The 55,684-nt window shown below is 69.9% G+C and carries 50 protein-coding genes (2 of these 50 only partly in view); 26 read left to right on the top strand and 24 right to left on the bottom strand.

Going from position 1 to position 55,684, the window contains the following annotated elements:
- Positions 1–307 carry the 3' portion of an OsmC family protein gene (locus tag FD678_RS02335; RefSeq protein WP_140718987.1) on the top strand. Its footprint begins 98 nt before the window's first position, so 307 of the gene's 405 nt are visible here — the last part of the coding sequence; its start codon lies beyond the left edge, outside the window; it ends in the stop codon at positions 305–307.
- Between the two features lie 229 nt (positions 308–536).
- On the opposite strand, the gene aqpZ is transcribed toward FD678_RS02335, so the two are convergent.
- From aqpZ to nfi, 4 genes are all read right to left on the bottom strand, one after another.
- Positions 537–1,253 carry an aquaporin Z gene (aqpZ, locus tag FD678_RS02325; RefSeq protein ID WP_140718986.1) on the bottom strand — a complete coding sequence of 239 codons (717 nt, stop codon included), beginning with the start codon at positions 1,251–1,253 and terminating at the stop codon, positions 537–539.
- Between the two features lie 83 nt (positions 1,254–1,336).
- Positions 1,337–1,792, bottom strand: coding sequence for a hypothetical protein (locus FD678_RS02320; protein ID WP_140718985.1), 456 nt, complete (start codon positions 1,790–1,792; stop codon positions 1,337–1,339).
- 249 nt (positions 1,793–2,041) lie between these two features.
- Positions 2,042–2,935 (bottom strand): pirin family protein, encoded by an 894-nt coding sequence (locus FD678_RS02315; protein ID WP_140718984.1) that lies wholly within the window; start codon positions 2,933–2,935, stop codon positions 2,042–2,044.
- A gap of 58 nt (positions 2,936–2,993) precedes the next feature.
- Positions 2,994–3,707, bottom strand: a complete 714-nt coding sequence (gene nfi / locus FD678_RS02310; protein ID WP_140718983.1) for a deoxyribonuclease V — start codon at positions 3,705–3,707, stop codon at positions 2,994–2,996.
- 101 nt (positions 3,708–3,808) lie between these two features.
- Here nfi and gpmA point away from each other — a divergent pair, with 101 nt between their 5' ends.
- Positions 3,809–4,558: a 2,3-diphosphoglycerate-dependent phosphoglycerate mutase gene (gene gpmA / locus FD678_RS02305; RefSeq protein WP_140718982.1), complete on the top strand. Its 750-nt coding sequence runs from the start codon at positions 3,809–3,811 to the stop codon at positions 4,556–4,558.
- A 52-nt stretch (positions 4,559–4,610) separates the two neighbouring features.
- On the opposite strand, the gene FD678_RS02300 is transcribed toward gpmA, so the two are convergent.
- Entirely contained in the window at positions 4,611–5,036 is a 426-nt protein-coding gene (locus FD678_RS02300) for a RidA family protein (protein ID WP_140718981.1), read from the bottom strand.
- A gap of 141 nt (positions 5,037–5,177) precedes the next feature.
- On the opposite strand from FD678_RS02300, the gene FD678_RS02295 reads away from it, so the two are divergent.
- From FD678_RS02295 to FD678_RS02280, 4 genes are all read left to right on the top strand, one after another.
- A complete protein-coding gene (locus tag FD678_RS02295) occupies positions 5,178–6,134 on the top strand; it encodes a LysR family transcriptional regulator (protein ID WP_140718980.1) in 957 nt (318 codons plus the stop codon).
- Between the two features lie 166 nt (positions 6,135–6,300).
- Positions 6,301–8,394: a M13 family metallopeptidase gene (locus FD678_RS02290; RefSeq protein WP_140718979.1), complete on the top strand. Its 2,094-nt coding sequence runs from the start codon at positions 6,301–6,303 to the stop codon at positions 8,392–8,394.
- Between the two features lie 112 nt (positions 8,395–8,506).
- Positions 8,507–10,060 carry a phospholipase D family protein gene (locus tag FD678_RS02285; RefSeq protein ID WP_218569449.1) on the top strand — a complete coding sequence of 518 codons (1,554 nt, stop codon included), beginning with the start codon at positions 8,507–8,509 and terminating at the stop codon, positions 10,058–10,060.
- 72 nt (positions 10,061–10,132) lie between these two features.
- Positions 10,133–11,704 carry a GGDEF domain-containing protein gene (locus tag FD678_RS02280; RefSeq protein ID WP_140718977.1) on the top strand — a complete coding sequence of 524 codons (1,572 nt, stop codon included), beginning with the start codon at positions 10,133–10,135 and terminating at the stop codon, positions 11,702–11,704.
- A gap of 60 nt (positions 11,705–11,764) precedes the next feature.
- Here the strand turns inward: FD678_RS02280 and mfd are convergent, their stop codons facing one another.
- The 3 genes from mfd to FD678_RS02265 all read right to left on the bottom strand — a co-directional run bounded on the left by mfd (position 11,765) and on the right by FD678_RS02265 (position 17,037).
- Positions 11,765–15,292 carry a transcription-repair coupling factor gene (gene mfd, locus FD678_RS02275; protein WP_140718976.1) on the bottom strand — a complete coding sequence of 1,176 codons (3,528 nt, stop codon included), beginning with the start codon at positions 15,290–15,292 and terminating at the stop codon, positions 11,765–11,767.
- A 195-nt stretch (positions 15,293–15,487) separates the two neighbouring features.
- Positions 15,488–16,030 (bottom strand): GNAT family N-acetyltransferase, encoded by a 543-nt coding sequence (locus FD678_RS02270; RefSeq protein WP_140718975.1) that lies wholly within the window; start codon positions 16,028–16,030, stop codon positions 15,488–15,490.
- A 149-nt stretch (positions 16,031–16,179) separates the two neighbouring features.
- The gene (locus FD678_RS02265; RefSeq protein WP_140718974.1) at positions 16,180–17,037 is read right to left on the bottom strand and encodes a 23S rRNA (adenine(2030)-N(6))-methyltransferase RlmJ; all 858 of its coding nucleotides are present in this window, start codon (positions 17,035–17,037) and stop codon (positions 16,180–16,182) included.
- 959 nt (positions 17,038–17,996) lie between these two features.
- On the opposite strand from FD678_RS02265, the gene creB reads away from it, so the two are divergent.
- The 7 genes from creB (at position 17,997) to FD678_RS02230 (ending at position 23,789) form a co-directional block, all read left to right on the top strand.
- The gene (gene creB, locus FD678_RS02260; RefSeq protein WP_140718973.1) at positions 17,997–18,686 is read left to right on the top strand and encodes a two-component system response regulator CreB; all 690 of its coding nucleotides are present in this window, start codon (positions 17,997–17,999) and stop codon (positions 18,684–18,686) included.
- 1 nt (position 18,687) lies between these two features.
- Positions 18,688–20,139 carry a two-component system sensor histidine kinase CreC gene (gene creC / locus FD678_RS02255; protein WP_140718972.1) on the top strand — a complete coding sequence of 484 codons (1,452 nt, stop codon included), beginning with the start codon at positions 18,688–18,690 and terminating at the stop codon, positions 20,137–20,139.
- Between the two features lie 91 nt (positions 20,140–20,230).
- Positions 20,231–21,547 carry a cell envelope integrity protein CreD gene (gene creD, locus FD678_RS02250; protein WP_140718971.1) on the top strand — a complete coding sequence of 439 codons (1,317 nt, stop codon included), beginning with the start codon at positions 20,231–20,233 and terminating at the stop codon, positions 21,545–21,547.
- Positions 21,544–21,963, top strand: coding sequence for a hypothetical protein (locus tag FD678_RS02245; RefSeq protein ID WP_140718970.1), 420 nt, complete (start codon positions 21,544–21,546; stop codon positions 21,961–21,963). The genes creD and FD678_RS02245 overlap by 4 nt, the downstream gene beginning before the upstream one ends.
- On the top strand, positions 21,945–22,286 hold the full coding sequence (locus FD678_RS02240; protein ID WP_140718969.1) for a hypothetical protein: 342 nt from the start codon (positions 21,945–21,947) through the stop codon (positions 22,284–22,286). The genes FD678_RS02245 and FD678_RS02240 overlap by 19 nt, the downstream gene beginning before the upstream one ends.
- A 10-nt stretch (positions 22,287–22,296) precedes the next feature.
- Complete coding sequence (locus FD678_RS02235) at positions 22,297–22,902, top strand: GNAT family N-acetyltransferase (protein ID WP_140718968.1); 606 nt, start codon at positions 22,297–22,299, stop codon at positions 22,900–22,902.
- Entirely contained in the window at positions 22,899–23,789 is an 891-nt protein-coding gene (locus tag FD678_RS02230) for a carbon-nitrogen hydrolase family protein (RefSeq protein WP_140718967.1), read from the top strand. Before FD678_RS02235 ends, FD678_RS02230 begins: the two co-directional genes overlap by 4 nt.
- Here FD678_RS02230 and FD678_RS02225 read toward each other — a convergent pair.
- Positions 23,786–25,873, bottom strand: a complete 2,088-nt coding sequence (locus tag FD678_RS02225; RefSeq protein ID WP_140718966.1) for a TonB-dependent siderophore receptor — start codon at positions 25,871–25,873, stop codon at positions 23,786–23,788. The two genes, FD678_RS02230 and FD678_RS02225, sit on opposite strands and share 4 nt — an antisense overlap.
- 175 nt (positions 25,874–26,048) lie before the next feature.
- Here FD678_RS02225 and gltX point away from each other — a divergent pair, with 175 nt between their 5' ends.
- Both gltX and FD678_RS02215 read left to right on the top strand, forming a co-directional pair.
- A complete protein-coding gene (gene gltX / locus FD678_RS02220) occupies positions 26,049–27,455 on the top strand; it encodes a glutamate--tRNA ligase (RefSeq protein ID WP_140718965.1) in 1,407 nt (468 codons plus the stop codon).
- 21 nt (positions 27,456–27,476) lie between these two features.
- Positions 27,477–27,974 (top strand): transcriptional repressor, encoded by a 498-nt coding sequence (locus FD678_RS02215; RefSeq protein WP_140718964.1) that lies wholly within the window; start codon positions 27,477–27,479, stop codon positions 27,972–27,974.
- A 54-nt stretch (positions 27,975–28,028) separates the two neighbouring features.
- Here the strand turns inward: FD678_RS02215 and FD678_RS02210 are convergent, their stop codons facing one another.
- The 4 genes from FD678_RS02210 to FD678_RS02195 form a co-directional block, all read right to left on the bottom strand.
- On the bottom strand, positions 28,029–29,255 hold the full coding sequence (locus FD678_RS02210; protein ID WP_140718963.1) for an MFS transporter: 1,227 nt from the start codon (positions 29,253–29,255) through the stop codon (positions 28,029–28,031).
- The gene (locus FD678_RS02205) at positions 29,252–29,683 is read right to left on the bottom strand and encodes a MarR family winged helix-turn-helix transcriptional regulator (RefSeq protein ID WP_140718962.1); all 432 of its coding nucleotides are present in this window, start codon (positions 29,681–29,683) and stop codon (positions 29,252–29,254) included. Before FD678_RS02205 ends, FD678_RS02210 begins: the two co-directional genes overlap by 4 nt.
- Positions 29,684–29,872: 189 nt before the next feature.
- A complete protein-coding gene (locus FD678_RS02200) occupies positions 29,873–32,242 on the bottom strand; it encodes a TonB-dependent receptor (protein ID WP_140718961.1) in 2,370 nt (789 codons plus the stop codon).
- A 250-nt stretch (positions 32,243–32,492) separates the two neighbouring features.
- The gene (locus FD678_RS02195) at positions 32,493–34,532 is read right to left on the bottom strand and encodes a TonB-dependent receptor (RefSeq protein ID WP_140718960.1); all 2,040 of its coding nucleotides are present in this window, start codon (positions 34,530–34,532) and stop codon (positions 32,493–32,495) included.
- Positions 34,533–34,680: 148 nt separating this feature from the next.
- Between FD678_RS02195 and FD678_RS02190 the strand changes: the two genes are divergently transcribed.
- Entirely contained in the window at positions 34,681–35,094 is a 414-nt protein-coding gene (locus FD678_RS02190; protein ID WP_140718959.1) for a MerC domain-containing protein, read from the top strand.
- Between the two features lie 107 nt (positions 35,095–35,201).
- Positions 35,202–35,381, top strand: a complete 180-nt coding sequence (locus tag FD678_RS02185) for a 30S ribosomal protein THX (protein WP_140718958.1) — start codon at positions 35,202–35,204, stop codon at positions 35,379–35,381.
- 143 nt (positions 35,382–35,524) lie between these two features.
- Here FD678_RS02185 and FD678_RS02180 read toward each other — a convergent pair whose 3' ends face one another.
- The 3 genes from FD678_RS02180 to FD678_RS02170 form a co-directional block, all read right to left on the bottom strand.
- The gene (locus FD678_RS02180; RefSeq protein ID WP_140718957.1) at positions 35,525–36,787 is read right to left on the bottom strand and encodes an alkaline phosphatase family protein; all 1,263 of its coding nucleotides are present in this window, start codon (positions 36,785–36,787) and stop codon (positions 35,525–35,527) included.
- A gap of 55 nt (positions 36,788–36,842) precedes the next feature.
- A complete protein-coding gene (locus FD678_RS02175; RefSeq protein ID WP_140718956.1) occupies positions 36,843–37,361 on the bottom strand; it encodes a methylated-DNA--[protein]-cysteine S-methyltransferase in 519 nt (172 codons plus the stop codon).
- Between the two features lie 67 nt (positions 37,362–37,428).
- The gene (locus FD678_RS02170; protein ID WP_140718955.1) at positions 37,429–38,967 is read right to left on the bottom strand and encodes a DNA-3-methyladenine glycosylase 2 family protein; all 1,539 of its coding nucleotides are present in this window, start codon (positions 38,965–38,967) and stop codon (positions 37,429–37,431) included.
- A gap of 138 nt (positions 38,968–39,105) precedes the next feature.
- Here FD678_RS02170 and FD678_RS02165 point away from each other — a divergent pair, with 138 nt between their 5' ends.
- Together FD678_RS02165 and FD678_RS02160 are read left to right on the top strand one after the other, a co-directional pair.
- A complete protein-coding gene (locus FD678_RS02165; RefSeq protein WP_140718954.1) occupies positions 39,106–40,185 on the top strand; it encodes a hypothetical protein in 1,080 nt (359 codons plus the stop codon).
- Between the two features lie 128 nt (positions 40,186–40,313).
- Entirely contained in the window at positions 40,314–40,832 is a 519-nt protein-coding gene (locus FD678_RS02160) for a DUF4019 domain-containing protein (protein ID WP_140718953.1), read from the top strand.
- An 85-nt stretch (positions 40,833–40,917) separates the two neighbouring features.
- On the opposite strand, the gene FD678_RS02155 is transcribed toward FD678_RS02160, so the two are convergent.
- Complete coding sequence (locus tag FD678_RS02155) at positions 40,918–41,286, bottom strand: response regulator (protein WP_218569448.1); 369 nt, start codon at positions 41,284–41,286, stop codon at positions 40,918–40,920.
- Positions 41,267–42,424 carry a two-component system sensor histidine kinase NtrB gene (locus FD678_RS02150; RefSeq protein ID WP_140718952.1) on the bottom strand — a complete coding sequence of 386 codons (1,158 nt, stop codon included), beginning with the start codon at positions 42,422–42,424 and terminating at the stop codon, positions 41,267–41,269. The genes FD678_RS02155 and FD678_RS02150 overlap by 20 nt, the downstream gene beginning before the upstream one ends.
- Before the next feature lie 220 nt (positions 42,425–42,644).
- Here FD678_RS02150 and ubiM point away from each other — a divergent pair, with 220 nt between their 5' ends.
- A complete protein-coding gene (ubiM, locus tag FD678_RS02145; RefSeq protein ID WP_140718951.1) occupies positions 42,645–43,826 on the top strand; it encodes a 5-demethoxyubiquinol-8 5-hydroxylase UbiM in 1,182 nt (393 codons plus the stop codon).
- 103 nt (positions 43,827–43,929) lie between these two features.
- Here the strand turns inward: ubiM and FD678_RS02140 are convergent, their stop codons facing one another.
- Genes FD678_RS02140 through FD678_RS02130 form a run of 3 tightly spaced genes read right to left on the bottom strand, consistent with a single transcriptional unit; the run spans position 43,930 to position 45,369 of the window.
- A complete protein-coding gene (locus FD678_RS02140; RefSeq protein WP_140718950.1) occupies positions 43,930–44,148 on the bottom strand; it encodes an RNA-binding S4 domain-containing protein in 219 nt (72 codons plus the stop codon).
- Between the two features lie 38 nt (positions 44,149–44,186).
- A complete protein-coding gene (locus tag FD678_RS02135; RefSeq protein ID WP_140718949.1) occupies positions 44,187–44,843 on the bottom strand; it encodes a serine/threonine protein kinase in 657 nt (218 codons plus the stop codon).
- Positions 44,844–44,859: 16 nt separating this feature from the next.
- Entirely contained in the window at positions 44,860–45,369 is a 510-nt protein-coding gene (locus tag FD678_RS02130) for an RNA polymerase sigma factor (protein WP_140718948.1), read from the bottom strand.
- Positions 45,370–45,529: 160 nt separating this feature from the next.
- Here FD678_RS02130 and FD678_RS02125 point away from each other — a divergent pair, with 160 nt between their 5' ends.
- Positions 45,530–47,470, top strand: coding sequence for a DEAD/DEAH box helicase (locus tag FD678_RS02125; protein WP_140718947.1), 1,941 nt, complete (start codon positions 45,530–45,532; stop codon positions 47,468–47,470).
- A gap of 202 nt (positions 47,471–47,672) precedes the next feature.
- Entirely contained in the window at positions 47,673–48,395 is a 723-nt protein-coding gene (locus tag FD678_RS02120) for a pseudouridine synthase (RefSeq protein ID WP_140718946.1), read from the top strand.
- Between the two features lie 719 nt (positions 48,396–49,114).
- On the opposite strand, the gene FD678_RS02115 is transcribed toward FD678_RS02120, so the two are convergent.
- Both FD678_RS02115 and FD678_RS02110 read right to left on the bottom strand, forming a co-directional pair.
- On the bottom strand, positions 49,115–50,062 hold the full coding sequence (locus tag FD678_RS02115; protein ID WP_140718945.1) for a DMT family transporter: 948 nt from the start codon (positions 50,060–50,062) through the stop codon (positions 49,115–49,117).
- A gap of 76 nt (positions 50,063–50,138) precedes the next feature.
- Positions 50,139–50,966 (bottom strand): DUF72 domain-containing protein, encoded by an 828-nt coding sequence (locus FD678_RS02110; protein ID WP_218569447.1) that lies wholly within the window; start codon positions 50,964–50,966, stop codon positions 50,139–50,141.
- A 395-nt stretch (positions 50,967–51,361) separates the two neighbouring features.
- Between FD678_RS02110 and rraA the strand changes: the two genes are divergently transcribed.
- On the top strand, positions 51,362–51,850 hold the full coding sequence (gene rraA / locus FD678_RS02105) for a ribonuclease E activity regulator RraA (protein WP_140718943.1): 489 nt from the start codon (positions 51,362–51,364) through the stop codon (positions 51,848–51,850).
- A gap of 49 nt (positions 51,851–51,899) precedes the next feature.
- The gene (locus FD678_RS02100; protein WP_218569446.1) at positions 51,900–53,444 is read left to right on the top strand and encodes a serine hydrolase; all 1,545 of its coding nucleotides are present in this window, start codon (positions 51,900–51,902) and stop codon (positions 53,442–53,444) included.
- 544 nt (positions 53,445–53,988) lie between these two features.
- Here the strand turns inward: FD678_RS02100 and FD678_RS02090 are convergent.
- Positions 53,989–54,405, bottom strand: coding sequence for a rhodanese-like domain-containing protein (locus tag FD678_RS02090; RefSeq protein ID WP_140718941.1), 417 nt, complete (start codon positions 54,403–54,405; stop codon positions 53,989–53,991).
- Between the two features lie 92 nt (positions 54,406–54,497).
- Between FD678_RS02090 and ftrA the strand changes: the two genes are divergently transcribed.
- Both ftrA and FD678_RS02080 read left to right on the top strand, forming a co-directional pair.
- Positions 54,498–55,499, top strand: coding sequence for a transcriptional regulator FtrA (ftrA, locus tag FD678_RS02085; protein WP_140718940.1), 1,002 nt, complete (start codon positions 54,498–54,500; stop codon positions 55,497–55,499).
- A gap of 181 nt (positions 55,500–55,680) precedes the next feature.
- Positions 55,681–55,684 carry the 5' portion of a MipA/OmpV family protein gene (locus tag FD678_RS02080; protein ID WP_177497513.1) on the top strand. The gene runs 836 nt beyond the window's last position, so the window shows 4 of its 840 coding nt (coding positions 1–4); the start codon lies at positions 55,681–55,683; its stop codon lies beyond the right edge, outside the window.

The following is a 55,684-nucleotide window of genomic DNA, read 5'->3' as shown; positions in this document are numbered from 1 at the left end:
CGCCAATGGCGGCGCCGATGCCGCGCCCGATCCCGAGGCGCTGGTGCTGGGCGCGCTGGGCGCCTGCACCGCGATCACGCTGCGGATGTTCGCCGCGCGCAAGCAGTGGCCGTTGCAGGGCATCACGGTGCACCTGCGGTACGGCAAGCGCGATGCCACCGGGACCGCGATCGAGCGCAACGTCGTACTGCAGGGGGCGCTCGACGACGCGCAGCGCCAGAAGCTGCTGGAGATCGCCGAGAAATGCCCGATCCACCGGCTGCTCACCGGTGAGGTCGGCATCGCCACCACGCTGGCGCCCGCCTGACGCCGCCATCGCGGGGATCCGGTCGAACGGAGGTGGAGATGCCTGGCAGGATCAGGCCGGTCGCGCGCCGCAGGCGTTGCGGCATGCACCGGGAATAGTTCCCGGCGCATCAGCCAATCCGTGCCGGGAAGATGGCGGAGCCGATCGAGATGGACCGGCTCCAGGCCACGCTTGCGCGCGATGCGGCTCGACCCGCCGGCGGGATCTCCGCCGGCGGGTCGAGCGGGTTTCAATGTTTCCCCAGCGCCTTGTAGATCACGCCGCCGAGCGCACCGCCGATCAGCGGCGCCACCCAGAACAGCCACAGCTGGCCGATCGCGCCGCTGCCGGCGAACAGCGCCACGCCGGTGGAGCGTGCCGGGTTCACCGAGGTGTTGGTCACCGGGATGCTGATCAGGTGGATCAGCGTGAGCGCCAGGCCGATCGCGATCGGCGCGAAGCCGGTCGGCGCGTTGGCATGGGTCGAGCCCATGATCACCAGCAGGAACACCGCGGTCAGCACCACCTCGCACAGGAACGCCGCCGCCAGCGAATAGCCGCCCGGCGACAATGCGCCGTAGCCGTTGCTGGCGAATGCGCCGGCCTGGCTGCCGTCGATCGCGAAGCCGGCGCTGCCCTGCGCGATCTGCAACAGGATGAAGCCGGCGAAGATCGCACCCGCGACCTGCGCGACCACGTAGGGCACCAGGTCGGCGAGCGGGAAGCGCCCGCCGGCCCACAGCCCGAAGCTCACCGCCGGGTTGAAGTGCCCCCCCGAGATGTGGCCGAACGCATAGGCGCCGGTGAGCACGGTGAGGCCGAACGCCAGGGCCACGCCGAGGAAACCGATGCCGAGGGGATTGCCGTCGCCGCCGAACTTCGCGGCGAGTACCGCGCTGCCGCAACCGCCGAGGACCAGCCAGAACGTACCGAGGAACTCCGCCGTCAATCGTTTAGCCAGTGACATGGTCGACTCCTGAGCAAGCCCGCCCGGACTGGGCGGGATGCGCCATTCAATACTCGCGCCGCGCCAGGTTCAACAGGGGGGGCTCAGCGGCCGAGCGCCAGGCTGGCCGGTTCCAGGTCCAGGCTCTGCACCAGCGACTGCACCGAGGCCAGCTCGTCGCCGCTCGCGGCATCGATCCAGATCTGGGCATAGCGATGCTTGCCGAGCTCGGCCACGGTGATGCGGCGCGATTCCATTTCAGGCAACTGGCGCCCGCCCAGGTCGAGCCTGTACCAGTACATCGATTCGCCGCCGATCTCGCCCTTCTCGGCGCGGCGATCGCGCGAGAGTACGATGCCGGGATCGCGGGTGGTGAACATCAGGCCCACCACTTGCCTGCCTTCGGCATTGGAGGCCTTGCAGGCGAGGTAGTCGCTGCCGGCCTGCTGGTTCCATTGCAGGCCCGAGGACGGTGGCAGGGTGGGGCAGGCGGTTTGCTGCTGGGCCCACGCGGACGCGGACAGCAACGACAGGCCGACGAGGCGGAAAGCGGATTTCATTCAAGGTTCCCCGGACAGAAAAGGACCCCGCACATGGAGCGTGCGGCGCTCTCGTGAAGGACCCACGATGGAGGCCATCCGGCGATGCACCGTGTTGCGTCAAGCGTTGCCCGGGCCACCCTCCCCGATCGCCCGTACAGCGCCCCCCTTGGCGCACCCCCGACGTGCCCGGCCAGGCGACCAGGCCGGGCCACGATAACCAAGCCCGGCGGCCGTGACAAATCCCGCCGCGACGGTCTTGCCGCCGGCTCAGGGATAGTTCGGCGGCTTGGGGGCGGGCTGCTCGGGCAGGGGGATGAACTCCTGGTCGTCGCCCGGGATGGTACCGAAGCGGCCGTTGCGCCAGTCCTCCTTGGCCTGTTCGATGCGCTCCCTGGAGCTGGACACGAAGTTCCACCACAGGTGCCGGTGGGCATCGAGGGGCTCGCCGCCCATCAGCATGGCCTTCAGCGGGGTCTTGGCGCGCAGGCGCGCACGGCTGCCGGGTTCGGGGACCACCAGGTGGCGCGCAGGGATGTCCACGCCGTCCAGTTGCGCCTCGCCTTCGAGGATGTAGAGCGAGCGTTCGCGATGGCCGGCGTCGAGATCGACCTCCGCGTCCGGCTCCAGGTCGATCGCGACGTTGAGCGTGTCGGCGAAGACCTTCACCGGCGACTCCTCGCCATAGGCGCGGCCCGCGATCACGCGCAGCCAGGCGCCGCCGCGGCGCTGCTGCGGCAGGGTCGCGGCGGCGTGGTGATAGAACGCGGGCTCGACCTCCTCATGCTCCTTCGGCAGCGCGACCCAGGTCTGCATGCCATGCAGGCGCTGCTCGTTCCGGCGCGCCTGCTGGGGCGAGCGCTCGGAGTGGGCGATGCCGCGGCCGGCGGTCATCCAGTTCACGTCGCCGGGCTGGATCACCTGGTCGGAACCGAGCGTGTCGCGGTGCTGGATCGCGCCGGCCCACAGGAACGTCACCGTGGCCAGGCCGATGTGCGGATGCGGGCGCACGTCGATGCCGCGGCCGGGCTCGAACACCGCCGGCCCCATGTGGTCCACGAACACGAACGGGCCGACGCTGCGCATCTGCAGGGTCGGCACCGCACGGCGCACGGTGAGGCCGTCGCCCAGGTCGTGGGTGCGGGGATCGATGATCGTGGTCATGCGCGGGCTCCGGCGTGGATCGAGGCGGCAGGATGGCACGGGCGGTGGCGAGGAGGGGTCACGGCGGGGAAATGGGGTGTTCCAGCGGCGGCATGTCGCCGCGGCGCGAGGCCAGGCGGTCCGCCAGCCGGGTCGGTTCGGGCAGCCGGTAGCCGCGCAGCGTGCGCTGCGTCCAGGCCAGGGCCGAATCGAGGCCGATGCCGTGCCCGGGCGAGACGATCAGCGGATTGCAGCGCGCCTTGCTGCGCAATGCCCAGCCGACCTGCTCGCCGTGCAGCTCGATCGGGGTGTGGTCGCCGGCGGCTTCGCCCGGCGGTTCGAACCGGCCGGCAAGCGGCTTCTTGGCCACGCCCAGCGTCGGCAGCCCGGTCGCCACGCCGAAGTGCGCGGCGATGCCGAGCCGGCGCGGATGGGCGATGCCCTGGCCGTCGATGAACACCAGCTCCGGCCGCCGCGACAGTTGCGCCAGCGCCTGCAACAGCGCCGGCAGCTCGCGGAAGCTGAGCAGGCCGGGCACGTAGGGCATCGAGGTCGGCACGCGCGCGACCTGCAGCTCGAGCGGCCGCAGCGTGCGCGCGTCCAGCAGCACCGCCGCGGCGCGGGTGGTGGCGCCGGCGTCCTCGAAGCCGACGTCGAAGCCCGCCAGCAGCAACGGGGAGGACGGGAACAGGTCGCGCAGCAGCACCTGCCGCGCCAGTTCCTTCTGCAGCGCGCGTGCGCGCTGGACGCTGCCGTCCCAGCCCGGGAACACGGATGAAGTCTCGGTCGTCATGGGCCAAGCATGCACGGGACGGGGCATGCTTGGCGTGACCGGGCTCGGAACGCGTGACGCCGCTACAATCGGCGTCCTCACCCGCGTCCCGGAGATCCGTAGTGACCCGCAAACTCGTATTGCTGCGCCATGGCCAGAGCCAATGGAACCTGGAAAACCGCTTCACCGGCTGGGTGGACGTGGACCTGACCGAGCAGGGCCGCGCCGAGGCCGCCGCCGCCGGCCGCCTGATGAAGGAAGAAGGGCTGCAGTTCGACGTCGCCCACACCTCGGTGCTCAAGCGCGCGATCCATACGCTGCAGGCCGCGCTGGCCGAGCTGGACCAGGACTGGCTGCCGGTGCACAAGAGCTGGCGGCTCAACGAGCGCCACTACGGCGGCCTGCAGGGCCTGGACAAGGCCGAGACCGCCGCCAAGCACGGCGAGGAACAGGTCAAGATCTGGCGCCGTTCCTACGACATCCCGCCGCCGCCGATGGACCTGGAGGACCCGGGCCATCCCTCGCACGACCGCCGCTACGCCGGGCTGGACCGCAAGGCGCTGCCGGCCACCGAGTCGCTGGCGACCACGCTCGAGCGCGTGCTGCCGTACTGGCACGATGCGATCGCCCCGCAGCTGAAGGAAGGCAAGACGGTGCTGGTGACCGCGCACGGCAACTCGCTGCGCGCGCTTTACAAGTACCTCAACGACGTCAGCCGCGAAGAGATCCTGGAACTCAACATCCCGACCGGCATCCCGCTGCTGTTCGAACTGGACGACCAGCTGAACGTGCAGTCCTACCGCTACCTGGGCGATCCCGAGGCCGCCAAGCGCGCCGCCGAGGCCGTGGCCAACCAGGGCAAGGCGAAGTAGGCCCGCCCCGTCGCGACGCAGCAAGCCCGGCCCCGGCCGGGCCTTCCTGCGGCTACGCCGCGGCGGGCATGGGGTCGCCCGCGACGGTTCCGGGCAGTTTCGCGACCACCTTGATCTCGAACTCGAAACCGTACAGCCAGGTCACGCCGATGCCGGTCAGCGTCGGGTGCGGCGCCTCGCCCCAGTATTCGGAGGCGATCTTCCAGATCGCGTCGAACTTCGACGCCGGATCGACGATGAACACGGTCGCGTCGATCACGTCGTCGAAGCTGCAGCCGGCCGCCGCCAGGACCGCGTTGAGATTGTCGAACGCCCGCCGCACCTGCGCTTCCAGGCCCGGCTCGGGCGAACCGTCCTCGCGGCTGCCGACCTGCCCGGAGACGAACAGGAACCCGTTGGAGCGGATCGCCGGCGAATAGCGGTTGCGCTGGTAGAGCGCCTGGCGCCCGGCGGGAAAGACGACATCGCGTGTTGCCATGAAAACCTCCGATGGGGACCGTGGCGGTCCGGTGTCTCGACGATGGCGGTAGCGTAGGCGGCGGGTCCGGCCGGATAAACGCGTCGATCCGGGTATCACCGTTTGTAGAATCCAAACAGTTCCCGGGCGCCGGAGTCGTAAATGGACCGTTTCGATGCGATGCAGGCGTTCGCCCGCGTGGTGGAGACCGGCAGCTTCACCAAGGCCGCCGAGACCTTGCGCACGAGCAAGACCAGCGTGACGCAACTGGTCCAGCAGCTGGAGGCGCGGCTGCGGGTGAAACTGCTCAATCGCACCACCCGCAAGGTCAACGTCACCGCCGATGGCGCCGCCTACTACGAACGAGTGGTGCGCCTGCTTGCCGACCTGGACGATGCCGAGACCGGCCTGTCCGATGCCTCCGCCTCGCCGCGGGGCCGCTTGCGGGTGGACGTGCCCAGTCCGTTGGCCCGGATGATCCTGGTGCCGGCCTTGCCCGACTTCCATGCCCGCTATCCGGACATCCAGATCGACATGGGCGTGAGCGACCGCAGGGTGGACCTGATCGGGGAGGGCGTGGACTGCGTCGTGCGCGGCGGCGAGCTGACCGATCGATCGCTGGTGGCGCGGCGCGTGGGCGATCTGCGGCTCGGCGTCTACGCCGCGCCGGGCTACGTGGCGCGCGCGGGCCGGCCCGCGCATCCTCGCGAACTGGAGGACACCCATCATCGCATCGTGGGTTTCCTGTGGGCGCGTGCCGGCAAGGCGCTGCCGTACGCGATGCGCCGCGGCGGGGAGCGCGTCGAGGTGCGCGGGCGCTACGTGCTCGCCGTCGACGACGGCAATGCCTATCTCGAGGCCGGCCTGGCCGGCCTGGGCATCCTGTGGTTGCCGGATTACATGGCCAAGCCGCACCTGGCGCGCGCCGAGCTGGTGGCGCTGTTCGAGGACTGGCATCTGGAGCCGATGCCGCTGTACCTGGCATTCCCGCCTAACCGGCATGTCAGCGCCAAGCTGCGGGCGTTCATCGATTGGGTGGTCGAACTGATGGCACGGCATGCGCCCGTCGCCGGCCTCGAGAGCGTGCCGCGCGCCGACGATGCGCGCGGGCCGGCCTGACGGCACGCATCCGCCGATCCGTGCGCAGCGTGCCGTGCGCGACGTGGCGACGCGGGCTTGCCGGCTCGCACCATGACCAATGGCCGATCAGCGGGCGGCGGCGATCGCATAGGTTGGAGGGCTGCACCGGAAGCGGTGCGTTCCCGATGTCAGGCTGGAGAACCCGATGACCCTCAGCAAGCTCGCCCCACTGTCCCTGGCAGTGGCCATCGCCGTGTCGCTGTCCGCCTGCGGCAAGCCCGAGAATCCGGCAGGAAGCGCCGGCGCGGCCGGCCAGGCGCCGAAGCTCGATCTGTCCAGGATCGATGCGCCGTCCGTGGCGTTCGACGTCACCGACCTGGATCCGTCGGTATCGGCGTGCAGCGACCTCAATGGCTTCGTCAACAGCAAGTGGCTGAAGGCCAATCCGGTCCCGGCCGATCGCACCAGCTGGGGCAGCTTCGAGGTGCTGGGCGAGCGCTCGCTGGCGATCCAGCGCGCACTGGTCGAGCGGGCCGCGGCGGCCACGACGGCGGATCCGATCGAAGCCAAGCTCGGCGCGCTGTGGCGCAGCGGCATGGACGAGGCGGCGATCGACCAGGCCGGCCTGGCCCCGCTGCAACCGCAACTGCAGGCCATCGACGCGCTGGAGGACGGAGCAGCGATCGCCGCCTGGCTGCGCGACAGCTACGCGAAGGGGCAGGGCTTCCTGTTCTCGTTCGGCGGCAATGCCGACTACAAGGATTCCGGGCAGGTCATCGCCTACGCCGGCCAGGGTGGACTGGGGCTGCCCGAGAAGGGCTACTACCTCGACGCCGACAAGGCCGGCATCCGCGACGCCTACGCGGGCTACATCGCCAGGCTGCTGGAGCTGTCCGGCGCCACCACGGCGGATGCCGCGGCACAGGCCAAGGCTGTGCTCGAATTCGAGACCCGCCTGGCCAAGGCCTCGCTGTCGCGCATCGAACTGCGCGATCCGGCCAAACGCTACCATCCGGTCAGCGCGGCCGAGGCCAACCGGATCACCCCGCATTTCGACTGGAACGCCTTCTTCGACGCGCTGAAGGTGCCGGCCGCCGGCAAGTTCTCGCTGAGCCAGCCCGGTTTCTTCGCCGAGCTGGACAGGATGCTGGCCGACACGCCGGCCGATACCTGGAAGGCCTACCTGCGCTTCCACGCCCTGGACGAGGCCGCGCCGTACCTGGCCAAGCCGTTCGAGCAGGCCAACTTCGAGTTCTACGGCAAGGCGCTGCGCGGCCAGCAGGAGATGCTGCCGCGCTGGAAGCGCACTCTCCAGGCGGTCAACGACGCGATGGGCGAGGCGCTCGGCCAGCTGTACGTGCAGGCCGCGTTCCCGCCCGAGTCCAAGGTCGAGATGCAGCACCTGGTGCAGAACCTGTCCACCGCGTTGAAGGCGCGGCTGGAGAAGCTGGACTGGATGAGCGAGGCCACCCGGCAGCGCGCGCTGGAGAAGTGGGCCAGTTTCACGCCCAAGATCGGCTACCCGGACAAGTGGCGCGACTGGAGCGGACTGCAGGTCGGCGAGGGCTACCTGGCCAACATGCAGGCCGCCCGGGCGTTCAACTACCGCTGGCGCCTTGACAAGATCGGCAAGCCGGTCGACCGCACCGAGTGGGGCATGACGCCGCAGACGGTCAACGCCTACTACAACGCCACCAAGAACGAGATCGTGTTCCCGGCGGCGATCCTGCAGCCGCCGTTCTTCGACGCCAAGGCCGACCCCGCGCTGAACTACGGCGGCATCGGCGCGGTGATCGGCCACGAGATGATGCACGGCTACGACGACTCCGGCAGCCAGTTCGACGCCAAGGGCAATTTCGACAGCTGGTGGACGGACGAGGACCGCAAGCGCTTCGAGCAGCGTGCCGACCAACTGGTCGCGCAGTTCGACGGCTACGAGGCGATCCCCGGCGTGCACGTGAAGGGCAGGCTGACCCTCGGCGAGAACATCGGCGACCTGGGCGGCCTGACCGTGGCCTACGACGCGCTGCAGGTGGCGCTGAAGGAAAACCCGGAAGCCGACAAGCCCATCGACGGCTACAGCCAGGACCAGCGTTTCTTCATGAACTGGGCGACGGTGTGGCGCCGCAACTTCACCGATGGCGAGCTGCGGGTGCGCCTGAACACCGACCCGCATGCGCCGGCCAACTTCCGCGCCATCGCCGCGCCGTCGAACATGCCGGCCTACGCCGCGGCGTTCCAGTGCAAGGCCGGCGACCCGATGGTGCGCGCCGGCAAGGATCGCGTGGCGATCTGGTAAGCGCGAGGTCTCGCCGCGGGAGGGCCCGGCGCAATGCCGGGCCTCCTCTGCACACGCGGCCGTGGCGCCGGCCGTGCCTACAATCGGCCCCGTTCCTGGCATGGACCGGCGGATGAAGAAAAAACTGAAGTGGGCCGGCGCCGCGCTGCTGCTGTTCGCGCTGGCGTCGCTGGCCTCCCTGTACGGCTACGGGCGCTTCGCCGAACGCGCGCGCGGCCCCGCTTCGCAGGCGCTGCCGGCGGCGGACGATTCCCCGATCGACCGGGTGGTGGTCCCGCTCACCGCGGCGCATCCGGGGCAGGCGGGGTTCGCGCTGGTCTCGGACAACATCGAGGCCTTCGCGACCCGGGCGATGATGGCCCGCTCGGCCGGCCGCAGCCTGGACCTGCAGTACTACATCTGGCATCCGGATTTCACCGGCAACCTGCTGTACGCGGAGTTGCTGCGCGCCGCCGACCGCGGCGTGCGCGTGCGCCTGCTGCTGGACGACATGAACGTGCACGGCAGCGGCTCGGTGCTGGCCGCGCTCGACCGCCACCCGATGATCGAGGTGCGCCTGTTCAACCCGACCCGCGCGCGCGAGGGCACCCTCGTGCGCGGCGTCGAGCTGCTGCTGCGGTTCTTCAGCATCAACCGGCGCATGCACAACAAGGCCTGGATCGCCGACGGCCGCATCGCGGTGGTCGGCGGGCGCAACATCGGCGATGAATACTTCGACGCCGACAGCGAGATGAACTTCATGGATGCCGACGCCACGGTGATCGGCCCGCCGGTCGGGCAGGCGTCGGCGATCTTCGACGCCTACTGGAACAGCCGCAGCGCGATCCCGCTGGCGGCGCTGGCCGAGGCCAGCCCGGACGCGCTGGACCGCCTGCGCGCCGGGATCGACGCGGGCATGGCCTCGCCCAAGGCGCGGCCGTACCTGCAGCGGCTGCGGCAGTCGCCCAACGTGCGCGACCTGGTCCAGGGCCGCCGCGCCTTGCACTGGACGGCCCGGGCCAGCATCGTGTCGGACCCGCCGCAGAAGGCCGAGGGAGGACGGGCGCAGCCGGACTGGATGACGCCGGTGCTGGTCGACCGGATGGCCAGCGTACGACGCGAGCTGAAGCTGATCTCGCCGTACTTCGTGCCCGGCCGCGAAGGGCTGCGCTGGATCGCCGGCCTGCGCCGGCGCGATGTCGAGGTGGGCGTGCTGACCAACTCGCTCGCCGCCAACGACGTGCTCGCCGTGCACGGCGGTTACGCCGGTTACCGCGTGCCGCTGCTGCGGGAGGGCGTGGAGCTCCACGAACTCAAGCCGCGCGGCGAGCCCTCGGGAAGCCTGTTCGGTTCCAGCGGCGCCAGCCTGCATACCAAGGCCTTCGTGATCGACGGGCGCGAAGGCTTCGTGGGGTCGTTCAACCTCGACCCGCGCTCGATGAACCTCAATACCGAAATGGGGCTGCTGTTCGAGAGCCGCGAGGCCGCCGCCGAGCTGGAGGCGCTGTACCGGGCCAAGACCTCCGCTCGGCTCAGCTACCGGCTGGCGCTGGAGCATGGCGAGCTGCGCTGGCACGACGACGCGGCCTCGCCGCCGCGCACCTGGACGCGCGAGCCGGAGGCGGGCATCTGGCGAAGGATCGCGGCCCGCGCGGTCGGCTGGTTGCCGGTCGAATCGCAACTGTAGCAAGGGACGGGGATGGCTAGCATCCGCGTACACCCGGTAAGGTAGGCGGCAGCCAGGTTCCAGTCGACCTCCATGCTAATAGGCAGCAGGCGCGGTCTCCCGCCCATCAATCTCCGCCAACTGGTCCTGATCCTGTCGGGCGTGTCGGTGGTGCTGACGCTCGCCAGCGTGATGTGGGCGAGCTACAGGGTGCAAAAGGAGCTGTTGATCGACAGTACGCTGGAGGCCAACCGGGTCTATGCGCTCAAGCTGGCCGACACCACGGACTATTATCTCGACGGCGCCAAGCGCATGGTCCGGACCCATGCGCAGTCGCTGGCCGAGCACTGGGGATCGGTCGCCGAACTGAGCCGGGACATCCAGCGCATCCTGGCGGAGTACCAGGGGTTCAATTCCGTCCTGGTGGTCGATGCCGAAGGCCGGGTGGTGACGACCGCGCCGCAGGTGCTGGCACCGGGCACGCGGTTGAACTCGCTGGGCGCGCGGCTGGCGCTGCAGCATCGCGAGGTGCAGGTCAGCCCACCCTACGTGGGCGCGAGCGGGCGACTGGTGGTGGTCGTCTCCAGCCCGATCTTCGCGCAGGACGGACGCTATCTCGGCTACGTGGCGGGCTCGATCTACCTGCACGAGGACAATGCCTTGCACAGGCTGCTGGGCGAGCACTACTACAAGGATGGTTCGTACCTGTACGTGGTGGACGGCGACCGCCGGGTGATCTATCACCGCGATACCGAGCGCATCGGCGAGCGCATCGACGACAACGCGGTGGTCGACCGGGTATTGGCGGGCAAGGCCGGCAGCATGCAGGCGCCGAACAGCCGCCGCGTGCAGATGCTTGCCGGGTTCTCTCCGCTCAGGTCCGTGCATTGGGGAGTGGTGGCGCAGCGCCCGCTCGACACCACGCTGGCCCGGTTGGACGCGCTCTCGCGCCGGCTCGTGCTGTACACGCTGCCGCTGCTGCTGGTCACGCTGGGCCTGATCTGGTGGCTGTCGCGATTGATCGCGCTGCCGCTGTGGAAGCTGGCGCGGCGCGCGCAGATCATGGAGGAAGCGGGAGCGGAGCAATCGATCCAGGGCGTGCGGGCCTGGTACTACGAGGTCGCACAGCTCAAGCGCGCGATCCTGGCCGGCCTGTCGGCGATGAGCAGCACGATCCGCCGGCTGAACACGGAATCGCTCACCGATCCGTTGACCGGCCTGCTCAATCGCCGCGGCTTGCAGGAGTTCCTGGAGCAATGGCGCGAGGCCGGGCGCGGTTTTTCGGTGATCGTGCTGGACATCGACCACTTCAAGGCGATCAACGACACCTGGGGCCACGACAGCGGCGACCGCGTGCTGTCCGCGCTCGGGGGCGTGATCGGCAAGGCGTTGCGTCCTGGCGACGTATCCTGCCGCAGCGGCGGCGAGGAGTTCACCATCCTGCTGCCGGACACGCCGCTGGAGCTGGGAACGCAGACTGCGGAGCGGCTGCGGCAACTGGTGGAAGAGACGCTGCTCGGCATGGACGTGGCGATCACCATCTCGCTCGGCGTGGCGCACTTCCCCGATACCGCGGACGAAGTGGCGGCGGTCCTCAAGCAGGCCGATCGCGCGCTCTACCAGGCCAAGGAGCAGGGACGCAATCGCACCGTGCAGGCCGGCTAGGGCCGTTGGCGCGACGGCCCTAGCCTCGCGAGGGCGAGGCCAGGGCGTCGGGAAGATGCCTCAGCCCGGCCGCAGCGTCGCCAGCAAGGCCTTGGCGGCGTTGAAGCGGTCGGCGGGCTCCGGCAGCGGGTGCTTGATGCGCAGCTTGTCCGGCCCATCCATCGCGTAGAGCCTGGGCTGTTTCTGGATCAGCTGGATCACCGCCATCGGGTCGATGTTCGGCTTGGCCTCGAACACGATGCGTCCGCCGTTCTCGCCCAGTTCCAGCTTGCGCACGCCGAGCGCGCTGGCCTGCAGCTTGAGTTCGGCGATGGCGAACAGGTGCTTGACCGGGTCGGGCAACAGCCCGAACCGATCGATCATCTCCACCTGCAGTTCGCGCAGCGCCTCGCCGTCGCGCGCGCTGGAGATGCGCTTGTACAGGGTGAGGCGGGTGTGCACGTCGGGCAGGTAGTCCTCGGGGATCAGCGCCGGCACGTGCAGCTCGACCTCGGCGCCGCGCGCTTCCTCGCCGGCGTCCAGGTCCGGCAGCTTGCCCTGCTTGATGCTGCGCACCGCGCGTTCGAGCAGCTCGGTATAGAGGCTGAAGCCGACCTCGGCCATCTGCCCGCTCTGGTCCTCGCCGAGCAGCTCGCCGGCGCCGCGGATCTCCAGGTCGTGGGTGGCCAGGGTGAAGCCCGCGCCCAGTTCGTCCATCGAGGCGATGGCTTCCAGGCGCTTCTCGGCATCGGGCGTCATCGAGCGCCGGTCGGGCACCACCAGGTAGGCGTAGGCGCGGTGGTGGGAACGACCGACACGGCCGCGCAGCTGGTGCAGCTGGGCCAGGCCGAAGCGGTCGGCGCGGTTGATGATGATGGTGTTGGCGTTGGGGATGTCGATGCCCGATTCGATGATCGTGGTCGACAACAGCACGTTGAAGCGCTGCTTCTGGAAATCCAGCATCACCTTCTCCAGCTCGCGCTCGGGCATCTGCCCGTGCGCGATGCCGATGCGAGCCTCCGGCACCAGCTCGGCCAGGTCGCGCTGCATGCGGCCGATGCTTTCCACGTCGTTGTGCAGGAAGTACAGCTGGCCGCCGCGCGAGAGCTCGCGCTGGAACGCCTCGCGCAGCAGCGCGTTGTCCCACTGGGTGATGAAGGTCTGCACCGCCAGCCGGTTCGGAGGCGGCGTGGCGATGATCGACAGGTCGCGCAGGCCGCTCATCGCCATGTTCAGCGTGCGCGGGATCGGCGTGGCGGTGAGCGTGAGCAGGTGCACGTTGGCGCGCATCGCCTTGAGCGCCTCCTTCTGGCGCACGCCGAAGCGCTGCTCCTCGTCGACGATGACCAGGCCCAGGTCCTTGAACTTCACGTCCGGCTGCAGCAGCCGGTGGGTGCCGACGATCACGTCGATGGTGCCGGCGGCCACCTTTTCCAGCTCGGCCTTGATCTCCTTGGTGCTCTTGAAGCGCGAGAGCACCTCGACCTTGAGCGGATAGTCGGCGAAGCGGTCGCGGAAATTGCGGTAGTGCTGCTCGGCAAGCAGCGTGGTCGGCACCAGCACCGCGACCTGCTTGCCGGCGCTGGCGGCGGCGAACGCGGCGCGCACCGCGACCTCGGTCTTGCCGAAGCCGACGTCGCCGCACACCACGCGGTCCATCGGCTGGCTGCTGGCGAGATCGCGCAGGGTGGCGTCGATGGCGGCAAGCTGGTCCGGGGTTTCCTCGAAGGGGAAGCCGGCCGCGAACGGCTCGTACATCGCGCGGTCCACCTGCAACGCCAGCCCGGCGCGGGCCTGGCGGCGCGCCTGGATCTCCAGCAGCTCGGCGGCCACGTCGCGGACCTTCTCGGCGGCCTTGCGCTTGGCCTTGGCCCATTGCTCGCCGCCCAGCGAGTGCAGCGGCGCGGTTTCCGGGGATGCGCCGGAGTAGCGGCTGATCAGGTGCAACTGCGCGACCGGCACGTACAGCCGGTCGCCCTTGGCGTATTCGATCTCGAGGAATTCGCCGGGCATGCCGCCCACGTCCATCGCGATCAGTCCGCGATAGCGGCCGACGCCGTGGTCCTCGTGCACGATCGGCGCGCCCTCGGTCAGCTCGCCGAGGTCGCGGATGATCGCTTCCGGCTCGCGCCCGGCGCGGCGGCTGCGGCGCGGCTGGGTGGCCCGCTCCGGGAACAGCTGGCGCTCGGTGAGCACCGCGACCTGCGGATCGTCGAGCGCGAAGCCGTCTTCCAGCGGCGCGACGGCGATGGCGAAGCGCGGCAGCCCTTCTTGTCCTTCGGGTCGCCTTCCCCCGGGAAGAGAAGGGAGGAAGGCCGCGAAATCGGGGAGCACCGCAGGCCGCAGTTCCGTCGCCGCCAGCACTTCCAGCAAGGCCTCGCGTCGGCCGGGGGAATCGGCGGCGATCAGCACGCGCCCGGGATAGTGGGCGATGAAGGATTTCAGCGCCTGTCCGGCGGGCGCGTCCTTGGCCGCCACCGGCAGCGGCGGCAGCGGCTGGTCGCCGAGCGCGCTGGCCTTGTCGAGGTTGGCGTGCTCGGGCGGCCAGACCTCGATGCGCGGCAGCGCGTTCAGGCGCTCGCGCAGCGCGTCCGGCACCAGGTACAGCTCGGCCGGCGGCAGCAACGGGCGCTCCACGTCGTGGCGGCGCTGCTCGTAGCGGTTCTGCGCCTGGGTCCAGAACGCATCGGCGGCGTTGGACACGCCCGGCGCCACCAGCGCCAGCACGCTCTTGTCGAGATAGTCGAACAGCGTCGCCGTGGCCGGTTCCTTCGCCGCGCGCGCCGGCTCGAAGAACAGCGGCAGGTAGTATTCGATGCCGGACGGCGCCAGGCCTGCCTTGAGGTCCTGGTACAGCGCGCTGCGCCGGGTGTCGACGTCGAAGCGCTCGCGCAGGCGCGCCAGCACCCGCTCGACGCTGGCCTCGTCCATCGGCACCTCGCGGCCCGGCAGCATCTTCACCGCGTCCACCCGGTCGAGCGAACGCTGCGATTCCGGGTCGAACTCGCGGATCGAGTCGATGTCCTCGTCGAGCAGCTCGATCCGCAGCGGCGCGGTGGCGCCCATCGGGAACACGTCGAGCAGGCCGCCGCGCACGGCGAAGTCGCCCGGGTCCATCACCTGCGGCACGTTGCGGTAGCCGGCGCTTTCCAGCCGGCGCTTCTCCGCGTCCAGGTCCAGGCGCTGGCCGACCTTCAGGTCGAAGCTGCCGCCGACGATGTAGCTCAGCGGCGCCAACTGCTGCATCAGCGTCTGCACCGGCACGATCACGATGCCGCGCTTCAGCGACGGCAACCGGTGCAGCGCGCTCAGGCGCTGGCTGATGATGTCCGGGTGCGGGCTGAACTGGTCGTAGGGCAGCGTTTCCCAGTCGGGGAACGGCACGATCGGCAGCGCCCGACCGTCGCCGAGCAGCGCCTGCAGGTCCGATTCGAGCTGGTGCGCGCCCTGGTTGTCGCGCGCGACCACCAGCAGAGGACCGTCGTGCGACTCGGCGGCACGGGCGATGTACCAGGCCAGCGCGCTTGGAGAGGCAGGGGCGCGCCACCAGGCGCGGAGCTGCCCGGCACGGGGCAGCGGCGGAGCGGGGAGGGGGGAAGGAGACAGCATGACCCCCGATTTTAACGCGCTTGCCCGAGCGGAAGCCTATTCTGCGGCCCGCGCCGATCCAGGGCATGCATCGGGCCTGCTGGAGGAAAGTCCCTGCACGTCAAAAGGGACGCGGCAGCAGCCGCGGGAACAGGCAAGCGAAGCGGGCGCGAAGTTCCGCGCGGACTATGGGGGGGGCAAGCCGGCCGGGCCGGGCTACGCTTCCAGCTCGAGCACCATCCGCACCAGCTCCGGCGAGTTCGGGTGCGGGTGCGGCTTGAAGCCGAGCGATTCGGCCAGCTGCAGCATCGGCACGTTGCTGCGCAGCACGTCGCCGAACACCCGGTCGAGGTACTTGCGGCGGGCCCACTTGACCAGCTTGCGCATCAATTGCCGGCCCAGCCCCTGGCCGGTGACGAAGCGGCTGACCAGGATCGTGTACTCGGCTTCGCGCGACCCGGGCAGCACGGCGGCGCGCGCGATCGCGCCGATCACGGCCTCGCCCGGCGGCAAGGTCTCGGCCGCCACCAGCACGATCTCGGTCTTGGGATTGGGATGGGTCAGGCGCTGCACCTGATCGGAGGTGAGATCGCCCGCCGGGCGCAGCAGCCGGTCGCGGATCTCCGCCGGTTCGAGCAGGCTGAAGGCGCCCTGCAGCGGCGGGCCGTCTTCCGGGCGGATGGGGCGGAGCAGGAGCGTATGGCCATTGGGCAGGGTGAAGTTTTCATGCCATGGAGGCATGCGATTGCGGATGGCCATGTCCGGTATTCCTCAAATAAGGAAGATTCTGGCATTACCCACGGCGGCAGAATGAACGCTTCCGATGCACGCGGCGGAAGCCTGAACAGGGGCCGCGGCGCGACTGTACTCGGCCGGGGCGTGATCCGTTCGTGAACACCGGGTGAAACTCACGCCGGTTGCTTGAGCCACTCCAGGCGGGTGGAAGCGCCGGCCTCGCCGAGGTGCCGCTTGAGCACCGGCAGCGCCGGCGCGAGCACCTGGTCGAACTGCCAGGGCGGGTTGAGCAGCAGCAGGCCGCTGCCGTTGAGGCGCAGCGGCGAATCGTCCGGACGCACCAGCAGCTCGGCCACCAGCAGCGACTTGGCGGGCAGGGCGGTGGCCTTGCGGAAGAACGGCAACAGGCTGCGGCGCTGCTTGACCGGATACCACACCGCGGCCATCGCCTGCGGCCAGCGCGCGAGGATTTCGCGCAGGCTCTCGACGATCTGGGGGTACTCGGCGTCCTGCGCTTCGTAGGGCGGGTCGATCAGCACCAGGCCGCGCCCGATCCTGGCCGCACCGGCCTTGGGCGGCAGGAAGGCGCGGACCGCGGCATAGCCGTCGCCGGCATGCACGCGCACGCGCGGATCGTGGGCGAACAGCGCCTCCAGGGCGGCGGCTTCCTCCGGCTGCATCTCGCAGAAGGCGAACCGGTCCTGCTCGCGCGCCGCCTGTGCGGCAAGCAGCGGCGAGCCCGGATAGGCGACCAGGGCGCCCACCGGATTGTCGGCCTGGACGGCGCGCAGGTAGCGTTCCACCACCTCCGGCAGCCGGGGTTGCGCCATCAGCCGCATCACGCCGTCCTCGGCCTCGGCGGTCTTCTTGCTCTCCTCGCCGCCGAGCAGGTAGCGGCCGCGCCCGGCATGGGTGTCGAGGACGAAGAACGGGGTGTCCTTGCGCTTGAGCGCGTCGATCAGGGCGAGCAGGACGATGTGCTTGAGCACGTCGGCGTGGTTGCCGGCGTGGAAGGCGTGGCGGTAGTTCATGGGGGCCAGTGTAGAGGCTTAGGGCTTGGCTGGGTGTGGGTTTTATTGGTTGTTGGTTGGGTGAGAAGGCGGGGGCGAAGGGCCGCTGCTTGCTGGCCACTGGCTCGCGCGGCGCTGAGCGCCATCGGGCTATGCCTGACGGCCGGGGGGCGAAGATCCAGGGACTTCCGCGCTATCTATCCGGTCCCTGTGGACCTACTACCGTCATTCCCGCGAAGGCGGGAGGCGCTTTCCAGCAGCCGAACGGCTGATCATCCAGGGACTTTGTTCTTGCTTTGGCTTTTCTCGCTTGAAGCAATAGCTTTCGCCTTTGGCGAGTCACTTTTCTTTGCTTGTGCACGCGCGCTGCAGGAGCAGCGCCGCACGGCGAAGCCGCCCGAAGGGCGCGGAACAGGGATGTGCCGCGTAAAGAAAAGTAACCAAAAGAAGCGCTTCACAGCAGCCGAACGGCTGATCAAGCACACCCCGCCTGCGCGCCCGCAGCTGTGCTGCGGGTCCGCGGAGCCGGCGGGATTTTTCGACGGGGCTCGTCCGCTACGCGGCCGAGTGCGGGGCATTCGCCGCGCGGTGAATGCCCGCCCGCCGGGGCGAAGCGGTGCTTCGCCTTTTTCCGGCGAGCCCTGCCCCGGCGAAAAACGACGCACTCGTCCGCTACGCGGCCGAGTCCGGGGCATTCGCCGCGCGGCGAATGCCCGCCCGCCGGGGCGAAGCAGTGCTTCGCCTTTTTCCGGCGAGCCCATGTGCGTCGCCCTGCGGGTTTTTCCCGCCGCCTCCGCCGCTTCGGAGGGGCCCCGGTACGTCAACAGCGGAAAGCAACAGCAACGACAAAAATCATAGGCAACAGCAACAGCCTTGGCTCCGGAACTGTTCGGGCTGGTGGAGTGGTTCCGCTGTCTCCATCAAAAAATCCGGTTCCCGCCGGCAGCCACCTGGCCCCCGGTACCGCTATGCTGCGCGCCATGTCCGTTTCCGCCGCCCGTGTCCTCGTCGTGGAGGACGAGCCCGCCATCGCCGATCCGGTGCTGTATGCGCTGCGCAGCGAGGGTTACGCGGTGGAGCACGTGCCGCTGGGGCGGCAGGCGCTGGCGCGGTTGCGCGAGGCGCCCGCGGTCGATCTGGTGCTCCTGGACGTCGGCCTGCCCGACATCAGCGGTTTCGAGGTCTGCAGGGAGCTGCGCGGGTTCACCGCGGTGCCGGTGGTGTTCCTGACCGCGCGCAACGACGAGATCGACCGCGTGCTGGGGCTGGAACTGGGGGCGGACGATTACGTGGCCAAGCCGTTCTCGCCGCGCGAGCTGATGGCGCGGGTGCGTGCGCGGCTGCGCCGCCACATGCCGGCGGCCGAGGCGGGATGGCAGCGGCACGGCGATTTCGCGATCGATCGCGAGGGATGCCGGGTCCGTTATCGCGACCGGCTGCTGCCGCTGACCCGCTACGAATACAGCCTGCTGGCGGCGCTGCTGGCGCGGCCGGGCGCCATCCTCAGCCGCGCGCAGTTGATGGACCGCGCCTGGGACAGCGACGCCGACAGCGCCGACCGTACCGTCGATACCCACGTCAAGACCCTGCGTGCCAAGCTGCGCGAGGCCGGGGCGACGGTGGACCCGATCCGCACCCATCGCGGGCTCGGCTACGCGATCGAGGCGTGACGTGCGCCTGGGCCTGAAGCTGTTCCTGGGCTTCTTCCTGATCGTCGGGGTCGCTGCGTTCTTCGTGATGCGGGTGTTCGTCAACGAGGTCAAGCCGGGCGTGCGCCAGGCGATCGAGTCCACGCTGGTCGATTCGGCCAACCTGCTGGCCGAGATGGCGGCGCCCGACCTGGCCGCCGGACGCATCCGCGACGGCGCGTTCGCACGCCAGGTGGCGCTCGCCCAGCAGCGCGATCCGCACGCGCTGGTCTGGCGCTTTCCCAAGCGAAGCATCGACTACCGGGTGACGGTGACCGACGCCCACGGCGTGGTCGTGTTCGATTCCAGCGGCCGCGACCTCGGTCGCGACAATTCGCGCTGGAACGACGTCTACCGCACGCTGCGCGGCGAGTACGGCGCGCGTTCCAGTCCCGAGGACGCCGCGACGCGGGACAGCCCCAGCGTGATGCACGTCGCCGCGCCGATCTACGCGCCCGGCGACCGCCAGCGCCTGATCGGCGTGCTGACCGTGGCGCAGCCGAACCGCAGCATCGAGCCGTTCATCGTGGCCAGCCAGCGCAGCATCCTGCAGCGCGGCGCCTGGCTGGTCGGCATCGCCGCCTTGATCGGCGTGCTGGCGACCTGGTGGCTGTCGCGCGGCATCGGCCGGCTGCACCGGTATGCGCGGGCGGTCAGCGCCGGCGAACCGGTACCGCCGCCGCCGCCGCGCCGCGACGAGATCGGCGATCTCGGCCGGGCCCTGGAGCAGATGCGCCGCAAGCTCGAGGGCAAGGCCTACGTGGAGCAGTACGTGCAGTCGCTGACCCACGAGATGAAGAGCCCGCTGGCGGCGATCCGGGGGGCGGCCGAGCTGCTGCAGGAGCCGCTGCCCGAACCGGAGCGGCAGCGCTTCGTCGGCAACATCCGGTCGCAGGAGCGGCGGCTCACCGAGACCATCGACAAGCTGCTGGCCCTGGCCGAGGTCGAGCAGCACGGCTGGCTGCAGAAGCGTGCGCCGGTGGATGCGGGGGCGCTGCTGCGCCAGGCGGTAGAAGCCACCGCGGTGCAGGCGGCGGCACGCGCGGTGACGCTGCGGATCGACGCGGAGGAACCGTTGCCGGGCCTGGATGGCGATGCCTTCCTGCTGCGCCAGGCGCTGTGCAACCTGCTCGACAACGCGATCGCGTTCTCGCCCGCGGGCGGCGAGGTCGTCCTGGCCGCGCGGCGGGAGGCGGGCGGGCTGCGGCTGAGCGTCGAGGATGCCGGGCCGGGCGTGCCCGACTACGCGCGCGAGCGCGTGTTCGAGCGGTTCTACTCGCTGCCGCGCCCGGACGGGACGCCGCGCAGTTCCGGCCTGGGGCTGCCGTTCGTGCGCGAGGTGGCGCGGCTGCACGGCGGCGAAGCGCGGCTGGACGACCGCGCCGGCGGCGGCGCCCGGGCGGTGCTGTTCTTGCCCGTCGCGCGGACGGCCTGAACCGGCGGGACTTCACGCAGACTTCAAATTCGCCACAAACCGCGCTCACCGTGCGGCCGCAAGCTGCGGTCCTCTTCCAGGAGGATCGTCGATGAAGTCCCTCAAGTTGCTGTTGCGGTTCGCCATCGTGGGCGGACTGCTGCTGGTGTTGCTGGTCCCGTTGCTGCTGATCCGGAGCGTCATCAAGGACCGCGAGCGCTACCGCGACGAAGCCGTCCAGCGCGTGGCCCAGAGCAGCGCCGGCGAGCAGCGCTTCGTCGGATCGCTGCGCTACATCCCGTGGACGCGCGAGGTCGAGGTCAAGGTCCGCGACGACGCCGGCAATACCACCGTGCAGCGGCGCCGCGAGACCGGGCACCTGGTGCAGGCGCCGGCCCGCTTGCGGATCGAGGGCGTGCTGGTGCCTTCCGTGCGCCGCGTCGGCTTGTTCAAGGTGCCGGTGTACGTGTGGCAGGCGCAGGTGCGGGCGACGTTCGCGCCGATGCGCTACGAGCCGTCCCCCGGCCGCGTGTACGGCCAGCCCTACCTGGCGCTGGGCATCGCCGATGTGCGCGGGCTGGCCGGCGAGCCGAGCCTGGCCGTGGCCGGCCGCGCGCTGGAACTGGAGAACGGCAGCGGCGGGCTGGAGCCGACAACGCAGGGCATGCACGCGCCGCTGCCGATGCCGGGCGATGCGCGGGACGGCACGCTGCCGGCGCTGGAGGACGTCGTGCTTGACCTGCGCCTGTCCGGCACCCGCTCGCTGTCGGTGGTGCCGGCAGGCGACAGCAACCAGGTGACGTTGCGCTCGTCCTGGCCGCATCCCTCCTTCGGCGGCGAGTTCCTGCCGGTCGAGCGGCAGGTCGATGCGAACGGCTTCCGCGCGCAGTGGGCGCTGTCCTCGCTCGCCACGCGCGCGCAGGCGCAGTTGATCGAGGGCACGCGGCCGGATGCGTTGCGCGTGGACCTGTTCGATCCGGTCGATGCGTATACCCAGGCCGACCGCGCCAGCAAGTACGGCGTGCTGTTCGTGCTGCTCACCTTCGTCGGCTTCGTGCTGCTGGAATTGACCAGGCAGTTGCGCATCCATCCCGTGCAGTACCTGCTGGTCGGGCTGGCGCTGGCGATCTTTTTCCTGCTGCTGCTGAGCCTCTCCGAGGTCGTCCCGTTCTGGCAGGCCTATGGCATGTCGGCCGCGGCGTGCATCGGATTGCAGTTCTTCTACCTGGCCGGGGTGCTGCACAGCCGGTCGCTCGCGGCCGGGTTCGCGGCGCTGCTGACCGTGCTGTACGGGGTGTTGTACGGACTGCTGGTCTCCGAGGACAACGCGTTGCTGATGGGGTCGCTGCTGCTGTTCGGCATCCTGGCCGCGATCATGTGGCTGACGCGCCGGCTGGACTGGTACGAACTTGGAGCCCAGCTGCGATGAGCGCCCTGTCGGCGCACGTACGCCTGCTGCGGCGGGTCCGGCGCCTGTTGCCTACGGCGCTGGCGACGGTGGCCATGCTGGCCCCGGCCGATGCCGTGTGCTGGGAACGCTCGCCGCTGTCGCGATTGCGGTTGCGGAGCGGGGGACGCGGCGCCATCGGCCTGCGCCTGGAGCGCCGCGCCGCCGCGGCGCTCCGCGAGCGGGGCACGGACTGGTTGCGCCGGGCCACGGCCCCTTCGCCTGGCGACACGTCGCCCTACAGCGATTGGCGCTGTTTGCGCGCGCATGGCCGGTGCGTGTTCTGGAGCGAGCGGGAGGACGCGCGCCTTGCGCTGTTGCTGGATCCCGCCGACGGATGCCTTTGGCTGTTCTGGCAGGAAGAGGGCGGGAAGGCGAGATGTCGGTACTGCTCTTGATCGCGGTGCCGGCCTTGGCGCTCGTGGCGTTCCTGGCCTGGGTGGCGGCCCGCTCCTGGGCCGCCTTCGCCCGGCTCACGCTATTGCCGATCCTGCTGGCGTCGCTGGGCGTCGGCATGTCGTGGAGCATCGCGGACTGGCCGGCGCGGCAGATCGTCCCGTCGCTCGGCCTGGAGGCCTTGCTGCTGGGGGCGGGAGCGGTGGCGATGGCCGTGCTTTCCGCGATCGCCTCGCTGCTCGGCCCGTGCATGCGCGGGCTCCGCCACTGGCGATCGCGATCGGGATGGTTTCGCGCTCGCCCCAAGGGACGCGGCACGCCCTAGAATTCGTCGCATGTCCTCGCTGCCTGCCATCGACGTGTTGCGCGGTCCCCGGATCGCGCCTTTCCTCGACGACGTCGCGCGCCTGCGCATCGCGGTGTTCCGCGACTGGCCCTACCTGTACGAGGGCGACCTGGACTACGAGCGCGGCTACCTGGCCGCGTACGCGCGTTCCGCGGACAGCGTGTTCGTGCTGGCGCGGGACGGCGACGCGGTCGTCGGCGCCTCCACCGGCCTGCCGCTGCTCGACGACGCGCCCGCTTTCCGCCAGCCGTTCCTCGATGCCGGCCTGGATCCGGCGCAGGTGTTCTACTTCGGCGAATCCGTGCTGCTGCCCGCGTATCGCGGACGCGGGCTGGGGCATGCCTTCTTCGATGCGCGCGAGGCGCATGCGCGGCAGCTGGGGCGATTCACCGCCACCGCGTTCTGCGCCGTCGATCGCGATCCCGGCGATCCGCGCTGCCCTCCCGGGCATTGCGGCAACGAGGCGTTCTGGCACAAGCGCGGCTACGCGCGCCGGCCCGGATTGACGATGCGCCTGCACTGGGAGGAAATCGGTCGCGGCGAGGCCGAGCATGCGCTCACGTTCTGGACCCGCCCGCTGGAGCCATCCTCATGAAGGTCGCCGTCGCCAAGTATCCGGTCGGCCGTCCGGCCGCCTTCGCCGCCTTCGCCGACAAGCAGGCCGCGCTGCTGGCGCAGGCCGCGCAGGCCGGGGCACGCCTGGCCGTGCTGCCGGAGTACCTATCGCTGGAACTGGCCGCGACCTTCGGGCTGCCGGTGCTGGCCGACCTGCACGCATCACTGGAGGCGACCCAGCGGCTGCATGCCGATTACCTCGCGCTGTTCGGGAACCTGGCAAGCCGGCTCGGCCTGCACGTGGTGGCCGGCAGCTTCCTGCTCGCGGTGGGCGAAGGGCGCTATCGCAACCGCAGCTACTGGTTCGCGCCGGACGGGCGCCACGGCTGGCAGGACAAGCTGCAGCTGACCGGTTTCGAGAAGAAGGCCGGCGTGATCGAACCCGGCGATGCGCTGAAGGTGTTCGAGGCCGATGGCGTGCGCGCCGGCGTCTCGATCTGCTACGACAGCGAGTTCCCGTTGCCGGTGCGGGCGCAGGCCGAGGCCGGTGCCCGCCTGCTGGTGGTGCCCAGTTGCACCGATACCGCCGCGGGCGCGACCCGGGTGCAGGTCGGATGCCTGGCGCGCGCGCTGGAAAACCGCATGTTCGTGGCGCAGTCGGTCACGGCCGGGCTGGCCGAGTGGAGCCCCGCGCTGGACGTGAACACAGGCGAGGCCGCGCTGTATGCGCCGATGGACGTGGGCCTGCCGGCCGACGGGGTGCTGACGCGCACCGCCGGCGAGGACGTCTGGGCGGTGGCGGAGCTCGATTTCGCCGCACTGGAGGCCAGCCGGGCGCGCGCCCAGGTGGCCAACGACCGCGACTGGCCCGGCCAGCTGCAGCCGACGCTGCGGCATGCGCGGCTGGCCGCCTTCGGCGAATCCTAGAAACGCCGCGATACCTGCAGTGCCAGCGTGCGCGGATCTCCCAGCGCGACCGCGCGTGCCAGGCCTCCGCTGAAGTAGTCGCGGTCGAACAGGTTGCGCACGTTCAGTGCGCAGCTCCATGGCCCCAGACGATAGCCCGCGCCGACATCGAACACGGTGTAGCCGGGGATCCGGTAGCCGTAGCTGATGCGCGCGTCGGCGGCGCGCGCGCCTGCGCTGGCGTACCAGCCGTCGCCGCCGGCGTGCGGGTCGTAGCGCAGCCACAGCGCCCCGCTGTGCCGCGGCACGTTGGGCAGGCGGGTGCCGACGGTGCTGGGCTGCTGGCCGCCGTCGTCGCGGATGCGCGCATCGGTATAGGCATAGCTGGCATTGACGCTGATACCGCTGCCGAAGTCGGCGCTGAGTTCCACTTCGCCGCCGCGACTGCGCTGCTCGCCGATCGCGATGCTGTAGCCATCGTTGATGGGATCGCTCTGCAGCACGTTGCGGCGGCGCAGGTCGTAGATCGCCGTGGTCAGCATGGCGCGTTCGCCCAGCGCGTACTTGACGCCCAGTTCCCATTGCTTGCCCCATTCGGGTTCGAAGGCCGCGCCCTGGGCATCGGTGCCGGCGTTCGGCGTGAACGATGTCGCATAGCTCAGGTACGGGCGCACGCCCGGCGCGAGCTGGTACATCAACGCCGCCGAGCCGGTGGTGGCCTGGGCATCGACACTGCCGCGGCTGCCGATCAGGCGGTTCTCGGTCTCGACCCGGCTGCGGTCGTGGCGCAGGCCGAGCAGCAGCAACCAATCCTCGCCCCATTGCAGGCTGTCGCGCAGATACAGGCCGCCGGAGGTCACGATCGAAAGATTGTCGCGGCTGCGCGCGGAGGGACAGGCGATGCCGGTGTAGACCGGGTCGTACACGTCGATCGTTCCGACCTGGCAGGTTTGCTGGGAGGCCCACTCCCAAGTGCGGAAGGCGTTCAGGCCCACGATCAGTTCCTGGCGGAAAGCGGCATCGCCGAAGCTGCCCGCCAGGTAGGTGTCCTGCGTCCAGGTCCTGCCGCCCCATTGCTGGCGGGTACCGGAGCGGCGCAGGGTGCGCTGGTCGGCGAGGAAGGTCTCGTTGGCGACCAGGTCGCCATCGACTTCCGATTGCTGCCAGCGCAGGCCATGATGGAGCCGCCAGTCGTTGCCGAAGCGGTGGTCGAGTTGCCAGCCGGCACGCCATTGCTCGGCGTCGTAGGGCGATTGGCCAGGCTCGCCGGTGAACAGCGTGCGCCGCAGCGAGCCATTGCGGTTGGGCAGCACCGAGCCTTGCAGCGGCAGGCCCTGCTGGCGGACGTAGCGGCGCTGCTGGTAGCTGGTCAGCAGCACGAAGTCGGTGTCTTCGCCCAGGTCCAATGCCAGCGCCGGTGCGATGAAGCGCTCGCGCGACCAGACGTGGTCGGTCGCGTCATCGCTGTTGCTTGCCAGCGCGTTGATGCGCAACGCGGCGCGCTGCTGTTCCAGGGGCAGGTTGAGATCGGCGCTGGCCTGGCGCAGGCCGTAGCTGCCGACGGTCAGCTCCGCGTGGCCGCGGGAGACCGCCAGCGGGCGCTTGCTGACCAGGTTGACCATGCCGCCGGGCTGCACCTGGCCGTACAGCAGGGACGCCGGGCCCTTGAGCACCTCGACCTGTTCCAGGCCGTACATCGGCTCGGCCACGCGGTTGCCTGCGGAGCTACGCAGGCCATCGACGAAGACCGAGTCCGACGCGGTCTGGCCGCGGATGATGAAGTCGTCCCAGCCGCGCCGGCCGAAGGTGCCGCCGACCACGCCGCCGGCGCTCTGCAGCGCGTCGTTGAGGCTGCGTACCTGCTGGCTGTCGAGCAGGGCGCGGCCGAGCACGTCCAGCGCCAGGGGCGTCTGCTCCAACGGCAGGTCGGACTTGGCGCTCGTCGCGGGCGCGGCGGGATGGAAGCCGTTGCCCTGGTTGCTGACCCGCACGGCCGACAGGGTGGTGGTCACCGCCTCTTCCGCCGGTGCCAGCGCCGGCACGGCAACCGAGGACAGCAGGGCACAGGCACCGAACAGGCGGTGCCGGGGCGATAGTCTGGACATGGGGGAGTGCCGGGAAACGGTGGGGGATGAGCATGATAGTGAGAATGAATCTCAATATCGACCATCCGGTGCGCCCGAGTGCGCCCGTCGACCGGGGCCAGGACGGTTGCGAGGCCCCGGCAGCGCCGATGACGCTCCGGTAAAATCGAGGGATTTCCCGTCTCACGAGCGTTCCATGACCTGCCGCACCCGTTTCGCCCCCAGTCCCACCGGCTACCTGCACATCGGCGGGGCCCGCACCGCCCTGTACTGCTGGCTGGAGGCGCGCCATCGCGGCGGCGAGTTCGTGCTGCGCATCGAGGACACCGACCGCGAGCGCAGCACCCAGGCGGCGATCGACGCGATCCTGGAAGCGATGGAGTGGCTGGGCCTGGACTACGACGAGGGCCCGGTCTACCAGACCCAGCGCATCGATCGCTACAAGGAGGTGGCCGAGAAACTGCTCGCCGAGGGCAAGGCCTACTACGCCTACGAGACCCGCGAGGAACTCGATGCCATGCGCGAGGCGGCCATGGCCAGGCAGGAGAAGCCACGCTACAACGGCGCCGCGCGCGAGCTGGACCTGCCGTACCGCGACGATCCGAACCGGGTGATCCGTTTCAAGAACCCGCTCGACGGCGTGGTCGCCTTCGACGACCTGATCAAGGGCCGCATCGAGATCGCCAACAGCGAGCTGGACGACATGGTGATCTTCCGCCCGGACGGCTACCCCACCTACAACTTCGCGGTGGTGGTGGACGATTGGGACATGGGCATCACCGAGGTCATCCGCGGCGACGACCACATCAACAACACGCCGCGCCAGATCAACATCTACGAGGCGCTGGGCGCGCCGGTGCCGAAGTTCGCGCACATGCCGATGATCCTGGACGAGCAGGGCGCCAAGCTGTCCAAGCGCACCGGCGCGGCCGACGTGATGCAGTACAAGGACGCCGGCTACCTGCCGCACGCGCTGATCAACTATCTGGCCCGCCTGGGCTGGTCGCACGGCGACCAGGAACTGTTCTCGCGCCAGGAACTGATCGACCTGTTCAAGGTCGAGGACGTCAACTCCAAGGCCGCGCGCCTGGACATGGCCAAGCTGGGCTGGGTCAACCAGCACTACCTGAAGACCGACGACCCGGCGACGATCGCGCCGCAGCTGGTCTACCAGCTGGAGAAGCTCGGGGTGGACGTGGCCGCCGGGCCGGCGCCGGCCGACGTGGTGGTCGCACTGCGCGAGCGCGTGCAGACGCTGAAGGAAATGGCCGAGAAGGCGGAAGTCTGGTACCGGCCGCTGCAGGCCTACGACGAGGCCGCCGTCGCCAAGCACCTCAAGGCCGGCGCGGAAGCCCCGCTGGCCAAGGCCCGCGAGCTGCTCGCCGCGCTGCCGGAATGGACCGTCGAGGCCGTGGCCGCCGCGCTGCACGACACCGCCGCCGCGCTGGAACTGGGCATGGGCAAGGTCGCCCAACCGATGCGCGTGGCGATCACCGGTACCCAGGTCAGCCCCGACATTTCCCATACGGTCTACCTGGCCGGGCGCGAGGAGGCCTTGAAACGCATCGACGCCGCGCTTATGAAGATCGGGACGGCGGCCTGAGCCGTCCCGTTCGAGGTCACCATGCCCGCCAAGTCCGCCAAGCACAGCTGCACCGATCCCCATCACCACGTCGATAGCGCCGATGCGTTCGTCCGCGCCGTGGAGCGCGCCTGCGCCGAGCGCGGGCTGCGGCTGACCCCGATCCGCGCCAACGTGCTGCGGCTGATCGCCGATGCCGGCAAGCCGGTGAAGGCCTACGAACTGCTGGAGTGGGTGCGCGAAGGCAAGGGCGTCGGTGCCGACGCCCCGCCGACGGTGTACCGCGCGCTGGATTTCCTGATGGCCAACGGCTTCGTGCACAAGCTGGAATCGGTCAACGCCTTCGTGGCCTGCCACCACCCCAACAGCGTGCAGCATTCGGTGCCGTTCCTGATCTGCGACCGCTGCCACAGCGCGGTGGAGCTGGAGGACAAGGACGTGGTGGCCCAGCTCGACGCCCGCGCCAAGGCGCTGGGTTTCCAGCCGCAGGCGCAGACGCTGGAAGTGCACGGCCTGTGCGCGAAGTGCGCGCGGATCTGAGGGCATCTTCGCCCGCGCGGTAGCCGGGCGCCGCCGCGATCGCGGCGGCGGGAGTCAGGCGGCCGCCGCGGCCATCGCGGGGCGGCGTTCGCGGATCGGCAGGTTCGCCAGTGCCGCGCCCGCGGCCAGCGCCATGTCGGCGTACCACATCCAGGTGTAGTCGCCGAACTTCTCCAGCGCCACGCCGCCCAACCAGGCGCCGAAGAAGCCGCCGAGCTGGTGCGAGAGCAGGGTGAGGCCGAACAGCGTGCCGAGGTAGCGCGGGCCGAACAGCTTGCCGACCAGGCCCGCGGTCGGCGGGACCGTCGCCAGCCAGGTGAAGCCGAGCGCGGCGGCGAACACGTAGAAGGTCAGCGGCGTCGGCGGGGCCAGCAGGTACAGCACGATCAGCGCGGCGCGGCCGGCGTAGATGGCGAACAGCAGCCACTTCATCCTGAAGCGCTCGCCGAGCTTGCCCGCGGCCAGGCTGCCGGCGACGTTGAACAGGCCGATCAGCGCGATGGAAGCGGCCGAGACGCTGGCCGGCAGCCCGCACAGCGCCACCTCGCCCGGCAAGTGGGTGACCAGGAAGGCGATGTGCACGCCGCAGGTGAAGAAGCCCAGGTGCAGGCACCAGTAGCTGCGGTCGCGCAGGGCCGCGCGCAGCTGCGAGCGCAGGTCGCCGCCGGGCGGCGCGGCATGCGGGGCGGCATGTGCTTGCGGCTTGCGGCGCAACGGCCATGCCAGCGGCAAGGTCAGCAGCGAAAGCGCCGCCAGGCCGATCATCGCCATCGCCCAGCCGGCGGCGCCGATCATCAACTGCACCAGCGGCGCGAACAGGAACTGGCCGAGGGAGCCGCCGGCGTTGATGATGCCTGCGGCGAAGGAACGCTTCTCCGGCGCCAACCGGTGCGCGGTGGCGCCGATCAGTACCGAGAAGCTGCCGGCGCCGGCACCTGCCGCGGCGAGCAGCCCCAGGCTGAAGATCAGCCCCCATTCGCTCGGCATCAGCGGGGTCAGGCCGAGCCCCAGCGCCAACAGCAAGCCGCCGGCCGCCAGCACCGGCAGGGGGCCGCGCTGGTCGGCCAGCGCGCCGAACAGCGGCTGCACCGCGCCCCAGACGAACTGGCCGACCGCCAGCGCGAAGCTGATCGCGGCGATGCCGAGGCCGGTGTCGCGGTGGATCGGATCGACGAACAGGCCAGTGGTCTGGCGCGCGCCCATGGTCAGCATCAGCACCGCCGACGCCGCGGCGAGCAGGCCCCAGTGCGCGGCGCGCGCATCGCGCACGGAGGCGTTCATGGCGTTCCTCCGTCGCGCAGCGCGCGGTCGAGGCGCTTGAGCGCGTCGTGCAGGGCAGTGGTGTCCTCCCGGCCGTACAGCGCCTCGATGCGGTCCTGCGCGCGTTGCCAGTGCGGCAGCGCGCGCTTGAGCAGGCGCCGGCCGGCGGCGCTGGTGGCGATGAGCTTCTGCCGCGCGTCCTCGCCGCGGCGTTCCTCGATCCAGCCCGCGGCCAGCATCGGCCGGAGATTGCGCGAGAGCGTGCTGCGATCCATGCCCAGGATCTCGGCCAGCGCGCCGAGCTGCCTGGGCTCGCCGGCGCGACGCAGGATGGAGTACTCGTTGAGGCTCAGGCCCGCTTCCGCCAGTTCGCGATCGTAGACCAGCGAGGTCCGGCGCGCGGCGCGGCGCAGGTAGAAGCAGGTGCAGCGGCAGGGAGCGTCGGGCATGGACGAAGGAGTCCTGGGCGGCGATGTCGCGATGATATGTGTATATGCACCTATTCGCCAGCTTCGATCCCGGACTGGCCGCCGGGCCATGGCAAGAGGCTGGCGCAGGTGGATCCGCCTCCGCGGCGTGGGACTTCGGTCCCGGCGGTTCCACCGGGACGCCGGGACCGAAGTGGCGCGGACGGGCCGCTACCAGCGGTACGCCACCGACACCTGGTATTGGCGGCCGGCGATCGGGCGGCCCATGAACACGCCGCCGGTGGCCGCGCCGGGCACGCGCACGTTGCCTTCGGTCAGGCCCAGCTCGTCGGTGACGTTGCTGCCGCTGGCGGTGAACTCCCAGTGGTCGCCCACGTGCATGCTCGCGCCGACGTCGAGCATGTGGTACGAGGGCAGGCGCTGGGTATTGGCCAGGTCGGCGAAGCGTTCGCCGATGTAGGAGTAGGTGGCGAACAGCTTGAGGTCGCCGAACGGCAGCATCCAGTAGTAGCTCGGGGTGAGCCGGAACTGGCGCTTGGGCTGGCGCATCACGCGGTTGTCGGTGTACTCGCGGTAATTGCGGTACTTGGCGTCCAGCCACACGCCGGTGCCGGCCAGCTCGAAGCCGCCGAACGGCCGGATCGCGCCCTCCACCTCCAGGCCGTAGGCGCGCGAGTCGCCGACCGTGGTGAAGTTGCTGCCGTCGGCCAGGAAAGCCTGGAACGGCGAGTTCTTGAAGGTGTTGTAGAACGCGGTGAGGTACAGGTCGTAGCTGGACGCGCCCGACTTCAGGCCGAGCTCGTACTGGTCGACCTGCTGCACCTTGTCCTGACCGTCGCGCAGGTTGTCGAAGCCGGGGAACTTGACGCCGGAGTTGGCGCGGGCGAACAGGCTGTTGTGCTCGTCCAGCCGGAAGTTCAGGCCGGCCGTCCACGACAGCTCGTCGTCGTCCTGGTCGATGCGGCGCACGCCGGGCAGCGCGACCGAGGTCTCGTTGTCGTAGAGCGTGTCCGGGTTGCCGTCCAGGTCGACGGTCGCGGTGTCGTGCACGTCGCCGGTCACGCTCTGGCGCTCGTAGCGCACGCCCAGGTCCAGGCGCAGGCGCTCGTTGAGCTCCCACTCGTCGGCGACGAAGGCGGCGATGTTCTCGCCGTCGTACTTGGCGCGCAGGTTGAAGAACGAGGTGCTGGTGAAGCCCTGGCGGGTCACCTGGCGGCCGTCGTCGAGCGCCACGTCGATGCGGCGGGCATGGTTCTGCGCGGTCAGCAGCATCGTGTTGCCCAGGTACCACAGGTCGTCGGAGGAGTACTTGGCGTAATAGGCGCCCACCGTGAGGGTGTTGCCGGCGAACAGTTCGCGGCTCAGGCGCAGGTCGTTGGTGAAGGAGTTGATGCGCTTGTCCACCGACCACCAGCCGGCTTCGAGCACCTGCTGGTCCGGGTTCACCGCGCCGCCGCCGTTGGTATAGGTCGCGGTGCCGCCGGTGCCGTAGCGCGCGATGAAGTCGCCCAGGCGCAGCGGCGCATCGCCGGTGAACAGCGCGTAGGTCGGCGCGGTGCCGCTCATCACATTGAAGCGGTCGGCCACGGTCCAGCCGCCCACGTCCCAGTTCAACTCGCCGCCGAACAGGTCGATGTTGACGCCGCGGCCATCGGCCAGGTCGCGGCGCACCGTCTCCCCGCCGGGGCCCACCAGGAGGTCGACGTTACGGAAGTCGTTGCTCAGCAGCGTGCCGGTCTGCGGGTCCAGCCCGGGGAAGCCGGAGAGGTCGCGCCCGTCGTTGCGCGACAGCAGCGGGATGGCGGTGTAGAAGGCGTTGTTGTCGTCGGTGTGGCGCGCGTAGAAGGTCAGCTCGCCGGTGTCCCAGCGCTTGCTCAGCGTGGCGCTGAACTGGCCGCCCTTGTCGGCGGAGAACTGCGGGTCGCGCACGCCGTCGCTCTCGCGGAAGAAGCCGCCCACGCTGTAGTACCAGCCGTTGCCCATCGGCCCGCTGTTGAACAGGTCGATGCGGCGCAGGCCGTCGCTGCCGCCGGTGAGGCGCACGCTGCCTTCCGGTTCGTCCTGGCCCTTCTTCTGGATGAAGTTCACGGTGATGCCGGGCTGCCCGTTGGAGAAGATCGGGCTGGAACCGCCGCGCAGCACCTCCATGCGCTCGACGGTGTCGTCGGTGCGGAACAGCGTGGAGTTCTCCAGGAACGACAGCGTCGGCGGCGGGAACAGCGGCGAGCCGTCCAGTTGCATGGTCACGAACGGCGCGTCGCCCTCCGAGGGCATGCCCCGCACGAAGATGTTGGCGCCGGTACCGCCGCCGCTGGGCTCGGCCCAGACGCCGGGCACGATCTTGAGCAGGTCGGCGGTGCTCTGCGGCACCGCCTCGCGGATCTGCTCGGGCGAGGCGGTGGTGATCGAGAAGCTGGCATCGCGCTTGCGCACGCCCTGGAAGCGCGCGGTACCGCTGACCACGATCGCGTCCAGCGTGGTCGCTTCCTGGCGCGGGTCGGGCGCGGCGGCGTCCTGGGCGAGGACGGGCGGCGCGAACATGGTGGCGATCAGGACATAGGGACTTGCATGAAGTTTCATGAGGGCTCCCTGTTTTTCGGGTGGTGGCCGGCACCTGCGCGGGGTCCGCATGGCAGGGCAGGCGGGCGTTGCCTTCAGGCACGGGGGCGTGCCGGTCGCAATTAACCACCAACCTGCGTGAAGACCGCCGTGAAATCCGCTGCGTGCCCGGCCGCGGCAAGGCGGCGGATGCAGGGCGGGACCGGGAATCCCGCGCAAAAAAAGAGGCCGCCCAGGGGGCGGCCTCGTCTGCGGCGGGGAGAGGACGCCGTCAGAAGAACATGCGCACGCCGAAGGAGTAGTTGCGGCCCGGCAGCATCACGTCGTCCTTCAGGAACGAGGTGTGCACGCGCGCGTCCTGGTCGGTGAGGTTGTTGCCGTCCAGGAACACTTCCCAGGCGGTGTTCGCGCGGTCGATGTGGTAGGCCACGTGCGCATCGACCATCGTGTAGCCGGCGGTCGGGGTTTCGCCCACGGCGACCTTGTCCTGCTTGTTGACGCGGGTGGCGCCCAGCGAGGCGCGCCACGCGCTGTCTTCCCAACGCAGCTGCGCGCCGACGCGCGAGGGCGCGATGCGCGGCAGGTTGCCGCCGTCCTTCAACCGCGCGCGCACGGTGTCGCCGAACACGTGCAGGTCCCACGCGCCGCTGTCGTTGTTGGCCAGGTGGAACGTGGCCTCGCCCTCGAAGCCGTGGAAGACCGCGTCGGCCTGGGTCCACTGGCGGATAGGCAGTTCCTCGCCTTCCTCGTCCCAGAACCAGGTGTCGCCGGTGTCGGCGAGGTAGATGAAGTCGTTGTAGCGGTTGTAGTAGGCCGAGACCTTCGCGTCGACCCAGTCGTTCTGGTAGCTCAGGCCCAGCTCGGCCTGGTTGGCGGCTTCCTTCTTGAGGTCCGCGTTGCCGATCTCGTAGGCGAGCGTGGCGATGTGCGGGCCGTCGGCGAACAGCTCCTCTTCGGCCGGCGCGCGCTCGGCGTGGTCGAGGTTGAGGGTCAGGCGCCAGTTGTCGTCGAAGCGGAAACCGCCGCTGAGCGACAGGCTGCCCGGCTTGAAGTCGCGCGAGATGCCGTTGTCGGTGTCGTACTTGACCCGGTCGATGCGCGCGCCGAGGTCGGCCTGGAGCGGGCCCCAGCTGTTGCGCGCCACGCCGAACACGCCGATCGAGGTGTTGTTGGTCTTCGGCACGAACGATTCCTCGCCCACCGCCTGGAAGGTGGAATCGCTGCCTTGCACGCCGATCGCGGTCTTCCAGCCGCTGGCGGCGGCGAACGATGCCTCGATGCGGCCTTCGTTGGCGCGCTTGCTGAAGACGGTGCCGACCTCGTCGCCCTCGAACTCGGTGTGCGCGTAGTCGGTATGGCCGAAGCTGTAGCGCAGGCCGCTGCCTTCGCCCCACGGGTCGTTCAGGCCGCCCTTCAGCTCGTAGCGGTCCTGCTGCAGGTGCAGCCACACGCCGCGCTCGCCCGCGGCCAGGTCGCCCGGCTCGCCGGGGTTGCCGTAGTTGTCGCGGAAGCGCGAGGCCGACACGCCGACGAAGCCCCAGTCGCCGGCCAGCGAGGCGCCGATCGAGCCGGACTTGGTATCGATGAACGAGTTGGCCTGCTTGCCTTCCGGCGTGTCGTAGTCGTTCTGGTTGCGGTAGACGCCGTCGGCGTGGATCGACAGGCCGCTGCCGTTGCCGGCGTCGATGCGGAACATGTCGGTGTTGCCGTCCTTGTCGCCGCCGTCGAAGCGCACCTCGGCGCGGCCGTTGAAGCCGTCCACCGGCGTCTCGGCGATGCGCCCATCGACCACGTTGACCACGCCGCCGATCGCGCCGGAGCCGAACAGCAGGGTCGACGGGCCCTTCAACACCTCGATCTGGTCGGCCAGGAACGGTTCGACCGCCGGCGAATGGTCCTGGCTGACGGTGGAGACGTCCTGCGAGGACAGCCCGTCGTTCAGCACCGCCACGCGCGGGCCGTCGAGGCCGCGCACGATCGGGCGGCCGACGCCCGGGCCGAAGTTCGAGCTCTGCACGCCGGGCAGGCCGGAAACCGTCTCGCCCAGGCTGGCGGCGCGGGCTTCGTCGAGTTTCTCGCCGGCCAGCACTTCGACCGGGCGGCTCAGTTCGGCCGCGGTGTCGCGCAACGGGCTGGCGGTCACCACCACGCCGTCCAGGTCCTTCACGTGCCGGCCGGCGGCGGGCTGCGCCTCGTGCCTGGGATCGGAAGAAGGAGGCGTCTGCGGATCGTCGGCGGCGAACCCGAGGCCGGGCGCGATCAGCGCGGCGAGGGCAAGGCAGAGCGGGGTACGACGGAAGGTAGAAGGCATGGGAACATCCAGTCTGTTGTTACTGTGTATCACCGGCGGGGCAGGCCTGTATCGGCCGTGAAGCCGCGACGGTGTGCATGGGTCATGGGGAAGTAGCTGGGTTAATGTTATATTATTCCAATCCATCGTTTCATCCCTGCAGGAAGTCATGCAACTGCCCGCGTCGCTCCGCCACCTGCTCGACCGCTTCGGCGCCACCGGTTCGCTGCTGTGCGCCGTGCACTGCGCGGTGCTGCCCCTGGCGCTGGCGGTGGCGCCGTCGCTGGGGCTGTCGTTCTGGCTGGGGGATACCGTGGAACGGACGATCGTGGTGTTCGTGACCCTGCTGGGGCTGTTCAGCCTGCTGCTGGGGTATCGCCGGCACCACGCCCTGCGGGCGCTGGGGTTGCTGCTGCCGGGGCTGGCGGCGCTATGGGCCGGCGTGCTGTACGACCCGCTGCACCACGCCGCCGTGCCGCACGCGGTGGTCATGACCCTGGGCGGCACTTTGGTGGCCGTGGCGCACCTGATGAACCTGCGCTTGAACCACGGCCATGTTCACGATGCCAGCTGCGCGCATTAGAACCGTCATGTTAGGCTTGCCGACCTTGCGCGAGGGGCCGGAACGGCCTGCCTCGCCGGACCCGTGTCCGCACGGGGTTTTCGTAAACACATTCAGGAGTCGATGACATGGGTAAGGGTGACCGCAAAACCGCCAAGGGCAAGCGCTACAACGCCAGCTACGGCAACGCACGCTCGCACAGCGTGAGCAAGGTGGCCGTGGGTGCCGGCGCGCCGGTCGCCAAGAAGACCGTGGTCAAGGCCGCCAAGAAGGCCGTCGCCAAGAAGACGGTCGCCAAGGCCGGCTGATCGGTCCCGCTCGAGGTACGAAAAACGCGGCGCATGCGCCGCGTTTTTTTATGCCTCGTCCGCGCCTGGCGGAGATCCCGGGACGGGGGCCGACGCTCGCCGGCACCGCCCTCCGGGACTGGGGTCCTGAATCGCCCGGTGCCTCAACGTCCGGCCGGCGCGGCCGCGTCGCGCAGGGCCGGCAGCAGCGCCTGCGGGTCGCCGTCGTTCGGCGCGGGCCGGATGCCGACCAGGCGGGCCAGCAAGGGGTAGACGTCGACGTTGTCGAACGGCGGCAACTGCTTGCCGACGGCGAACGACGGGCCGCGCGCGATGAATACCGCCCGCATCGACGGCAGCGCCGGATCGTAGCCATGCGAGCCGCGCCCTTGCGCCTGGTCGCGGCGTTTCTCGGCCTGGGCGCGCGGCAGCGCATCCCAGCCTTCGTGCATCTGGCACACGATCGAGGGCACGCGCGGGTTGCTGCCGTAGTGCCAGCGTGCCGGCAGTTCCTGCTTGCGCCAGCAGTCGTAGCGTTCGTGGGCGCCGAGCAGACGCGCCTCGGCCTTGGCCTGCTGGCCCGGCAGCGGCTCGATGCCGACCGATTGCCCGACCGACACGACCCGGGCTTCCTCGACCGGCACCATGTCTTCCACCGCGACCACGTGGCCCGGTTCGACGCTGGCCATGCCGTGGTCGGAGACGACGATGACGTCGGTGGTGTCCAGCACGCGCTCGCGCGCCATGCCGTCGAGCAGGCGGCCGATCGCCTTGTCCACGACGGCGATGGCCTGCGCGTACTCGGGCGATTGCGGGCCGTGGTCGTGGCCGGCGTGATCGACCTGGTCGAAGTACAGGGTCATGAAGCGCGGGGCGTCCGCGCCGTCCTGGGCCAGCCAGCCGAGCACGGTATCCACGCGCGCCTCCGGCGGGACCTTTCCGTCGAAGGGCTGCCAGCGGCTCGGCTGGATGCCCTGGATCGGCGCTTCGCTGCCGGGCCAGGCCCAGGTCGCGGTACGGATGCCGGCCTTCTCCGCGCCGACCCAGATCGGCTCGCCGCCCCACCAGGCGCCATTGCCCACCGCATCGCGCTGGCTGAGCGCGAAGCGCCCCAGGGCGGCGTCGTCCATGCTGTTGTGGACGATGCCGTGATGGTCCGGCCGCAGGCCGGTGACGATGGTGTAGTGGTTGGGAAAGGTCAGCGAGGGATAGGACGGGCTCATCCAGCGCGCACGCACGCCTTCGGCGGCCATGCGCGAGAGGTTCGGCGACAGGCCGCGGTCGAGCGCGTCGGCGCGCAGCCCGTCGATCGAGATCAGCAGCACCTTGCGCGGTGCCGGCGGCGCGGTGTCGGTGGAAGGAGAGCTTGCGCAGGCGGCGAGCAGCAGTGCGCAGGTCGCGGCGAGGAACGGATGCAGGGACTTCATCCCGCCAGTGTAGGCGGCCCAGGTGACTCGTCGAAGACAACCTATGGCACGGGCGTCATGCGAACAGATCGGCTTCGCGCGCGTCGGCCACGCATGCGGCGCCCTCCAGGCGCAACAGCGCCTGCTTGGTCGGGAGTCCGCCGCCGAAGCCGGTGAGCGCGCCGTCGGCGCCGATCACGCGATGGCACGGCAGCACGATCGGCAACGGATTGCGGCCGTTGGCCGCGCCCACCGCACGCGTCGCGGACGGGCGCCCGACCTGCTGCGCCAGCTGCGCGTAGCTCCAGGTTTCGCCGTACGGGATCCGCGCGAGCGTGTTCCACACCTGCAACTGGAACGGCGTGCCGACCGGCGCGAGCGGCAGTTCGAACGCGGTGCGTTCGCCGCGCAGGTAGTCGAGCAGCTGGCGCCGCGCTTCGGCGACCGGGCGGGGATCGTGCTGCCAGTGTTCGCGGTCGCGCGCTTCGTGGCGGTTGCGCGGGAACAGGATGTGATGCAGGCGGCCATCGGCATCGGCCGCCACGGTGAGCGTGCCGATCGGGCTTTCGAAGGCGTCGTAGTAGAAGGCGGTCATTGCGGTCTCCTTGGTCCTGGAGGCTATCGTCGGGTGGTCGTGCGGGAAATCCGCGGTCCGGGATCCGTCAGCGTTGCGTCGCTGCGGACCCGCTCGCGCTTTTCCCGCGCCGGGGGCGCCGCGACCCGGTGTCCGCGGGCGCGGCGGCGGAGGGTTTCGCAAGCGGCGCGAGGTGCCATAGATGCAGCACGGCATAGCTGCGCCACGGACGCCAGGCTTGCGAGCGCGCTTCGGTGGCGCGCTCGCTCAGGCGGCCGGGATGGCCGAGCACCTGCTGCAGGATCAGGTCGCCGGCCGGGAAGGCGTCGGGCTGGGCGAGCGCGCGCATGGCGATGTAGTGCGCGGTCCACGGGCCGATGCCGGGCAGGGCGGTGCAGCGCTCGACGAACTCGGCCAGGCGCTGGCCGGCGCCGAAGTGCAGCCGTCCATCGGCCACGGCCCGGGCCAGCGCGCGGATCGTCGCGGCGCGGGTGCGCGGCAGGCCGATCTGTTCCAGCGGCGCATCGGCCAACTGGTCCGGCGTGGGGAAGATCCGGTCCAGCCTGCCGGGCATGCCGCTGCGGCGGCCGCCATGCCGTTCCACCAGCCTGGCCGCCAGCGTCGCCGCGCCGGCCACGCTGACCTGCTGGCCGAGGATCGCGCGCACCGCGACCTCGAAGCCGTCCCAGCCCCCGGGCACGCGCAGGCCCGGGCGGAGGGCGATGCCCTGCGCCAGCAACGGCTCGCCGGCGAAGGTGGCGTGGACCGCCTGCAGGTCGGCGTCGAGGTCGAACATGCGGCGCACCCGGCGCACGATGTCCGGGATCGCGCGCGGATCGGTGGCGCCGATCCGCAGCAGCAATTCCGAACGCCTGGGAGCGGCGGCGACGTGGATCAGCGTCGAGGCATCGGCCGGCCCGATCACGCGCCGGTAGCCGTCCTCGTCGACCTGCTCGATGCCGGGGATGGCGCGGCGGCGCAGGAACGCCAGCATCGCGGGGAAGTCCAGCGGGGGACGATAGCCCAGCCGCAGCTCGAGCTCGCCGCCGGCGATCTCGCCGCGCTGCCGGCGCAGGGCGGAAGGCGGCATGCCGCAGCCTTCCAGGAACGCGGCGTTGAAGCGGCGCAGGCTGTTGAACCCGGCCGCGAGCGCGACCTGGGTGACCGGGAGCGCGGTCTCGGTGAGCAACTGCTTGGCCATCAACAGCCGGCGCGTGGCATGCACCTGCGCGGGCGTGGCGCCCAGTTGCTGCAGGAACTGCCGTTGCAGCTGGCGCGCGCTGAGGCCGAGCTGGCCGGCGAGGTCGTCCACCGTGCGCTCCTGCAGGTAGCCTTCGGCGATCAGCGCCAGCGCGCGCTGCACGGTTTCTTCGCCCAGGTGCTGCTGTGCCTGCGGCGACAGCTCGGGCCGGCAGCGCAGGCACGGCCGGTAGCCGGCCGCGCTGGCCGCGGCCGCGCTCGGGTAGTAGCTGACGTTGCCGGGCTTGGGCGGCGGCGCCGGGCAGACCGGCCGGCAGTAGATGCCGGTGCTCTTCACGGCGGTGAAGAACAGGCCGTCGAAGCGCGCGTCGCGCGCCAGCCTGGCGCGGTCGCATTGTCCGGGGTCGAGCGGGCGGTGCGTTTGCATGGGGCCAGTCTAGGGGCTCGCGGGGATGTCGGCTGGCCGTTTTCGGACATCGATGCCGCGGTTCAAGCCGGGTTGGTCCGGCGGGGGCCGACACGTCCTAGACTGTGGCGTTCTTCCCGCTCCCGCGCCGCACTTTCGATGCCGAAGTTCCGTTGGTCGTTCGCCCTCGTCCTGCCCGTGCTGGTGGCCTGCCGCCAGCCCGAGGCGGTGCAGGCCCCTGTCGTGGCGCAGACCACCCCGGCCGCCGATGGCGACCACATGGTGTCGGTGGACGCGCCGCCGTTGCCGGCACCCCCGCCGCGCAAGCCGGCGCGCCAGGACGACGCCTGGTCGGACGTGCAGCTCGAGGCCGGGCAGGCCTGGGTGAGCTGCGCGACCGACTACACGGCCGAGGCCGGCGACGGCCAACCGCTGGCGGCGCTGGACAAGGCCTCGATCGAGGCGGCGATGCGGCCGTGCAAGGACGCCGGGCTGGTGCGGGTGCGCTACTCCGGCAAGATCAATCCGGCCTTCGCCGAACTGATGTGGCGGCTGGCGTCGGTGGCCGACGGGCTGCGCCTGCAGCGGCGCATCCTCGACCTGGACTCCAGCGGCGGGCAGGTCGAGGCGGCGATCCGCGCCGGCGACTCGATCGGCGCCTCGCACTGGACGGTCTGGGTGCGCGAAGGCTCGATCTGCCACAGCGCCTGCGTGTTCGTGCTGGCCGCCGGGGACAACCGCCTGATCGCCGGCAAGGTCGGCATCCACCGGATGATGCGGATCAGTTCCAAGGCGACCTCGCGCGCCGAGCTGCGCGACGAACTGCAGCAGGTCTACGGCAACGTCAAGGACTACCTGGAGCGCAACGGCGTGGCGGTCGCGGTGGCCGACCTGATGATGACCGTGCCCAACCGCAGCCTGCGCCTGCTCACGCCGGAGGAACTGCGCGAATACGGGCTGGACGGCACCAACGCCGTGCAGGACGACCTGGACCGCATCCGGCTGATGCGCGAGTGCGGCGACGACTTCGTCAAGCGCAAGGACGCGTTCCTGGTCGCGTTCGACCAGCAATGCAAGCGCGAGGGCGAGGAACTGGAATCGGTCAACGCCTGCGGCCAGGCGCTGAAGGAACAGTTCGGTTTCCCCGACCCGGCCTGCCCGGAGGAGAGCCCGTTGTCGGAAAACGACGCGGCGGCGCTGCTGCCGCGCCAGGCGACGGTCGAGGCGCCGAAATCCTGAAGCCGACCGCGGCGCTTCCGAGCCGCCCTTGGGCATCGGCAGCGGGCCCAACGCGACTTGGCCGCGAGCCGGCGACATGCCCTAGACTCGCCCGGCAGATCCGGCTCCCAGGAAAGGAACGTCCCGCCATGCACCGCACCGCACTGCTGCTCGCTTCGCTCGCGTTGGCCAGCCCGCTCGCGCACGCCCAATCGGCACCGGCCGCTGCGCGTCCCGCGCCCGCGCCTCCTGCGGCGCCGGCCGCTCCCGCGCTGACGCCGGCCCAGCAGGCGCAGTTGGCCAAGCAGAACGCCGAGATGAGCCAGGCCGCGCTGAAGGCCGCGCAGATGGTGGACGCCAACCAGCTCGGCGAACTCTGGGACGGCGCCTCCGTGGTCGCCAAGAAAGCCGTGACCCGCGACGTGTTCGTGCGGCAGGTCGGCAGCGAGCGGGCCCGGCTGGGCGCGCTGGCCGGGCGTGGCGCCGCGACCGTGACGCGCGTGCAATACGGCCCGGGCGCGCAGGTCCCGGAAGGCCTGTACGTCAACGTCAGCTTCCCCACGCGCTTCGCCAATGTGCCGCAGCCGGTCCGCGAACTGGTGTCGTTCCGGCTCGACGAGGACCGGGTATGGCGCCTGTCCGGCTACAGCTTGCGCATGCCCAACTGAGGCTGGGGGCCGTCCGGCAAGGCGCCCTGGATCCGCGCTTCGCACCGCGCGGAGATCCGTGAGCGCCAAGGCCGCAGCGGCGTAGTCATGCGGACGGCGCCCGGCCTGCCGCGAGCGGGCCCGACAGGTGCTGGATCAGTTCGGTCACGCGGAAGGGCTTGGAGAAATACGTGACCGTCGCCGGGATGGGCGGCAGGTGGTGCGGCGAGATCCCGGACACGAGCACAACCCTCGCCGCGGGATTGCGGTCCTTGGCCGCGTGGGCCACGTCGATCCCGCTGACCCCGTCGGGCATGGTGACGTCGGTTATCACCCAATCGAAATCCTCGGCCGCCAATTTGGACTGGGCGTCACGCCCGTTCAACGCCTGGACGACGGTATGTCCTTCTTCCTCGAGGGCTATCGACGTCACCAGGCGCACCAGGTCGTCGTCCTCAACGTACAGTATTTTCATCGGTGCCCTGCTGTCTGAGTTCGGGGATGAACATCGTCACGGTGGTCCCGGCGTCCGGGAGGCTGTCGATCTCGGCGAAGCCGCCGCTCTGGCTGGCGAAGCCGAAGACCTGGCTCAGCCCCAGTCCGCTGCCCTTGCCGACATCCTTGGTGGTGAAGAAGGGCTCCATCGCCCGCAGGCGGATCTCCTCGGGCATGCCGGGCCCGTCGTCGGCCACCGAGACGCAGACGTAGTCGCGGTCGGGGCATGCCTGCGAGTGGCGCAACCGGTCCAGGCGGGCGACGCGGGTCCTGACGACGACGTGGCCGGCCGGCGAGGCGTCGCGCGCGTTCGCGACCAGGTTCATCACTGCCGCTTCCAGTTGGGTCCGGTCGACCATGACGGGAGGCACGCGCTCGGCCAGTTCGAGGGTGCAGCGGACCGCGTCGCCGACCGCGCGCCTGAAGAGTTCGAACGAGTTGCGGATGAGTTCGTTCACGTCGTACTGGGCCGGACGCAGGTGCTGCCCCCGCGTGAACGCGAGCAGTTGGTGGGACAGGTGGCTGCCGCGCTGGGCGGCCTCGGCCGCGGCATTGATCAGCAGCGACTTCCTCTCGTCGCGTTCCTTCTTCGCCAGCAGGTCGAGGCTGTTCACGATCACGGCCAGCACATTGTTGAAATCGTGGGCGACGCCCAGGGCGAGGCGGCCGAGGGCCTCCAGCTTCTGGGATTGCGCAAGCGCGCGCTCGGTTTCGCGGAGGCTCTTGATGGCCTCGTATTTCTCGGTGACGTCGCGGGTCACTTTCGCGAAGCCCACCAGCCTTCCGTCCTGCCATATCGGATCGATGATCACGTTCGCGCGGAACAGGCTGCCGTCCTTGCGTACCCGCCATCCCTCCGCCTCGTACCGGCCGGTCTGCCTGGCGGCCTCCAGTCCTTTCCACGGCAGCCGCCGGGCGATGTCGTCCGGCGTGTAGAAGATCGAGAAGTGCTGGCCGAGGATTTCCCTGTCGGTGTAGCCCTTGATGAGTTCGCCGCCGGGATTCCAGCTGCGGATGTAGCCCTCCGGATCCAGCATGTAGATCGCGTAGTCGGTCACCGCCTGCAACAGCAGGCGTTCGGCTTGCTCGCTGTCGCCATGCCGCTTCTGTTCGTGCATCGCGCACTCCCGTGGATCGCCGGCAAAGCCTATACGCCGCCCCGTGAGCGCGGAGTCTTGTCCCGCGGGGCCGCTCCAGGCGGAGCCATGCTTGTCGCGGCGGCGTGAACGGCCGGGTGCAGGCGGCGGGAGCGCGCCTTTTCCCGCGGGTTGATCTCGATCAAGCCCTCCTTGCGGCGCGGCGGCGTAGACTGCCCACGCGATTCGAGCGGGAGCGCACATGAAGCATGTCGACGTGGCAGTGGTCGGGGCCGGGCCCATCGGGCTGAGCTTTGCGCGGTCGTTGGCCGGGAGTGGCCTTTCGGTGGCGCTGGTCGAACGGCAGGATCGTTCGCGCCTGGCCGATCCGGCGTTCGACGGCCGCGAGATCGCGCTCACGCATGCCTCGCGTCAGGTGATGGAGAGGCTGGGGCAATGGGCGCGCATTCCGGCCGGCGACATATCGCCGTTGCGCGATGCCCGGGTGATGAACGGTTCCTCGCCGTTCGCGCTGACGTTCGCCGCGCATGCGGGGGACGTCGGCGAGCTGGGGTGGCTGGTGCCCAACCACCTGGTCCGGCGTGCCGCCTGGGAAGCGGTGCAGGGCCAGCAAGGGCTGCATGTCCTGGACAACAGCGCGCTGGTGGCGGTGCAGGCCGCCGCAGGCGGCGTCGCGCTCGTGCTGACCGATGGGGAGCGGCTCTCGGCGCGCCTGCTGGTCGCCTCCGACAGCCGTTTCTCCCAGGCCCGGCGCCTGCTCGGGATCGGGGCGCGCACGCGCGATTTCGGCAAGTCCATGCTGGTTTGCCGCATGCGGCACGAACGGCCCCACCACCACGCGGCCTGGGAATGGTTCGGCTACGGCCGGACCATGGCCCTGTTGCCGCTGCACGGCGACCGGGCCGGCGTGGTGCTGACGCTCCCGCCGCGGCGGGTGGAGGCGTTGATGGCGATGGACGAGGCCGCGTTCGGCGCCGCGATCACCGATTGCTTCGAGGGGCGGCTGGGCAGGATGGACCAGGAAGGCTCGCGCCATGTCTACCCGCTGGTCGCGACCTACGCGGAGCGCTTCGTCGGCGAACGTTGCGCGCTGGTCGGCGATGCGGCGGTCGGCATGCATCCGGTGACCGCGCATGGATTCAACCTGGGGCTGCAAGGCCAGGCGCGGCTGGCGAAGGCGATCGTCGAGGCGGCCGCGGCGGGGGACGACATCGCCGCGCCGGCGCTGCTGGCCGGCTACGAACGCGCGCACCGGCTGGCTACGCGCCCGCTGTACGAGGCGACCAATGCCATCGCCTCGCTGTACACCGACGATCGCCCGCCGATGCGACTGCTGCGCGACGGCGCGTTGCGCGCGGCCAGCGTGGTGGCGCCGTTCCGCAAGGCCATTGCCGCGCACCTGACCCAGCGCGCCGTCGCCTAGCAGGGGATCGCGAAGGCTTCTTGCGGGAGGGACTTCAGTCCCGAAGCCCTGCCGGCAAGGCCCTGCCGGGACTGAAGTCCCTCCCATAGGGGCCAACCATCGGCTAGGCGGCGACCACGCGGATTTCCACGTCGTCGATGCGCACGACCTGGCCGCCGCGGATCTTGGCGGTCTTGCGCAATTCCACCTCGCCGTCCACGCGCACCGCGCCGCTGGCGACGATCGCCTTGCCCTGGCCGCCGCTGTCGGCGATGCCGGCCAGCTTGAGCAACTGGTTGAGTTCGACGTATTCGCGGTCGAGTTCGAAATCGAGGGTTTGCATGGCGTCGTCGTTGGCAGCCGGGGGCGGCGATTATCCGCCTACTCGCGCTCGAATTCGCGCACTTCCTCCAGCAGCGCGCGCGCTCGGCGCAGGCTGAAGCCTGTGACGGCATCTTCCACGCGCTGGGCCAGCCGCGGCCGGCGAGGATTGCGCGACCAACGATGGAACCAGGCGGTGCCGATCCAGCCGAGCGCGCCGATCGCCAGACTGCCCCAGATCCAGCCTGGTGCCCCGGCGGGTATCGGCATGCGCGCCAGGCCGGCCACGGCGACCACGACGATGACCCACATCACCCACCATGGCCAGCCGGCGAGCATGCCGTTGAGGGCGTAGAACCGGCGCAACCTGGCGAGCCGGTTCTCGATCTGCAGTACGGGGGCGCCGTAATCGATGCGGGACGCCAGCGCGAGGGTGATACCTGCAAAGACTGCAGTGACCACCCCGAAGGCGTGCAACGTCGCGCCCGCGACGTGGTAGCGCGGGGCGTCCGGATTGTGTCTCCAGCAGGCGATGCCGAGCAGCATCAGCGCCACGCCGAGCGCGACCTGCAGCCACTGGCCCCGGACCAGCGGGCGCAGGCTGCTGCGCAAGTGCTCGCGCTTGCGTTCGCCCAGCAATGCGTTCTGCAGCGTTTCCTGGCGTTCGAGACGCTGGCCCAGTTGCCGCCAGATGGCCTTCAGTTCGTCCGGTTCCATGTCGGGATCCTCGGGTTCAGAGTTCGTGACGGATGCGCGCCTTCAAGCGGCCGATCTTGGTGGCGACGTTGGTTTCGCTCAGGCCGAGTACCCCGGCCATCTCCCGGTAGCTGCAGTCTTCGAGGTAGAGCAGCATCAGCGCGCGTTCCAACGGCGGCAGGGCATGGATGAAGCGATGCAGTCGCTCGACCTGCTGGGACATTTCCGGGTCGTGCGGGCGCGGATCCGGCAGATCGTGGTGCGCCTCGTTCCAGGAGTCGGCCTGGGTGCTCCGCGTGCGGCTGCGCACGTGCGAGATCGCCACGTTCAGCGCGATCCGGTACATCCAGGTCGAAAACGGCCTGGCCGCGTCGTAGGACGGCCAGGCCCGCCACAGCTGCGCCGCGATGTCCTGCATCAGGTCGTCGCGATCCTCGCGCTGCCAGGCGTAACTGCCGGCGACCTTGACCAATACGCCGCGGTGCCGCTCCAGCAGGGCGGCGAATGCCTGTCGGCGGTCGCAAGACGTCGTTGCGGGCTGTTCCATGGCGGGGCTGGAAGAGGGGCTCGCGAGGTGATTCGCCGGCAGGGGCGGATCATCACACCTGAACGGAATCCCGGCCCCCTTTCGACAGCGGGGCCGCCAAGGCGCACAATATGCTGTCCTGCGCCCGCCCGTTCGCGGCCGGCGCCTCCCGGAGTTCCCCATGTCAGACCAATCCCCCGCGCCGCTGCGCTTCGCAGACCTCGGCCTGAGCGAGGCCGTGATGCGCGCCGTGGCCGATGTCGGCTACGAGTCGCCGTCGCCGATCCAGGCCGCCACCATCCCGGCCATGCTGGCCGGCCGGGACGTGCTCGGCCAGGCCCAGACCGGCACCGGCAAGACCGCCGCGTTCGCGCTGCCGGTGCTGTCCAACGCCGACCTGGCGCAGGCCAAGCCGCAGGCGCTGGTGCTGGCGCCCACCCGCGAGCTGGCGATCCAGGTCGCCGAGGCCTTCCAGCGCTACGCCACGGCGATCCCGGGCTTCCGCGTGCTGCCGGTCTACGGCGGCCAGCCCTATGGCCAGCAGCTGTCGGCGCTGCGCCGCGGCGTGCACGTGGTGGTCGGTACGCCGGGCCGGGTGATCGATCATCTCGAGCGCGGCACGCTGGACCTGTCCGAGCTGAAGACGCTGGTGCTCGACGAGGCCGACGAGATGCTGCGGATGGGCTTCATCGAGGACGTCGAGGCGGTGCTGAAGAAGCTGCCCGAGTCGCGCCAGGTGGCGCTGTTCTCGGCGACGATGCCGCCGCAGATCCGCCGCATCGCGCAGACCTACCTGCGCGACCCGGCGGAGGTCACCATCGCCGCCAAGACCACCACCTCGGCCAACATCCGCCAGCGCTACTGGTGGGTGAGCGGCCTGCACAAGCTCGATGCGCTGACCCGCATCCTGGAGGTCGAGCCGTTCGACGCGATGATCATCTTCGCGCGCACCAAGGCCGCCACCGAGGAACTGGCCGAGAAGCTGCAGGCGCGCGGCCTGGCGGCCGCCGCCATCAACGGCGACATGCAGCAGGCCCAGCGCGAGCGCACCATCGGACAGCTCAAGGACGGCAAGCTCGACATCCTGGTCGCCACCGACGTGGCCGCGCGCGGACTGGACGTGGAGCGGATCAGCCACGTGCTGAACTACGACATCCCCTACGACACCGAGAGCTACGTGCACCGCATCGGCCGCACCGGCCGCGCCGGGCGCAGCGGCGAGGCGATCCTGTTCGTCACGCCGCGCGAGAAGGGCATGCTGCGCCAGATCGAGCGCGCCACCCGCCAGCCGATCGAGGAAATGCAGCTGCCGTCGGTGGACGCGGTCAACGACACCCGCGTGAGCAAGTTCATGACCCGCATCAGCGATGCGCTGGCCGAAGGCGGCGACATCGAGTTCTATCGCGAGCTGCTGCAGCGCTTCGAAGGCGAGAGCAACGTGCCGGCGATCGACATCGCCGCGGCGCTCGCCAAGCTGCTGCAGGGCGATGCCCCGTTCCTGCTGGCGCCGCCGGTGCGCGGCCCGCGTCCGGAACGTAGCGACGAGCGCGCGCCACGCCGCAGCGAGCGTCCCGAGCGTGGCGAGCGCCCGGCCCGTTTCGAGCCGCGCGCCGAGCGCGCGCCGCGTACCACGGACGACCATGCGCACGCGGCGGCCTCGCATCCGCGCGCCGAACGGCAAGGCGGCGACTTCGATTACGAGCGCGATGTCGGCAGCTTCGAGCGCCCGCGCCGCGACAAGGTGCCGCCGCGCGGCGAGCCCGAATTCGGGATGGAGACCTACCGCATCGAGGTCGGCCATGCGCACGGCGTGAAGCCGGCCAACATCGTCGGGGCCATCGCCAACGAGGCCGGGCTGGAGAGCCGCTACATCGGCCGCATCGATATCCACGACGATTATTCGATCCTGGACCTGCCGGCGGAGATGCCGCGCGAGATCCTGCAGCACCTCAAGAAGGTGTGGGTGTCCGGCCAGCAGCTGCAGATGCGGCGCGTGGACGGCGACGAGGCGCATGCGCCGTCGCGCGGGAAGCCGAAGTTCGCGCGGGCCGGCAAGCCGGGCGGCGCGGCCAAGCCGCATCGCAAGGGGCCGGGCAAGCCGAAGGGCGCGCGCCACGAATGATCGCCGCACCTTCCTCGCACGCGGGGAAGGTGCCCGGAGCGGCGCCTCCGGCACCGGGCGCCATCACGGCCTGCATCCTTGCCGCCCCGGCACGACGTCCGCGGCGCGGGCGCGGGCCGGTGGCGCGCCTGCGGGACGTCCTGGCCCGCGGGCATGGGAAGGGCCGCGTCCTGTCTTCCATGTCTTTCTTCGAGTGATCTCCATGACCACCCGCCTCAACAAGCACATCGCCGAGACCGGATTCTGCTCGCGCCGCGAGGCCGACCGCCTGATCGGCGAGCGGCGCGTCACCGTCAACGGCGTGGTGGCCGGCACGGGTGCGGTGGTGGGCGAGGGCGACGAGGTGCGGGTGGACGGCCAGCCGCTGCGCGCGCGCATGGCGAGCAAGCCCGGTGCCCGCCGCCATGTCTACATCGCGTTGAACAAGCCGGTCGGGATCACCTGCACCACCGAAAGCTCGGTGAAGGGCAACATCGTCGATTTCGTCGGGCACGAGCAGCGCATCTTCCCGATCGGGCGGCTGGACAAGGATTCGGAAGGCCTGATCCTGATGACCAGCAACGGCGACATCGTCAATGAGATCCTGAGGGCGGAGAACCGCCACCAGAAGGAATACCTGGTGGCGGTCAACAAGCCGGTCACCGACGAATTCCTGCGCGGGATGGCGCGCGGCGTGCGCATCCACGGGCAGATGACGTTGCCGTGCCGGACCGCGCGGATCGCCAAGTTCGGGTTCCGGATCGTGCTGGAGCAGGGCCTGAACCGGCAGATCCGCCTGATGTCGGCCGAGTTCGGCTATCGCGTCACGCAGTTGCGACGGACGCGTATCGACAACATCAAGCTGGGGACGTTGAAGCCGGGGCAGTGGCGGAATTTGACGGATCTGGAGTTGAGGGGCTTGTTGCCGCAGCGGCAGGATTTTTGATCGATTGATCGGTTGATGGGGCATTCGGGCGTTTGATCACGCTGTCCCTCCGACCTGCGACATCTATCTGCCGTCGTCCTCGAGAAGGCGACGACCCAGCGACTTTCTCGCTATCTATCCAGTCCCCGTGATCTCACTATCGTCATCCCCGCGAAGGCGGGGATCCAGGGACTTTGCTTTTGCTTTGTTTCGAGTGGATGCAAAAACTTTCGCCTTTGGCGAGTCACTTTTCTTTGCTTGTGCACGCGCGCCGCAGGAGCGGCGCCGCACGGCGAAGCCGCCCGAAGGGCGCGGCACAAGGATGTGCCGCGTAAAGAAAAGTAACCAAAAGAAGCGCTTCACAGCAGCCGAATGGCTGATCAAGCACACCCCGCCTTCGCGCCCTCCGCTGCGCTACGGGTCCGCGGAGCCAATGGGATCTTCGGACGCGACCTCCTGTCGCGGCCGAAAACGGCGCACTCGTCCGCTACGCGGACGAGCCCGGGGCATTCGCCGCGCGGCGAATGCCCGCCCGCCGGGGCGAAACAGTGCTTCGCCTTTTCCGGCGAGCCCCTGTGTGCCGCCCTTCGGGTGTTTCCCAATGTCTCCGCCGCTTCGGAGGGGCCCCGATAGGTCAAAGGCGAAAAGCAAAAGCAACGGCAAAACACGAGCAACGGCAACAGCAACAGCAACAGCGCTGCGTCTTCGGCCTTGGGCTGTAACGGCAGGCCATGCCATGTCTAATCGACCAGGTTCTTCGACTCGGCCGTGCCCAGCAGTTCCGGATGCTCGATGCGGCGCCGGCGCTCCAGCAGCGGATGCAGGAACACGGCGCCGAGGATGATCGCCACGCCGAGGTAGAACAGCGGCGTCAGCTCCTTCTGCTCGCCGAGCAGCAGGGCGGCCAGCACGATCGCGTAGATCGGTTCCAGGTTGGTGACCAGTTGCACCGAGTACGCGCTCAGGTGGCGCAAGGCCACCAACGCCAGCGCGAACGGGAGCAGCGTGCAGGCCAGGGCGAGCGCCAGCAGCAACGCGCCGTCGTGCAGGCCCGGCACCTCCAGCAGGTCGCCGCCGAAGGCCGGCAGCAGCAGCGGCATCAACGGGGCAAGCGCCGTCAGTACCAGCGTGCCCGCGCCGAGCTCCAGGCCGGTGACGGTCAGCGGATCGGCATGGCTGACCATGCGCTTGTTGAGCGAGCCGAACAGCGCCACCAGCAGTGCGGACACGGCTCCTACCGCGATGCCGGCGCGCATGCCGCCCGGCACGCCGCCGACCACCATCGCCACGCCCGGGAGCACCGCGATGCCGAACAGCAACTCGCTCGGCCGGAACGGTCGGTGCGCCACCCACGGCTCGATCACCGCGGTGAACACCGGCGCCAGTGCGATGCAGGTGGCGGCCACCGAGGCGTTGGCCAGCTTGATCGCGCCGTAGAAGGTCAGCCAGTGCAGCGCCACCAGCGCGCCGATGCCGCAATAACCCCATGCCAGCCGCGGCGTCAGCGCGCGCAGGCCGCGCCAGACCCGCGGCAACAGCGCCAGCGCGGCCACCACGATCAGCATGCGCCACCACACCAGCGGCAGCGCCGGCAGCGTGATCAGCTTGCCCAGGATGGCGGTCACGCCCCACAGCAGGACGCAAAAATGGATTTGCAGTTGCGCCTTGCGCAGGGGAGTCATCGGCATCCGGCTATTGTCGCCGAGACGCCGACGGCATGACCATCGCGCCCGCCGCGCGGCGCGACGGCGCTCGCGTACCGGATCAGGGAGCCAGCGCCTTCATCAGCGCCATGGCGGCCGCGGGATTGCGCTCCTTGGCGGCGCTGATGAAGTAGACGAACACCTCGCGGGGCTCGCCGGGCTCGAGCGGAGCGGCGACATGCGGCAGGTCCGGGTTGTCCTCGCCGTCGCGCCAGGCCTGGATGCGCCGTGCCCAGGCCCGCAGCTCGGCCGCGGGATAGCCGGTATCGACGTCGGACCGGCTGCGCATCAGCCGCGCATACACGAAGTCGCCGCCCAGGTCGGCGAAGGAGGGGTACTCGTCGCTGTCGGTGAACACCGTGGCCATGCCGCGCCGGCGTATCCGCTCGAGCAGCGCGGCATCCACGAAGGCCGGATCGCGGATCTCCAGGACGTGGCGCAGGCGGTGGCTGCCGGCATGGCTGGGCAGCAGGTCGAGGAACGCGTCGAAGTCGTCCTGCTGCAGCGTGCGGCCGTGCGCGAACTGCCATACCAGCGGCCCCAGCCTGTTGCCCAGTTCGGAGATGCCGCCGATGAAGTCGTCGACCTGCGCGCCCGTGCCGGCCAGCCGCCTGGCCTGGACGATGCGCTTGGGGGCCTTGGCCGAGAACACGAATCCCTCCGGCGTCTCGTCGCGCCACTTGGCGTAGGTGGCCGGCTTCTGCGTGCCGTAATAGGTGCCGTTGATCTCGATGCTGGTGAGGTGGCGGCTGGCGTATTCCAGTTCGCGCCGCTGCACGAGCCCGGGTGGATAGAACATGCCGCCACGCCAAGGTTCGTAGACCCAACCGCCGATGCCGATATGGATGCCCCCGCCGTTGGCCGGCGCTGTGTCGAAGAGTTCGTTCAACGGAATATCCCTGTCTACTGCCTGCACTTCTCGTTGCCGCGTGCCCGCGTGGCCTCCACGGGCGTGCGTCCCAATGTCGTTGCCCGGCATCCGTCCGGAGCGGTTCGGCGGCTACCTGCCACCGGTGGCGTCGCAATGCGGCGTTGGGCCGGGGCCGGCGTGCCGTCATGCCTGAGCGGGGATGCTACGGCCAGCGGGGCCGGCGGTGCGTTACCGTTTTGCAAAGAGGGTCTGATTTCCGGCAAGCGGGCCGGCGGCCGCTGCCGTGCTGCACCATGATGGGGCGCGGGGCGGCCGCCCGGCTCTCGCCCTCTGGCCCCACCCGGACTTTGGGCACTGCGCGCCCGGGAGGCGGGCGGCTACCATCCGGACATCCCCGCCCGAGGACGGCCTCCATGAACTGGACCACCCCCGACCTGTGCGACCGCTTCCCCGAGGTGGCCGTGGCCGAGCCGCTGTTCCGCAGCTTCGGCGGCCGGGCCGCGTTTTCGGGGCCGTTGGCGACGGTACGCTGCTTCGAGGACAACTCGCGCGTGCGCGAGCTGGCGATGACGCCGGGCGAGGGGCGGGTGCTGGTGGTGGACGGGCAGGGCTCGCTCCGGCACGCGCTGGTGGGCGACCAGATCGCGGCCAATGCCGCGGCGAACGGTTGGGCGGGCATGCTGATCCATGGCTGCGTGCGCGACGTCGAAATACTGGCCACGCTGCCGGTGGGGCTGCTCGCGCTGGCGGCCTGTCCGCGCAAGACCGACCGGCGCGGACTGGGGGATGTGGATGTACCGGTGAACTTCGCCGGGGTGGCGTTCGTGCCGGGCCATTGGCTCTATGCGGATGCCAGCGGCGTGTTGGTGTCATCGTCGCCGTTGGACCTGGCGGCGACCTGAGCGAACGAACGGGAGAATGCGGTTGAACAGAGGGTGGTGGGTGAGCGGAATGACCATGGCGCTAGCGGTGGCAGTGGCGGCACAGGCCGCGGAAACGCCGGCGGGACTGCAGGACTTCGATGCGCAGGTCGAGCGCGTGCGCCGGACCTTCGACGTACCCGGCATCGCGGTCGCGATCGTCGAGGACGGGCAGGTGGTGCTGGAGCGGGGCTACGGCGTGCGCGAGGCCGGCAAGCCCGGGGCGGTGGAGGCGACCACGCCGTTCGCGATCGCCTCCAATACCAAGGCGTTCACGGCGGCGTCGCTGTCGATCCTGGCCGACGAGGGCAAGCTCAAGCTCGACGACCGGGTGATCGACCACCTGCCGTGGTTCCGCATGTCCGATCCCTACGTCACCGGCGAGATGCGCATCCGCGACCTGCTCGCCCACCGCAGCGGGCTGAGCCTGGGCGCGGGCGACCTGCTGTTCTGGCCGACCACCGGCTACAGCACCGACGAAGTGGTGAAGCGCCTGGCGAAGGTGCCGTTGAAGGGCGGCTTCCGCGACCGGTACGCCTACGACAACATCCTCTACGCGGTGGCGCAGAAGGTGATCGAGCAGGTCTCCGGCATGTCCTATGCCGACTTCCTGCAGAAGCGCATCTTCGATCCGGTCGGCATGGGCGGTACCCGCTTCAACGCCGACCATCTCCGCCCCGGCGACGCGCCGGCGGTGGGCCATGCCAAGTACGACTTCCGCGAATTGCGCACGGTCGCGCCGCTGACCTGGTCGAACAACTCCGGTGCCGGCGGCATCTATTCCAGCGTGCACGACATGGCCAAGTGGATGAACGTGCAACTGGCCGGCGGCAAGCTGCCGGACGGCACGCCGCTGTTCAGCGCGCAGCGCCAGCGCGAGATGTGGTCGGTGATCACGCCCATCGCCATCCCGGAGCCGAGCGTGCCCGAGCTGGCGCCGGCAAGGCCGAATTTCGCCGGCTACGGCGAGGGCTGGAACCTGAGCGACTACCGCGGCCACAAGCTGGTCTGGCATACCGGCGGGTGGCCGGGCATGGTCTCGCGCCTGACCCTGGTGCCGGAGCGGAAGCTCGGCGTGATCGTGCTGACCAACCAGGAAGTCGGCGCCGCGTTCAATGCGGTGACGATGCAGGTCCTCGACGCCTATCTGGACGCGCCGAAGACCGACTGGACCGATGCCTATGCCAAGGCCGTGGCCAAGTCGCAGGAGAAGGCCGACGAGAGTTGGGACAAGCACGTGGCGGCGCGCGATGCGAAGTCCAGGCCTTCGTTGCCGTTGTCCGGTTATGCCGGCACCTACCGCGACCCGTGGTACGGGGACGTGGTGGTGCGCCGGGAAGGGGAACGCCTGCGGCTGCAGTTCTCGAAGACGGCGCAGTTGCTCGGGACGCTGGAGCATTGGCAGCACGATACGTTCATCGTGCGCTGGGACGATCGCTCGCTCAATGCCGATGCGTTCGTCACCTTCGCGCTGACGCCGGATGGCAAGGTGCGCGAGGCGAGGATGGAGGCGGTGTCGCCGTTGACGGATTTCAGCTTCGATTTCCAGGATTTGGTCTTGGTGCCGGTGGAGTGACGGGGCTTAATCGATAGGGGGGTGTCCTGTCATTGTTTTTGTGTAAAGGAAGCTCTTTGGCTTTGATGCCATTCCGCTGTCCCGCGGAATCTCTCTACCGTCATTCCCGCGAAGGCGGGAAGCGCTTTTCAGCAGCCGAATGGCTGATCATCCAGGGACTTTGCTTTTGGGCTCTTTGGGCCTTTGGCGATAAGGCCAAAGGCTTTCGCCTTACGGCGAGTTACCTTTCTTTGCTTGTGCAAAGAAAGGTAACTCAAAGAAAGCACACCCCGCCTTCGCGCCCGCAGCTTTGCTGCGGGTCCGCGGAGCCGGCGGGATTTTTCGACGCGACCTCCTGTCGCGGCGAAAAACGACGCACATCCATGTACGTCGCCCCTTCGGGGTTTTACCCGCCGTCTCCGCCGCTTCGGAGGGGCCCCGGTAAGTCAAGGTCAAAAGCGAAAAGCCAAAGCAACATCACGAGCAACAGCAACAGCAACAGCAACAGCAACAGCAAAGGCAAAGGCAAAGGCAAAGGCAAAGATTGCCCGGGCCTGCATGCAAATCACACGGCCTCGCTCGCCACTTCCTCGCGTGCCAATTCAAAACCCTCGTCCAGCCAGCCTGTGATGCCGCCGATCATGAGCTTGACCGGGCGCCCCAGCATGGCCAGGCGTACCGCGGCCTTGTCCGCGCCGTTGCAGTGGGGGCCGGCGCAGTACACGACGAACAGGGTGTCGGCCGGATGATGGGCGAGCTTGCCCTGGACGATCTTGCCGTGGGGCAGGTTGATCGCCCCCGGTACGTGGCCCCGGGCATACAGCGCCGGGGCACGCACATCGAGGAGGACGAAGCCGGGGGCGCCGGATGCCATCGCTTCGTGCACGTCCCAGCAGTCCGTTTCCAGGTGCAGCTTGGCGGTGAAATGGCGCAGCGCTTCCGCGCTGGCGGCGGCGGGGACCTGCAGTACGGGGTTCGGCATGGATCGTCTCCTTGGCTGGGGCGGTGCCAGTGTGGTCCGGGCAGGGCGCCGGTTAAACTGGCAGGATTGACGGATACCGGTCATTTCCTGCCATGGCGAAGAAACCCCCGTACGTGGTCGCGCTGGCGTATCCGAACCTGTGCCTGTTCGAGTTCGGCATCGCCGCCGAGTTGTTCGGCCTGCCGCGGCCGGAGCTGGAGGTGGCCTGGTATCGCTTCGGCGTGGCCATGACCGCGGGACGGGTGCGCAGCGGGATCGGCGGCATGCGGATCGCGGCCGATGGCGGGCTGGAGCTGTTGCGCAGGGCGCATACGATCGTGGTGCCCGGCTGGAGCGGGCCGGAGGTGAAGCCTTCCGCAGCCTTGAAGTCCGCGCTGTGCCGGGCGCACGCGCGCGGCGCGAGGCTGATGTCGATCTGCTCCGGGGCGTTCCTGCTCGGCCACTGCGGTCTGCTGGACGGACGCCGGGCGACCACGCACTGGCGCTACGAGCAGCGTTTCCGCGAGTACTTCCCCGCCAGTACGCTGGTCCCCGATGCGCTCTATGTCGAGGACGGCCGGATCGTCACCTCGGCCGGCAGCGCGGCCGGGATCGACGCGGGCCTGCACCTCATCCGCAGCGACTTCGGCACCGCGATCGCCAACCGGGTGGCGCAGCGGTTGGTGATGCTGCCGCACCGCGAGGGCGGGCAGCGGCAGTTCGTGGCCAGTCCGGTGGCCAGGCGCCGCAACGATCCGTTCGATGGCGTCTTCGACTGGGCACGGCAGCGGCTGGCCGACGGCATCGCCGCCGCCGACCTGGCCCGGGCGGCGGCGATGAGCGAGCGCAATTTCTATCGCCGCTTCAAGCAGGCCATCGGCACGACGCCGGGGCAGTGGCTGCAGCAGGAACGCATACGGTCCGCGAAGGCGCTGCTGGAGGCCGGCCGGCTCGACCTGGAGCGGGTGGCGGAGGCCTGCGGCTTCGAAACGCTGGAGGCGTTCAGGGCGGCATTCAGGCGCAACGTGGGCGTGGCGCCGTCGGCGTACCGCAAGAGTTTCGGGCAGGGCCATGTCACAGGCTCCCAGGCAGGCCGCGCTGGAGCGGGAGCGTGAACGCGCCGGACGCGGCACGATCCCATCCCCGGATCGACGATCGGCAGCAGGCGGGTCTCGCCAAGGGGTTGGCGTTCAGTTTGCGGGGCCGCTCCGAAAGGCTGGTGCAAGGCCGGGGTGGCCACACTGGGAAGGTGCCGGGACCGCTTGTCCGGGCGTGTGTTTTCAGGAGAGATTCGGGATGG

It is taken from the genome of Pseudomonas sp. Hp2 (assembly GCF_006386585.1).
Lineage (GTDB): Bacteria > Pseudomonadota > Gammaproteobacteria > Xanthomonadales > Xanthomonadaceae > Pseudomonas_S > Pseudomonas_S boreopolis.
This window is presented reverse-complemented; position numbering and strand designations above follow the sequence as displayed.

What these genes read in the sequence shown, in the direction of transcription:
- aqpZ (WP_140718986.1), bottom strand. Translation starts at nt 1,253, where the DNA reads ATGTCACTGGCTAAACGATTGACGGCGGAGTTCCTCGGTACGTTCTGG.
- FD678_RS02320 (WP_140718985.1), bottom strand. Translation starts at nt 1,792, where the DNA reads ATGAAATCCGCTTTCCGCCTCGTCGGCCTGTCGTTGCTGTCCGCGTCC.
- FD678_RS02315 (WP_140718984.1), bottom strand. Translation starts at nt 2,935, where the DNA reads ATGACCACGATCATCGATCCCCGCACCCACGACCTGGGCGACGGCCTC.
- nfi (WP_140718983.1), bottom strand. Translation starts at nt 3,707, where the DNA reads ATGACGACCGAGACTTCATCCGTGTTCCCGGGCTGGGACGGCAGCGTC.
- FD678_RS02300 (WP_140718981.1), bottom strand. Translation starts at nt 5,036, where the DNA reads ATGGCAACACGCGATGTCGTCTTTCCCGCCGGGCGCCAGGCGCTCTAC.
- FD678_RS02295 (WP_140718980.1), top strand. Translation starts at nt 5,178, where the DNA reads ATGGACCGTTTCGATGCGATGCAGGCGTTCGCCCGCGTGGTGGAGACC.
- FD678_RS02290 (WP_140718979.1), top strand. Translation starts at nt 6,301, where the DNA reads ATGACCCTCAGCAAGCTCGCCCCACTGTCCCTGGCAGTGGCCATCGCC.
- FD678_RS02285 (WP_218569449.1), top strand. Translation starts at nt 8,507, where the DNA reads ATGAAGAAAAAACTGAAGTGGGCCGGCGCCGCGCTGCTGCTGTTCGCG.
- FD678_RS02280 (WP_140718977.1), top strand. Translation starts at nt 10,133, where the DNA reads ATGCTAATAGGCAGCAGGCGCGGTCTCCCGCCCATCAATCTCCGCCAA.
- mfd (WP_140718976.1), bottom strand. Translation starts at nt 15,292, where the DNA reads ATGCTGTCTCCTTCCCCCCTCCCCGCTCCGCCGCTGCCCCGTGCCGGG.
- FD678_RS02270 (WP_140718975.1), bottom strand. Translation starts at nt 16,030, where the DNA reads ATGGCCATCCGCAATCGCATGCCTCCATGGCATGAAAACTTCACCCTG.
- FD678_RS02265 (WP_140718974.1), bottom strand. Translation starts at nt 17,037, where the DNA reads ATGAACTACCGCCACGCCTTCCACGCCGGCAACCACGCCGACGTGCTC.
- creB (WP_140718973.1), top strand. Translation starts at nt 17,997, where the DNA reads ATGTCCGTTTCCGCCGCCCGTGTCCTCGTCGTGGAGGACGAGCCCGCC.
- creD (WP_140718971.1), top strand. Translation starts at nt 20,231, where the DNA reads ATGAAGTCCCTCAAGTTGCTGTTGCGGTTCGCCATCGTGGGCGGACTG.
- FD678_RS02245 (WP_140718970.1), top strand. Translation starts at nt 21,544, where the DNA reads ATGAGCGCCCTGTCGGCGCACGTACGCCTGCTGCGGCGGGTCCGGCGC.
- FD678_RS02240 (WP_140718969.1), top strand. Translation starts at nt 21,945, where the DNA reads ATGTCGGTACTGCTCTTGATCGCGGTGCCGGCCTTGGCGCTCGTGGCG.
- FD678_RS02235 (WP_140718968.1), top strand. Translation starts at nt 22,297, where the DNA reads ATGTCCTCGCTGCCTGCCATCGACGTGTTGCGCGGTCCCCGGATCGCG.
- FD678_RS02230 (WP_140718967.1), top strand. Translation starts at nt 22,899, where the DNA reads ATGAAGGTCGCCGTCGCCAAGTATCCGGTCGGCCGTCCGGCCGCCTTC.
- FD678_RS02225 (WP_140718966.1), bottom strand. Translation starts at nt 25,873, where the DNA reads ATGTCCAGACTATCGCCCCGGCACCGCCTGTTCGGTGCCTGTGCCCTG.
- gltX (WP_140718965.1), top strand. Translation starts at nt 26,049, where the DNA reads ATGACCTGCCGCACCCGTTTCGCCCCCAGTCCCACCGGCTACCTGCAC.
- FD678_RS02215 (WP_140718964.1), top strand. Translation starts at nt 27,477, where the DNA reads ATGCCCGCCAAGTCCGCCAAGCACAGCTGCACCGATCCCCATCACCAC.
- FD678_RS02210 (WP_140718963.1), bottom strand. Translation starts at nt 29,255, where the DNA reads ATGAACGCCTCCGTGCGCGATGCGCGCGCCGCGCACTGGGGCCTGCTC.
- FD678_RS02205 (WP_140718962.1), bottom strand. Translation starts at nt 29,683, where the DNA reads ATGCCCGACGCTCCCTGCCGCTGCACCTGCTTCTACCTGCGCCGCGCC.
- FD678_RS02200 (WP_140718961.1), bottom strand. Translation starts at nt 32,242, where the DNA reads ATGAAACTTCATGCAAGTCCCTATGTCCTGATCGCCACCATGTTCGCG.
- FD678_RS02195 (WP_140718960.1), bottom strand. Translation starts at nt 34,532, where the DNA reads ATGCCTTCTACCTTCCGTCGTACCCCGCTCTGCCTTGCCCTCGCCGCG.
- FD678_RS02190 (WP_140718959.1), top strand. Translation starts at nt 34,681, where the DNA reads ATGCAACTGCCCGCGTCGCTCCGCCACCTGCTCGACCGCTTCGGCGCC.
- FD678_RS02185 (WP_140718958.1), top strand. Translation starts at nt 35,202, where the DNA reads ATGGGTAAGGGTGACCGCAAAACCGCCAAGGGCAAGCGCTACAACGCC.
- FD678_RS02180 (WP_140718957.1), bottom strand. Translation starts at nt 36,787, where the DNA reads ATGAAGTCCCTGCATCCGTTCCTCGCCGCGACCTGCGCACTGCTGCTC.
- FD678_RS02175 (WP_140718956.1), bottom strand. Translation starts at nt 37,361, where the DNA reads ATGACCGCCTTCTACTACGACGCCTTCGAAAGCCCGATCGGCACGCTC.
- FD678_RS02170 (WP_140718955.1), bottom strand. Translation starts at nt 38,967, where the DNA reads ATGCAAACGCACCGCCCGCTCGACCCCGGACAATGCGACCGCGCCAGG.
- FD678_RS02165 (WP_140718954.1), top strand. Translation starts at nt 39,106, where the DNA reads ATGCCGAAGTTCCGTTGGTCGTTCGCCCTCGTCCTGCCCGTGCTGGTG.
- FD678_RS02160 (WP_140718953.1), top strand. Translation starts at nt 40,314, where the DNA reads ATGCACCGCACCGCACTGCTGCTCGCTTCGCTCGCGTTGGCCAGCCCG.
- FD678_RS02155 (WP_218569448.1), bottom strand. Translation starts at nt 41,286, where the DNA reads ATGAAAATACTGTACGTTGAGGACGACGACCTGGTGCGCCTGGTGACG.
- FD678_RS02150 (WP_140718952.1), bottom strand. Translation starts at nt 42,424, where the DNA reads ATGCACGAACAGAAGCGGCATGGCGACAGCGAGCAAGCCGAACGCCTG.
- ubiM (WP_140718951.1), top strand. Translation starts at nt 42,645, where the DNA reads ATGAAGCATGTCGACGTGGCAGTGGTCGGGGCCGGGCCCATCGGGCTG.
- FD678_RS02140 (WP_140718950.1), bottom strand. Translation starts at nt 44,148, where the DNA reads ATGCAAACCCTCGATTTCGAACTCGACCGCGAATACGTCGAACTCAAC.
- FD678_RS02135 (WP_140718949.1), bottom strand. Translation starts at nt 44,843, where the DNA reads ATGGAACCGGACGAACTGAAGGCCATCTGGCGGCAACTGGGCCAGCGT.
- FD678_RS02130 (WP_140718948.1), bottom strand. Translation starts at nt 45,369, where the DNA reads ATGGAACAGCCCGCAACGACGTCTTGCGACCGCCGACAGGCATTCGCC.
- FD678_RS02125 (WP_140718947.1), top strand. Translation starts at nt 45,530, where the DNA reads ATGTCAGACCAATCCCCCGCGCCGCTGCGCTTCGCAGACCTCGGCCTG.
- FD678_RS02120 (WP_140718946.1), top strand. Translation starts at nt 47,673, where the DNA reads ATGACCACCCGCCTCAACAAGCACATCGCCGAGACCGGATTCTGCTCG.
- FD678_RS02115 (WP_140718945.1), bottom strand. Translation starts at nt 50,062, where the DNA reads ATGCCGATGACTCCCCTGCGCAAGGCGCAACTGCAAATCCATTTTTGC.
- rraA (WP_140718943.1), top strand. Translation starts at nt 51,362, where the DNA reads ATGAACTGGACCACCCCCGACCTGTGCGACCGCTTCCCCGAGGTGGCC.
- FD678_RS02100 (WP_218569446.1), top strand. Translation starts at nt 51,900, where the DNA reads ATGACCATGGCGCTAGCGGTGGCAGTGGCGGCACAGGCCGCGGAAACG.
- FD678_RS02090 (WP_140718941.1), bottom strand. Translation starts at nt 54,405, where the DNA reads ATGCCGAACCCCGTACTGCAGGTCCCCGCCGCCGCCAGCGCGGAAGCG.
- ftrA (WP_140718940.1), top strand. Translation starts at nt 54,498, where the DNA reads ATGGCGAAGAAACCCCCGTACGTGGTCGCGCTGGCGTATCCGAACCTG.